Origin of the sequence: Rhizobium sp. CCGE531, assembly GCF_003627795.1 — a bacterium.
Taxonomy (GTDB): domain Bacteria; phylum Pseudomonadota; class Alphaproteobacteria; order Rhizobiales; family Rhizobiaceae; genus Rhizobium.
In genome coordinates, this window is the sequence record NZ_CP032686.1 from 458,999 (window position 1) to 515,779 (window position 56,781).

The window sequence follows — 56,781 nt, forward strand, 5'->3', positions numbered from 1 at the left end:
GGGCGATGTGATGCTTGACGCCGGCGGCCTTCTCGGCCGCCATGAGGTTGCGGCCCGAGGTCTCGAAGAATTCGAGCACGGCCTTGTCCTCGAAGGAGGGCGAGTTTGCGAGGTCGATGACGGTGGAGGCGCCGGTGAGCGCCTCGGCCAATCCTTCGCCGGTGATAGTGTTGACGCCGGTATTCGGGGCGGCGGCAATGACTTCATGGCCTTGCTTGCGAAGGCGGTCGGCTGTCTTCGAACCGATGAGGCCGGTTCCGCCAATGATGACGATTTTCATGAGCTTCTCCATTCGCGGCCGCTTCGCGCACCGCATTGTTCATTCGTTTCAGAATGGTTGGTCGTGGATCAGGGCCGTCCTATCGACGCCGTAGATCCATTCGGCCGAGCCGGGCGCGTCCATGAAGGCTGTGCGCCGGCTCGGCTCCAGTCCATTACGGCTTAGTAGTCCCAGAAGACCGGTACCCAGCGAAAGACGTCGCCGTCGGCAGCCACATGGCCGACGGAGGGGAACGGCATATGGGTCGCCACCAGAAGCTCGCCGGTCTCCGCCAGCTCCCGCAAAAGACGAACGCGGACGCGGGCCGCCTCTTCCGGGTCGTGTTCGAAGCCGTTGAACCAGTCGGGGTGTTCGAACCCGACCGCGAACACGGCATCGCCAGCGAACATCAGCTGGTCTTTGCCGGATGCCACGCGGACCACGCTATGTCCGGGGGTGTGGCCGCCGGTTCGGGAGACGACCACGCCCGGCGCCACCTCGTGCTCATCATCGAACAATCGCAGGTGGCTTTCGTATTCCTTTCTGAACTGCTTGGCGGCGGCTCGAAGCGCGTCCGGGAAGCCGGGCGGCATGGACACATGAGAGAAATCGGGCGCCTCCCAGAATTTGACCTCGGCGGCTGCCACATGGATCTTGAGGTCTGGACGCAGTCGCTCCTTCACCCCGTCGACGAGGAGCCCGCCAACGTGGTCCATATGCATGTGGGTCAGGACCACGTCGGTTACAGATCCAAGGTCGATGCCGGCGGCTTCCAGTCGCTTGATCAATTGCCCGGCCCGCGGCAGGTTCAATTCCGGGTCCAGACCCAGGCCGGCGTCGATGAGGATAGTCTGCTTGCCGCTGCGCACCACGACCACGTTCAGCGCCCAGTCGAAAGCATCCGGCGGCAGGAACATGTCGTTGAGCCAGGCCGCGCGCTCGGTCGGGTCGGCATTGTGTCCCAACATCTTGGTCGGGAGCGGCAGCACGCCGTCGCTGATCACCAAAACGTCGATTTCGCCGATCTTCACCGCGTAGCGTGATGGAACCAGTTCGTCGGGGCCTGATTTAACGGGCTGTGCGGGATTATTCATGTTCATGTCTGTCTCCTGTTGATTGTGGTCTTTGCGTCGTCCATGCTGACGCGCATCGTTTGGTGGGCACTCAGGGAGAAAGGCTTAGTTGAGGCCGGCCCTGTCGAGGCCGTAGAGTTTGTCGGCCGAACCCGGCACGGACTTGAAGGCGATGCCGGCGCGGTTCCAGGCATTGATGACCATGATTGCGAAAGTCAGATCGGAAATTTCCCGCTCCGAAAGCTGGCCGCGCACACGCTCATAGAGCTCGTCGGGAATGCCGCCTTCCGCTAGCTTCGTCACGGCTTCGGTCCAGGCGAGGGCAGCGCGCTCCCGCGGGACGAAAAGGTTGGATTCGCGCCAGATGGCGACGTGGTAGAGCCGGAGCTCGCTCTCGCCGTGGATCTTGGCTTCCTTCACATGCATGTCCAGGCAGAAGGCGCAGCCGTTGATTTGCGAGGCGCGGATCTGAACGAGATCGTGGATCTTCTGGTCGATGGCGCTGTCTTTCAGAGCCATGCTGAGATCCGACAATTTCTTGAAAAGTACCGGGGATTGCTGGGCATAGTTCACGCGTTGCGTCATGGGTCATCTCCGTTATTAAGGACATTTTATATCCTTATGGATAGAAAATATCCGTAATTGCTGGACAGTAAAGCCCTTCGGAATTAAGGTGGGCACATAAGGCTTATGCGGAAAAGTATGGGGGGTGGGATGGATATCGTGGGTGCGCTGCAAACATTCATGAGGGTGGTGGAAACCGGCTCGTTTTCGGCCGCCGCCGTTCATCTCAGCGTGACGCAGCCGGCGGTCTCTCGGCAGATTTCGGCGCTGGAGGCGCATCTCAACACGCGTCTTCTGCACCGCACGACGAATGCATTAGCCTTGACGGCGGAGGGGGAGCAGATCATCCCGATGGCGCTCAAGGTCATCGAGGCGGTCGAAGCGCTCAGTGAAACGACCTGTCGTGGCGGGACGGCCGCGACGGGCAAAGTGCGCCTTGCCTTGCCGACGCCGCTGGGGCTTTGCGTCAGCGATCGCCTCGGGATGCTGTTTGAACAGCACCACGGACTTTCCGTCGAGTTGCTCTTTCGCGAGGAACCGTCCGACCTGGTCGAAGAGGGGATCGATCTCGAGGTGCGGCTTGGGGTGGTTGCGGACTGCAGCCTGATGTGTCGTCGGATCGGCTGGACGACGGCCTTCCTCGTCGCCGCGCCCTCATACCTACAGGGACGAAAAGCTCTGAAAACCCCTAATGATATCAGCGCCCATGATTGCATTTGCTACAAGCGCGCCGGCGACGGCAGGTCCTGGTCTTTTTCCAATGGTGCCGAGGACGTGGCCGTGCGCATCGCGCCGCGCCTGATCGCCAGCAATTCCATCGCTGCCCACCGCGCGGCACTCGCCGGCAACGGCCTTGCCGTCCTTTCCCATATATTGGCCAGGCCCGATATCGAGGCAGGTCGGCTGGTGAGGCTCATGCCGGATTTTCCACCGAGCCGATTGCCGATCAACGTCGTCTACTCGTCCCGGCGGAACCTGCCATTTCGCATCAGGGCCGTGCTCGACTTTCTGATCGAGGTTGTCAGGGAAGATCCCTTGATGGCGCCGTCCCTTTCCCATTGAACCTTGGCCATCGGCGCCACGCAATGCTGTGCGGAGAGGAGGCGTTTTTTGTACCAATCCTGCCAGAATGCCGATTCTGCGGGGCGAGGAGAGATCGCTGCCGCATTTCGCTGTCGCGATCGCCTATGAATTTGCCTGAAAAGACGGGCTGGCGGTCTTGCGTCCTGGCGCAAGTGAGGCAACTGTCCTTTGATCTTTCGCACTGCCGTCGCGCGGCATGGAGAGCTTTGACAAGAGATATGAAGACATCGAAAAGGATCGGCATTCTTGAAGTTGCGCGACTGGCCGGCGTTTCCGCCACCACGGTATCCCGCGTTCTCAACGGTCGCGCCGATAGCCGTATCAGCCTGGAAACGCAGGAGCGTGTCAGGGCGACGGCACACAGGGCCGGCTATGTCGTCAATCGCTTGGCCACATCGCTGAGGACCCATCGGACCGGCGTGTTCGGGGCGATCGTCAACAGCCTTTCAGGTCACTACCAGCCGCATTTGACGAGCCGCCTGCAGGCGGCGGCGCAGCGCCGGGGCGTGGAATTGCTGGTCGCTCAGGCCATGGCCGAGGCGGGCGAGGTCGCGGGTCAGCTTCGCCTGTTCCAGGAAGATTTCTTCGATGGCGTGATCATGGTCAGCGATCTTCCCGGTCAGCAGGCCCTTTGCGATCATCTCGATCGCATGGGCAAGGCGCATGTGACGCTGGGCGCGGGATTGACGGGGCCGCTGCCCGCGGTACTTACGGATGATCGCCATGGCATTCACCTGCTGTTCGATCATCTGAAAGGGCTTGGACATCGCCATATCTCCTTCGTCTACCGCATCAGCCGCAGCGCACTTCGCGATCGGCTGTCGATTTTCGAGGAGCTGGTCGCCGCAAGCGCAGGTTCCATCGTTGGCGATGTCATTTCGTTCGAGAAGGACGAGCGCGACCGCAGGCTCCTTGCGGAGCTTTTGGCCTCGCCGAAACGCCCGACGGCGCTGATTTGCGGAAGCGACGGCCTTGCCATCGAAGTCGTTGCGTTCCTGCGCGATCTCGGTTTGCGGATTCCCGACGATATCTCCGTGGTGGGATACGACAATGTGCCAGATACCGCCTTTTGGACGCCGCCATTGACGACGGTCGCGCAGCCGACGGATTCGCTCTGCGAGGCGTCGCTTGACCTTCTGGTTGAGCTTGCCAATCTTCCAGTGGAAGCACGCGTTGCAAAGCGTCCCATGCGCTTCGTAACGCCCGAACTTGTCATACGTGCGTCATCGAGCTCGCCTAGTTTGCGGCCGTTCTCCCTTGCGTAGTTGAAACGACAGTTCCTAGCGCAAGTGGTCGTTTTCTATTTGCGCAAACGTTTGTGCAAGCCTCTTAACTGGAGAGTGTGTCGATGTCTGAATTCCTTCTCAACGGCTTCAACACGCCGCTTAGCCGGCGCACGACGCTTCTCATGGGAGCGGCAGCCGGCCTCTCTGCCTTCGCTCCCGCGCTGTCCGCCTTCGCCGATGATGGTGATGACAAAAGGCCCGAGCTTCGCATTGCCGTGCAGCAGAATCCGGTGTCGCAGGAGCCGATCGATGCCGCCAGCAACGTTGCTTTCCGCAACAACTATTCCATTCATGAGACGGTGCTCGCGCTCGACATGCGCGGCGATTTTTCCGTGAAGCCAAATCTCGCTACGTCTTGGACCTGGATTTCGCCGACCGTGCTCGAAATGAAGCTGCGCCCCGGCGTGATTTTCCATGATGGCCGCGAAATGACGGCCGAAGACGTCGCCTTCTCCTTCGGGCCCGAGCGGCTCCTGAACAAGGATGCGCCGGGCTATCCCACCTACCGCACCAATTTCACGAGCCTCGATCATGTCGAAGTGGTCGATCCGTTGACGGTTCGCTTTATCACCAAGTTCCAGGACCCGATCTTCCTGCAGCGCCTCGCCTCCTATGCCGCTGTCGTCATCAGCAAGGATGCCTGGCAGAAGAATGGCGGCAACTGGACCACCTGGCGGCAGAAGCCGGTCGGCGCCGGCCCTTACAAGGTCGAGAGCTACGCAACGAACGAAAACGTGATTCTGGCCGCGCACGACCAGGCCTATCGCGGCAAGCCGGCCGCCAAGCGGGTGATCCTGCGCATCGTGCCGGAAGTATCCTCGCGCATCGCCGGTCTGCTGGCCGGCGATTATGATATCGCCACGGACCTGCCGCCCGATCAGCTTTCGGTCGTCACCGCCAGCGCCGGCCACGAGATCGTCGGCGGTCCGGTTCCGAACCACCGCATTCTGTTTTTCGACAAGAACAATCCGGCGCTGAAGGATCCGCGCGTGCGTCAGGCGCTCATCCTCGCCATCGACCGCCAGGCGATCGTCGACACGATCTGGAACGGTCGCACCAGGGTGCCGAACGGCCTGCAATTCGAGCTCTATGGCCCCGTCTACCTCAAGGATTATCCGGCCTACAAATATGATCCTGATCAGGCAATGCAGCTCCTGAAGGATGCCGGCTATAACGGCGAAGAGATCGAGATCCGCTCGCAGAACAATTACTACACGGCGGAAAATCCCGTTACGCAAGCCCTGGTCGCCATGTGGCAGGCCGTCGGCGTCAATGCCAAGATGAAGTTCGTCGAAAGCGGCAAGTTGTTCGAAAATTCGTCGACGCGCGCCACCGGCAACTGGTCGAGCACGGGACAGATCCCCGACCCCTATATCTCCTTCTTCACGCAGTTCAGCTCGGCCGGCAATCTGAATTCGTTCAAGATCTGGCAGAATGCCGATTTCGATGCTCTCGGCGCGAAAATGGAGCAAGCCGTCGATCCGGCCGATCGCGCCAAGATCTTCCGTGACATGCTGCATCTGATCGAGTGGGAAGATCCGGGCGTCACCGTCCTGCACCAGAACGCCGTCTTCTTCGGTATCCGCAAGGGCATCAAGTGGCAGCCTCTGCCGGCTTTCCAGATGGACCTCGGTGCCGGCAGCCTCGCCTTCGAAGAGCAGAAGAGCTGAGTTGCCTCGACATGGGCGTTCCCGTTCTTTCCGTCGACAATCTGAGTATCTCGTTCAGAACGGGTGCCGGCCGGCTGTATTCGGTCAACAATGTCTCCTTTGACCTCGCCGAGGGCGAAATTCTCGGCATCGTCGGGGAGAGTGGATCGGGAAAGAGCGTCACCTGTCTTGCGCTCGCGGGTCTTCTGGGTCCGAGCGCCAGCGCGACGGGCTATATTTCCTTTCAAGATGCCATGTATGACGCGGCCGAGCTTGGTCCTCGGTCGCGCGTAAAGCTGCCGCCGATCGGGCTGATCTTTCAGGAACCCGTCTCCTGTCTCGATCCCGTGCGCACGATCGGCTCCCAGATCGCAGAAGCCGCCGTCAGTGCCGGCATGTCCGCCAAGGAAGCCAGGGCCGAAGCGCTCCGGCTTCTGGCGGAAGTCGCCATCCCGCAACCCGAGGTGCGCTACAATGCCTATCCCGCGCAATTTTCCGGCGGCATGTGCCAGCGCGTGATGATCGCCACTGCACTTGCCATGCAGCCGCGGCTGATCATCGCCGATGAACCCACAACGGCACTCGACGTCACCGTGCAGGCACAGGTAGTCGCCTTATTGGTCAGAGCGGTGCGCGAGCGTGGCATTCCGATGATTTTCATCAGTCATGATCTCGATCTTGTTTCCGAGGTCTGTGACCGGATCGCGGTGATGTATGCGGGGTCGCTGGTCGAGATCAACCGCACCGACGATCTCTACGACAATCCGCGCCATCCCTATACGAGGCTGTTGCTGGAGGCTATGCCGGGATGCGGCAAGCCGCTGGAGAAGCTTGCGGACATTCCCGGTGAACTGAAATTGCACAATGACCGACCGCAGGCCTGCGCCTTTGCACCTCGCTGTCCGCGCGCCGAACCGAATTGCGCGAAGACCGTCCCGCCATTGATTGCCGGTACGGCCGCGCTCGCCTGCTTCAATCCGTGGAGCCTCCATGACACCTGAGCAGCAAATATCATCGAATGCGCGCGAACCGGCTGCCGCACTTGCCGCCCGCGATCTGCAATTTTCCTATGCGCCGGGTTTTTCCCTGTGGCCGGGCCGCGCAAAGGGGTTTCACGCCATCAAGGATGTGAGCCTTGAATTGAAGTCCGGCGAGACGCTGGGTCTCGTCGGCGAGTCCGGTTGCGGCAAATCCACGCTTGCCTCGCTCCTGTGTGGCGACCGCGAACCGACATCAGGCGAGATCACGCTGTTCGGCCAGCCTTTCAAGAGCTTGATGAAGTCGAACCGGCGCGGCCTGGCAAAGCATCTGCAGGTCATTTCTCAGGACACGATGGGAGCGCTCGATCCGCGCCAAAGCGTCGGGCAGCAGATGGTGGAAACGCTGACGATCCACGGCATCGGCTATCCCGCAAGCCGGCTCGATCGCGCAGCGGAGACATTCAAGGCCGTCAGCCTGCCGGCTTCAGCCTTGCAGAAATTTCCGCATCAGCTGTCGGGCGGCCAGCGCCAGCGCGTGGCGATCGCCCGTGCCCTCATCGTCGAGCCACAAATTCTGCTTTGCGACGAGCCGGTCTCGGCGCTCGACGTCTCTGTGCAGGCGCAGGTGCTCAACCTCCTGCTCGAACTGCAACGGGCTCGCGGCCTGTCGCTGCTCTTCATCAGCCATGATGTGCGGGTGGTCCGCCATGTCTCCCATCGCGTCGCGATCATGGAGGCAGGGCAGATCGTGGAAACCGGCCCCGCGGAGGAGGTCTTCGCAAACCCGGTCCACCCCTATACCGCCAAACTCCTCTCTGCTGTTCCCCGCGGGCGGCGAGGCAGGGTGCGGCAGCCAGCGGCCATGCTCGAAACGCTCTGAAGGAACAGGCAATGCTTCAATCCATCCTGCGGGCGTTTTTGAGAGCGCTCGTGACGCTGTTCCTGGCGATGACCTTCACCTTCGTCATCCTGCGCGTCAGCGGCGATCCGCTGCATTCCCTGCTGCCGATCGAAACGCCGCCGGAAGTGGTGGCGCTGATGCGGCAGCAATGGGGTCTCGATCAGCCGCTCTACATCCAGTATTTCGCCTATCTCGGTCATCTTCTGCGCGGCGATTTCGGCACCTCGCTGCTGAATGGACAAGACGCTCTGACGCTGGTCCTGTCGAAGGTCCCGGCGACGCTGGAGTTGATGGGCGCTGCCCTGATATTGGCGTTCTGCGCCGGCGTGCCCTTCGGCATTCTGGCTGCGCGCAATCGCGGCGGGCTGATCGACCGCTTCGTGATGGCGCTTGCGGTGTTGATGCATTCGCTTCCGAATTTCCTGATCGCCATTCTGCTTATCCAGCTTTTCGCCGTCTCCCTGCGGATATTGCCGAGCGGTGGGGGATCGACGATGGCGCATCTCGTCATGCCCGTTCTGGTCATCGGTCTTTACAACGCCGGCATCATCGCCCGTTTCGTGCGCTCGAGCGTGCTGGAAGTGCTGGGCCAGCGCTTCATATTGGCGGCGCGCGCCAAGCGCATCGGCGAAAGCGCTCTTCTCTGGCGGCATATCATGCCGAATGCGGCCCTGCCGCTTCTGACCATGCTCGGCTTTCTGGTCGGCGGCATGATTGGCGGCGCTGCCGTGGTCGAGAGCGTCTACGCCTGGCCGGGTGTCGGCCGCTTTCTCGTTTCCTCGGTGGCGCAGCGCGATCTCAATATCGTGCAGACCATCGTGCTGCTCATCACGGCAGCGATGGTGAGCGCCAATCTCATCATCGATTGTCTCTACATTCTTGCCGATCCGCGTCTGCGGCATCGGGCATCGGCCTGATCGGCCGTTTCGGAAGGAAATAGCCATGGCGAATGCGGTCGGCACGGATGCTCTTGCCAAAATCAAGCCGAAGAGGGCCTTACGCCGCCTGCGGTTCGATCTGACGACCGCAATCTGTGCCATGGTGCTTCTGACTTTCGTCGTGGTCGCAGTCTTTGCCAATGTGCTGGCGCCCCATGGCTTCGCGCAGATCGACCTCCACGCCCGCAAGGCGCCGCCGATCCTGTTCGGCGGCTCGTTCAAGCATATTCTCGGTACAGACGAGCTCGGTCGCGATATTCTGAGCCGCATCTTCTATGGCTTGCGCACCAGCCTGCTGATCGCGCTCGGAGCCTCGGCGATCAGCCTGACGCTTGGCACGGTGCTTGGGCTGCTTGCAACATTTGGGCGCGGATTTGCCGATATGGTGATCCGCGTCGCCGTGGATTTTCAGGCATCGATGCCGTTCCTGATCATCGCGCTCGCCGTTCTCGCCTTCTTCGGCGACAATCTCTGGCTTTTCATGGCATTGCTCGGCCTCTACGGGTGGGAGCGCTACGCGCGGCTGGTGCGCGCCATGGCCGGGCTGGAGCTCGAACGGGGTTATGTCGCGGCCTTGAGGCGGAACGGTGCTGGAACGGGGCGCATCGCCTTCCTGCACGTGCTGCCCAACATTCTTTCCGTCGTCCTCGTCAACCTGACGATCGTCCTGCCGGAAGTCCTGCTGCAGGAATCGGCGTTGAGCTTCCTCGGCCTCGGCATCCAGCCGCCGCTCGTCAGCCTCGGCAGCATGGTGGGGGCAGGCCGCGACTATGTCATGACCGAATGGTGGATCGCGATCCTGCCGGGCATCGTGATCTTCCTGCTGTCGCTGTCGACCAGCCTGATCGGCGACTACCTGCGCGATGCCCTCGATCCCACTCTCCAATAGCCCCTCTGATCATTTTCATCATCAAGGAGAATTCCGTTGCCTTTGCCTCTACATGCGGCTCGTCATGGTCAATTGCGCATCGCGGCCCATCGCGGTTTCAGCTATCGCTTTCCGGAAAATACCATTCTGGCATTTCAGCAGGGCGTGGCGGCCGGCGCCAATGAATGCGAGATCGACCTGATGCTGACGCGCGACGCGCAGATCGTCGTCATGCACGACCGGACGCTGGACAGGACGACCGACGGCTTCGGCTTCGTCGGCGATCATGATCTCGAGCATATTCTGACGCTCGATGCCGGCGCGAAATTCGACCCACGCTTCGCCGGGACCCGCGTGCCGACCTTCGCCGATGCCGTCCTATGGGCCAAGCAGACCGATACGCGCCTGGCGATCGAAATGAAGGAACCCGAGCGGGCGAACCGCCTTGCCGATATCATGATCGCAACCCTGCGGGATCTGGATGCTTTCGAGCACGTCGCCATATCCTCCTTCGATCACCTCGACTTGCTGCGCGTGAAGGACATTGAGCCGCGCCTGCAGACGGAGGCGATCCTTCACCATCGCCCCGTCGATATTGTCGCTTCCATGCGGGCCGGCGGGATCGATGGCGTTTCACTCGAGTTGAACCGCTTTCATCGCGCCGACGCCGAAGCGCTGCGGGAGGCCGGCATTGCCGTGCGGCTCAGCCTGCCGTTGCCTGAGAAGCTCGCTCTCTTCTGGAAAGGGGGCAGGGATTCTCTGCCGATGATCCGGCAATGCCTTAAGGAAGGGCTCATCGACGCCCTTATCGGCGACGACGTCGATTTTCTCCGCATGGTGAGCACTGGCGCCTGAGCTCTGTTTCTGAGCGGGTGCCGGTTTGGGCGGGAGGCGATGGTTGGCCTCGGCTCACTGACGCCCGCCAGTCAATACGCGATCGGGCACACGGTTCTTTATGTCACAGCGGAAGGCGGCAAGACCCTACCAAAGACCCGGCGCGAGCCGAAACCGCACGCGTCGGGCATAATCGGCATAACCTTCGAGTTCGGCATGCAGCAGGGCATCTTCCCAGTTCGTGCGCAGGATCAGCAGGGCGCTTGCCCAGGCGGCTGGGATCAAGGCCCACCATGAGGCGAGCGCCAATGCCAGCCCGGCGAACACCATGATCGCGCTGACATAGCCGGGGTGGCGCACGAATGCATAGGGGCCGCCGCTGATGACGTGCTGGCCGCGTTCGCGCTGCAGGCGGACGCCGGGCTCGAAAAAGCGATTGACCGCTTGCGCCCAGGCGCCGAGTGCTATGCCGGCGCCAAGCAGGACATAACCGAGGATCACGACGGAGATGGGCATCACCGACCACGCCATCCTGCCGGCGTCGAACGTTGCAACCGGAATTTCGGCGACAATGCCGAGGCAGATCAGCGAGACGAGGATCAGGTCCCAGCGTTTGGTGCCGGCCTGGAAGCGGTTGCGAGCCCTGAAGATTGCCGGATTTACGCGTTTCAGAACCAGGATCGCTATGCCGTAGACAACGAAAAGAAAGGCGATGAAGATCCATCCCGGCGGCCAGTCGAGGCGGCCGACCGGCAGGAAAATGAGCGCGAGCAACATGAGTGGCAGGCCGATCGCATAGGATATGGCCGCTGTTCGGGACATGGGTCGGGGTTCGGTGACAGTCATTCCGTTACTCTCCGTACATGGCGAGCGTGGGCTTGCAACCGCTGTCTCTCTTAGGGCATGCAGCTGCATCGTCCGTCGTTGAAGACATAGTTCTCCTTTTACGTGCGCCAAGAGCCGCCCGCAGACAAGTTTCCGATCGCTCATCCGCAATCGCGCTCTGGAAAACGGAATAATCCGAGGGGTTCATCCCATCATGGACGGTGAAGGCGGACGGATTGGGCATTCGGGCTCAAGCAGCGCCCATCTGCACCTTCACTTGAGATTACGAGCAAGGGCGCAATAAATCGGCTGGTCCGTCGGCCCGGCAAGTCGGGTTACCGATACCGCAATGGATGGCAATCGCGATCCAGCTTCAAGACGAATGGTTGCGCCGTCGATGCGAATGAGATCCAGATGCTTTGCCAGGTCCGGTTCGTCCAGCCCATCGAAAACGCCGCGGCCGCTGATCTTCAATGCCGCTTCCTTGGCGACCCAAAGACGGTAGCAGACCTCGCGTGCAGCGTCGCTATCGAGCCCGGCAATGGCGGCTGCCTCGCCTTGCGAGAAATGGTCGGCGGCAAAGGCGGTCGGGTCGAAGCCATTGATATCCTCGATCTCGATATCGACGCCGACAGCACTGTCGGGCGAGAAGCCCGCCAGCAGCAGGTCGTCGCGATGCGAAAGCGAAACGCCGAGTTCGTGATGGGGAGGTTTCAGTGCCGGCCGATCACTCGGCCGGCGACAGATGACAAGGTCATCCCGTTGCGCCGCGCTTCTCAAAGCGGCTTCCGCCGCTCTGTCGCGCTCCTCCCGCCCGCCTGGAGCCGCGCGGACAAGGACGGCGACCGCATCCGCAACTCTCAGGACGACCTCGGAACGAGGAGCCGTCACCGCGGCGCTCACGCAGCCGCGGAGGGCAGCGCCTCTTTTTGAACCATGGGGGCGGGTTCCTGGTCGGCTTGCACGGCCTGGGCGGGCGTGCCGGCCCATGACGTGCTTGCCGGGATGGCCTCACCCTTCATGACCAGGGTCAGCAGTCCGATCTCGGCGAACTCTCCGACATCGGCCTCGTAGAGGACCGTGCTGCCAGAGCCGACGGATACGCCCTTGCCGATCTTGATGCGGCCCACCTTCATGATGCGGTCTTCATAGAGATGAGTTTGCGGGCAGGATCCCATGTTGAGCACGGCATGGTCGCCGATATGGGTGCAGTCAAACTCGCAAATATCGGTGCTGTTGATCCATGCGCCACGGCCGATCTTCGCGCCGAAGGGGCGAAGCAGCCAGGGCAGGAAGGGCGTGCCACGCAGGTAGTCGAGCAGCATCTTGCTGGCGAGCCCGCCGTAGAAGACCGCGACAGCTTCGGTGCGCATAGCCCACCAGGACCACATCGGCCGGTTCATGGGCTTGTAGGTGCCGATCAGGGTCCATTTAAAGGCGACTGCAACCAGATACAGGATGCCCGAAGTTGCCAGGCCGGAGGCCATCAGCGTCCAGAACAGCCTGAACCAGGCGCCGTCGTCGATCGCGCTTGCCATCAGGTCGGACATCGCAAGCGCCATGACGATAAGGATGGCAGTCGGCAGGGACGTGTGCATCGCCTCGAACATGATGCGGACAAGACGCATGCGCAGAGGCGGCGCATAGGTGCTGGCGGCGGCTGCATGCAGCCGCTCGCGCGTCGGAAACTGGAAGGCGGGGCTGCCGCACCAGGTTTCGCCGGCCTTGACATGCAGGGAGTCCGGCAGGCGGGTTTTGATGCCGACGAGTGAATCATCTTCGATCACAGCGCCCTGCGAGATGACGGAGGAATTGCCGAAGAAGCAGCGGTCGCCGGTCTTCAGGCGCTTGAGCACCATCCAGCCGTTCTGGATTTCCTCGTCGCCGAAGATGGTCTCGTCGCCGATGAAGTTGTCGCGGCCCATTTCGATGAGGTCGTAGCGACCGGCGAAGTTGGCCGAGATCTCCGTGCCCTTGCCGATCTTGGCGCCCATCAGGCGGTACCAGTTGCGCATGAAGACCGTGGCATAGAGCGAATTCAACGTTTCCAGCATCGCCTCTGTGGTCAGGCCGACGATCCATTTGCGGAAATAGAGGTTGCCGAAGATGGAGTAGCGGCCCGGCACGACGCGAGGCAGCAGCACCCATCTGAGTGCCACGACGACAGCCATGGACACGACGATCAGGAGCATGGCGGCCGGCCAGGAGAGCGCGGCGATCATCCCCCAGGACAAGGGCTCATCGGTGTCCGGCGAGAACATCTGCTGCACGGCGGAGAACAGGAAAAAGGCCGGGAAGATCGGCAGGAGGCCGACGACGAGGCTGACATTGTAGGCGACGAAATAAGCGGCGAACTGGAATAGACGACCGACGATTCCCAGCTCCGGATGCGCCGGCATCTCTTCGTGCTCAGCATGCCCGGTCTGGCTGGCAGGCGAACCGTCCCAGCGCGTATGGGCTTCGACATGCGTGCCCGCGGCGATCGCCGTCAGATCGCCGATGACGGCGCCGTCGCCGATCTTGACATTGTGGCCGATGACGCAGCCATTGCCGATCTGCACGCCTTCGCCGATGTCGATTGTGCCGACATGGATCACATTGCCGATGACTTCGACATTGGCGAGCTTGATCTTGACGCCGAGGCTGGATCTCGCGCCGACGCGCACGAGGTCGATTGCGCCTTCTTCGAACTCATCGATCATCGCATCCTGGCCGACCTTGGCTCCAAGTGCCCGCATATAAAGGCGGATGAGCGGCGAGCCCTTGAGGAATTTCGGAGCCGTGAGCTGAACGATGCGCTGCATCAGCCAGATGCGGAAATAATAGGTGCCCCACAACGGATAGACGCCGGGGCGCGTGCGGCCGATGACGAGCCATTTGAGGGCGACGACGATAAGCTTTTCGCCGAGATTGAGGGCGAGATAGACGCCGCCGAGGATGAGGATCTCGTTCCAGACCGATGCGCCGTCGTCGATCAACAGGATCGAAGCGAGCAGCAAGCCGATCCATTGCAGCGTTGCGATCGCGACGATAAAGGGTAGCACTACGGCTTGGGCCAGGCCGCAGAAGAAGCGCCGGCGCCAGGGAACCGGCTCGAAATTCTTAGGCTCCTGTCCGGAGGCGCGCTCGGTCCGTTGCTCGAGGATCGCCGCAATGCCCCGCAGGGTACGGCCGGCATAGACGTCGCGCAATGCGATCCCCGCCAGCAGCGGGATCTTGCGGACCTCGGACACGAACCGGGCCGCCAGCATGGAATGGCCGCCGAGCTCGGTGAAGAAATCCGCCTCGAAATTGATGGCGCGCAGGCGAAGCGCCTCGGTCGCCGCCTTCAGCAGCTGCGCTTCGGTCCATGTGCGCGGCGGCTCCTGCGCCTGGGTCGACTGATCGCTCACCAGCGGAATAGCGGAAAGCGTCTTGCGGTCGATCTTACCGGAGGGCAGCCGTGGCAGCGACACGTGGCTGTGCCAGGCGGCGGGCACCATGTAGGGCGGCAGCTTGGCCGCCAGCACGGCGCGTGCCTTGTCGCGATCGAAGCCGTTGCCGGTCGTCACGACATGGGCGACCAGCATTTCCTCGCCATCCGGCGGCCGGTGTACGACGACGGAAGCTGCCTTCACGTCGGGAAGTTCGCCGACGACGGTCTCGATCTCACCCAGCTCGATACGGTAGCCGCGAATCTTGACCTGGTCGTCGATGCGTCCGAGGAAATGGAGCTGACCGTCTTCATCCATCAAAACGGCGTCGCCGCTGCGATAGAGCACCGGATCGTCATGAGTCGCGAAGGGATTGGCGATGAACTTGGCGGCGGTCAGCTGCGGCAGGTTTCTGTATCCGGCGGCGACACCCGGCCCGCCGATCAGCAGCTCGCCGGTATCGCCGCGCGGAACAAGCTGCATGTTTTCGTCGACGACATAGGCCGTCGTATTGGCGATCGGGCCGCCGATCGTGATCGGCCGCGATGGGTCGAGCTCGGCATAGGTCGCCACGACGGTCGTCTCGGTGGGACCGTAGGTGTTGATCAGGCGCCGGCCGGGTTTGGAGAACCGGCTGACGATCGCCGGCGGGCAGGCTTCGCCGCCGACGATGATGACGCGTAGGCTTTCGACGTCGCGTTCCAGCATGGTGAGCAGGGTCGGTACGGTGTCGATGACCGTGATCTTCTCCGCTTCCAGGACGTCGGCCAGCCTGTCGAGTTCGGCCATGACGTCCGATGTCGCGACTTTCAGCGTCGCGCCGACCAGATACGGAACGAATATTTCTTCCAGCGAGAGATCGAAGGCGACCGAAGCCTGCTGAAGGACGACATCCGATTCGACGAGCCCCAACACATCGTTACCTGCCCGCAGATAATGGCAGATGTTCCGGTGCGTGATGACGATCCCTTTCGGCTTGCCCGTGGAGCCGGACGTATAGATAGCATAGGCGGGATCATCGTGGGCCGCGACGCGCGGAACGATGTCCGCATTGTCTTCGGAAAGCACGGCCTTGAGGAGAAGCGTCTGGCCATCGAAGGAGGGCGCAAGCGCGGCCTTCTCGCCATGCGTCAGCAGCCATTTCGCGCCACAATCGGCAAGGCTGACGGCGACGCGGTCCGCGGGGGCGGCGGCATCGAAGGGGACGTAGGCGGCGCCGGCCTTGAGGATCGCAAGAAGCGCGACATGGAGTTCGAGCGAGCGCTGGAACCACAGGCCGACAAAATCGCCCGGGCCGATGCCGCGGCGGCTCAGCGCGCGCGCGGCTTCATCGGACAACCGGTCGAGTTCGGCATAGGTCATCGCCTCATCGGTTCCGATCAGGGTCAGTGCCGTCTTGTCGGGGCTGGCCGCGACCGTTGCCTTGAATATGTCTACGAGCGTCTCGCTGCGGACGAACTCAGGCCGAACGCCGCCTGAGGAAACCGAGAGGCTGGCATTTGAAGTAATCGACGAAATCTGGATAGTCATGGTAACTTCTGCGGAACGAAACTCGACACAATCAGCGTGCCATCTGTCAACGCTTATACACCCTTAAATTTGCAGCTCTCTTACGGGGGTTGTCAGGGAATTGTAATGTTGAGAAAGCTATGTTTTACCCAGCGCGGACCCGGCCTGCGTGCATGTCAGAAGAAGGATTGATATCGTTGCGCATATTCGAGCGAAGAGCCGGCTGGCCCCGCCGACTGTCCGTTCTCCTGGTGGCAGCTTTGCTGAGTTCCATAGGCATGGAGGCATCGGCTCGTTTGCATAGCAGCGTGCTGGTGGAGGATGCCGGCGCGCTGCGGCCGCTGCGCGATATCTATGCCGTCGTGGCGCGCGAAATGCCGGGACGGGTGCTGCGAATCAAGCGGGTTCGTCGCGGCGGGCGTCAGGCCTATGCCGTGCGCGTTCTGAAACCCGATGGAAAGCGTGGTGATATCGTGCTCGATGGTGCAACGCTTGCCGTAATCGAGAGACGCTGACGATGCGCATTCTCATAGCCGAGGACGAGCCCAGCATCGTGGCGGATATGCGCCGCTGCCTGGAAGACCAGCATTATGTCGTCTCGACCGTGAGCAATGGCGAAGAGGCGTGGTATCGTGGTGATATCGAGCATTTCGATCTCGTGATCCTCGATCTTGGGCTGCCGAAGCTCGATGGCCTGACGGTATTGCGACGCTGGCGTGCCGAGCGCCGCGGCATGCCTGTGATCATATTGACGGCGCGCGACGGTTGGCGCGACAAGGTCGATGGCATGGATGCCGGCGCCGACGACTATCTGACCAAGCCCTTCCGCATGGAGGAGCTTCTGGCCCGTGTGCGCGCCCTGATGCGCCGCGCGGCCGGGCAATCCTCTCCCATTCTTTCCAATGGCGTGCTGGAACTCGACACGCGCCAGCGCACCGTTTCGTTTCGCGGGCAGCCGGTGCAGGTCACGGCTCTTGAATATCGGCTTCTGGCCTATTTGATGCACAATGCCGGCACCGTGCTCTCTCGATCGCAGATCGCCGACAGTATCTATGACGAGGAGACGGAGCTTCTGTCGAACGCGCTTGAAGTCGTCGTCGCGCGCCTGCGGCGCAAATTCGACGGGACTGTTATCGAGACCCGCCGCGGCCAGGGTTATATCATTCCGCGCGAGGCGCCGCCGTCATGACACCGTTCTCGCTGCGGGGGCGGTTGCTGCTGGGTTCTGTGGTGGCGATCATCGTTGCAACCTTTCTTGCCGGGGTCGGCATCAACGCCATTTCCGGGCTGGCGGTGAGGGCGCTCGCGCTCTCCGAGATAGACGAGGAACTACGCGTCCTGCTGGCGGCGGTCGATATAAATTCCTCCAATCAGCTTTTCCTCGACGATACGCCGACGGATCCCCGCTTCGGCATCCCGAATGGCGGTTTCTATTGGCAGGTCGGGCGCAACGGCACTGTCGAGCTGCGCTCGCAGTCGCTCTGGGAACAGAACCTGTCCTGGCTTCGTGCCCGCCCTCGCGATGCCGGCCGGGCAACGGATATGAAGGGGCCGAACGGCAGCCGTCTTCTCGCCGTCGAACGGTCCATTTCGATCCCCTCGGCCACGGGCGACCAGACGGTCGATATCGTCATGGCGCTCGACAATAGCGAACTTGCGCCGGCGCGGTGGCGCTTCTTCTATGCCATGGCGCCATCCCTTGGCGTGCTGTCGGTCGCCCTGATCGGGGCGGTCGTGGTATTTCTGCGCTATGGATTGCGGCCGCTGAACGATCTCCGCACGGCGTTGATGGCGGTCCAGGAGCGATCCGCACGAAAGATCACCGGTCAGTTTCCGCGGGAGGTCCAGCCTCTCGTGGACGATCTCAACGGCCTGCTGGTCTCCCGCGAGACGCAGTTGACCCAGGCGCGCGCTCGCGCCGGTGATCTCGCGCATGGCCTCAAGACGCCGCTGGCAGCTCTCGAGGCGACGGCGCGGATGCTTTCGGAAGAGGGCATGTCGGAGCGCGCCGCGGCAATCCAGGCGGAAGTCAGCCGCATGGAAGCGCAGATCAAGCGGACGCTGGCGCAGACCCGCGCGAGCCTGGCGGCCGCTCATACGGTCGGGGTCATGGATGCCAGCGCGGACCTGCAGAAGATCATCTCGGTCATGCGGCGCCTGTCGGCGGATCGGGAGATAGAATTCGAGCTTGCGGCACCCGCAGAGATGTGGCTGGCGGTGGACGAAGCGGATTTCGCCGATATTACCGGCAACCTGATCGACAATGCCAGGAAGTGGGCAGCGGGAAAGGTCAAGGTTTGCCTGGCGCTGCTGCCCGAACTCGAAGGCGTGAAGTTGCTCATCGAGGATGATGGTCCCGGCCTGCCGGAGGATGCCGAGATCGCCTTCATCCGCCGCGGCCGGCGGTTGGACGAAAGCATCGCCGGAACCGGCTTCGGTCTTGCGATCGCCAAGGATCTGGTCGAGGCCTATGACGGCAAGCTGACGCTCACCCGCTCCAATCTCGGCGGATTGTCGGTCACCGTCACTTTGCCGGCGCGTCTCATCAAGGAAAGGCAAATGGCGCCGGAAGTCTAGCCCGCGATCGCCTTGACATATCTCTCAGCCGAGCGCTCCACCACGCGGTTGCCGTCGCTCTCGACCGTGCGGCCGGGGAATGCGCCGTAGATCGTCTCGAACCGGTATGGCTGCACGGCTTGCGAAATTGTCGTGACCGCCTTGACGGCGAGGGGAACGAGGTTCGGATAGCTGCGCATGAAGCTGACGAATTTGCGGTCCATGGTGACCTGCATGGTGTCGCCGACGAAAAGGGCGCCCCGACCGCCCTCGAGCCAGGGGCAATGGAGCACGGAACTGCCGTCAAAATGACCGCCGCAGCGGATCATCGTCGCCTGGCCGATCCGCAGCGTTTCACCTGTCCCTGGGCGCAGGGCCGAACCGGACCGCTGCACCCATTTGGCATCATCGGCGTGGATATGGACCGGCACGTCGCCGCAGGCCGCACTCCATTCGATCATCGACGAATAGAAGTGGGGATGGGAGATCGCGATCGCGCCCAAGCCACCCATGGCGGCAATCCGGGCTTTGCTGGCCTCGTCGATGAGGCTGAGGCAATCCCAGAGGATATTGCCATCCGGCCCTTCGATCAGAAATGCGCGCTGGCCAATGCCGAAAGAAGGCGAGATCTGCAGGCTGTGGACGCCTTCCGCTTCTTCGTTCCAGGTCAGGCTATGGGTTTGGCCAAGCGTTGCCATATCCGTCCATTCCTGCCCTGATTGAGGCACGAATTGACGATCATCCTCGCATGTCGGGCAGGTTGGCGGTGGTGCGTCGCTCTCGCTGAACTGCGTACCGCATGTCATGCAGATAAAATGCGTCATCTCGAAGTCCTCACCTGCTTGTCTTCCCAGCCTGCGGGCGGGAGCCCGCCGCGCGGCAATGGAGGTTTCATGCTATATTGGCCGGACGTTGGGTGGATCAAAGCGAAAAGGCGAAGCAGCGCCCATCGGAGGCGCGTTGTAACAAAATGGGCACCTCTGTAGACTCCTGCCTTTTAACGCGTAGTATGAAGCTCATCGCCACCAATCCATAGGCGCCCGTGACCGCAGGATAAAGTCTGAGTCGCGCGCCTAGGAATACGAGGAATTCCATGCCCCTTCCGAAGCCGGCAGAAATGTCGCAAGATCCTGGTCTTCGCGCCACTCTTCTGAAATGGGCAGGGAAATTCGTCGACTCGGAGGCTGCTGCAGATCGCGTTGTGCGGCGAACCATCAACGTTATCTGTGATAATCCCGAGCTATTGGACGGCGCTCATATGAACGAAGCACTTTTCGCCCTCTTGCGTCGCTATGCCTTCGACGAGAACGATTTGAGAGCAAGCCGGCAATCCGACAGCACGACGCCGGCCTTCAACGATATGAGCAACAAAGAGAATCTTCAAACGGAATAGTAGTTTCCATAGCTGGCTTGTCTATCCGGACGGGCCGCCGGTTCTATCCCCATCAAAAGCGCCACCTCCAGACCGTCCGGCACTCTCAATGACTTTGTTTTTCGCCCGCCAAGGCCGGGGGAGGCGCGTTGCGCCGCCGCCGCCAAAGGTGCTGACAGGCGGACGGGCAATCACAATGCGATCGGCTGGGCCTGCGGAAGCTCAAACGACGACGGGACATCTGCGAAGCAATCAAGCGGAAACGCTGTTCATATTCAGGATGTGAAACGGGCCGGCATAACCGGCCCATCCGTTATCAATCCTGTTCGATCGGCGCCGATACCGCGGCCGTTGGGTTCTGCCGCTCAAACCGGTCGGCGACCAGCATCGAGAGCATCATTTCCACAAGACCATTGGTGGCACCTTTTTCGCCACCGCCGACCTGGATCTGTGGCACGAGCGGCAGCCTGCCGTTCTCGATCGCCTCGGCGAAGCGCATGAGGACCTGTGAGTTGAGCTGATAGTCCGGCCCACCGAAGGCTGCGACCTTCTTCTCGGTGGCCTCGGCTTCCGCCAAACCGACGGCGCGCACCTTTTCGGCGTCCGCAAAACCGGTCGCCTTGATGCGCTCCGCATCGGCAAGCGCTATGGCTTTGATCCGGTCGGCTTCGCCGAGGCCGGCGAGGCGCACTTTCTCGGCCTCTGCCTTGGCGGTGACCTGGATGGTTTCCGCCTGCTGGCGGGTGCGGGCGAGTTGCGCCTTACCCTCGTTCTCGCTGATCTCGATGGTGAGCGCGGACGTCGTGATCTTGGCCTGCTGTTCGGCGAGCGCTTCCTTCTCGCGCAATGTGCGCTCCTGGATCGAAGCTGCTTCCTGCAATTTATAGGTCTCGATCTTTTCAACCGCGATCTGGCGCTCGCGCAGCTGGATCAGGATCTGTTCTATACTGTTCTGGCCATTGCTGGCGCGCGGCGTGCCGATCAGCACTTCCTGCAGTTCGAGACTGTAGGAGGCAAATTTCTCGCGCATTTCCTCGCCGGATTTGCGCTGGATCTCGCTGCGTTCCTGCAAGAGTTCGATCAGCGTCTTGGTCTGGGCGATATTCTTGAAGTAGGCCGAAACCATCGGATCGAGCGTCTGTTCGACCAGCCGTTTGATATCCCCAAAGCGCTGTACGACGAGGGGCGCCTTCATATAATCGATATGCACGACGACCGAGAGCGGCAGTACGGGTTCGAAGGCATCCTTGGTGATCAAAGACACCTCGGAAAGATTCTCGTCCAGCCTATGCTCACCGAACTGTTCCTTCGTCCATTTGAGCACGAAGTTGGTGGTCGGCACGATGACGATATTGCCGGCATAGGTGTTGAAGGCATATTTGCCCGGCAGAAGCGGCGTCGACCAGACGCCGCGTGCGCCCGTCTCGACCAATTCGCCATGGCGATAGGACTGGCCGGAGATATCAGTGCCGCGTTGCCCGGTATAGGAGACGACGACACCCACCGTGCCGACGCCGATGATCGTCTTATCGACGAGTTCGACAGTTGCGAAAATGCGGTTCAGGAAATAGCTGCCATCGGCAAGCACCTGCAACTGACGTCCGCGATAACCGCCGGCATTGAGAAACTTCTCCGGATCCTGGAAATTGTTGTGAAAGTTCGGATCCTTCGGGTCATTTGCAACCGTCGGCGCGATGATCTCGCCCTCCGGCAGCGCCGGACCGTCATGGACCGTGACGATACCGATCAGGTCTTCGGCGTCATGGATGACGACGGGCTCAAAGCCCTCCCGTTCGGTAATCAGTGTGGACATGTCCGCAAACAGCTTTTGTTCCGATGAGCTGAGATTGACGGAATAGATCGATTGTGCGGTCAGCACGATGAACTGTGCAAGATTGATGGCATAGGTGCCTTCGCGCAGAATTTTGCGCTGCGGACCCTTCTGTCCACCTTTGACAAGAAAGCCGCGAACGTCCTGGAAGTCATCTGCTTCTATATTCGACGCAAGCGTCTGGGTCGGCGGCAGCGGCTTGCCGTCACGAGCGAATACGTAGCCGATCTGGCCTTGGGGAATGGTCACGAGATTGGCGCGATGCATCGAATACTGGAACGGCATGAAGAAATGCAGGCCACCGCGCACGACATCCGGCTGGAAACCGGCCTCGCCGTTGAGCGCAATAAAGCCATTTCTGACGGAACCACGAAAACTCCACAGCTTTTCGAGGATGCCGAGCCTGTTGTTGGGAATATAGCGGATCACGCCGCTCCATCGAAAGAGTATTGCCAGCACGATAATCGGGACAGCGATTTCGATCGCCATCCATTCCATCGGACTGAGATAGGGTAGGGCTTCCATCTTTTTTCTCCTATGGGCGCACGGGTTCGTCCACCCGGCAGCCGCCCGGTTGGTATTGGTTGATAAGACGGGGAGATTGCGCGCCTATGCGGTCGACGCACTAAGGGTGCATCGAAGGTTTGGGTTGCTCATTGTCTGGGAAGATGACCACGCGTCCTCAGTCCCCACTGAGGAGCGGCATGGTCGTGAGTAATCTCACATCGGTGTTGCCTTGATAGACATAACGATAGTCGACGTAGGCATTGCGCTCATAGGTTTAAAGATGGCCAAGGCAGAAATCGCATAAGTACTTCCAACGATTTCGCTATTTCGAGCATTCAATTCTACTGAACTATGTCTTTGCAGCCTAATTGTTTCAGGGGGTGCTGGATGTCCGTGCCCCTCAAGGGAAATACCGGCCGACGACTTCCGGCTCCTGAACGATCGAATGCCCCGTTAGCGCGCTTCCAGGAAAAGTGCGCAGCGGTTTTCCGGAAAACATGTCGAGTTGGAACGTCATTGGGCCGGATTCCGATCGCCAGCGAGCCAGCGGCAAGGCGGTAAGCGGAGATATCCAACAGAAAGCTTCTCTGCATACCGCTCTGTTTATAAAACACGAAATCAAATTTATGATAGTTTAATGGCAATGCGGTCTTGCAAAAGTCGGGAAGGTGAAGAAACATAGTCGGCTAATAAAAGTTTAGTTGATAAAGATGTCGGTGTTCGGCGTTTATCCGGCGTCGCAGACATACGGAGGACCGCCATGGCGCTTATCTTCGGCCTTGTTGCTTTGGCAGGCCATATCGCCTTGTTGCTCTGGGGCACGCGCATGGTCCAGACCGGCATACAGCGCGCCTTCGGCCCGGATCTTCGCTCTTTCCTCGGCCGCGCCTTGAGCAATCGCATGAAGGCATTTTTTGCCGGAATCGGTGTCACCGCGATCCTGCAAAGCAGCACGGCAACGGGCCTGATGGCATCGGGCTTCGCAGCCGGCGGGCTGGTGGATCTCGTGCCGGCGCTTGCCGTCATGCTGGGCGCCAATGTGGGGACGACCCTGATCGTCCAGGTGCTGTCCTTCGATGTCGCAGCCGCTTCGCCGGCGCTCATCCTCATTGGTGTCCTGATGTTCCGGCGGGTCGGGAATTCGCGCATTCACGATCTCGGGCGGGTCATGGTCGGCCTTGGCTTCATGCTTCTGGCGCTGCACCAGCTCCTCGATCTGATGACGCAATATGAAGGGTCGAAAGCGCTCGCCTATGTACTGGGCGCCATAGCCGCGACACCGGTGCTCAGCATGCTTCTCGCGGCCATCCTGACTTGGGCCGCCCATTCCAGCGTTGCCGTGGTATTGCTCATCATGTCACTGGCAAGCAAGGGTCTTGTCGATCTCGATCAGGCCTTTGCCCTCGTTCTCGGCGCCAATCTGGGAACCGCGATCAACCCGCTGATCGAAGGACAGTCGGGCGCCGATCTATCGGTAAAGCGGCTGCCGGTCGGCAACATGCTGACGCGCATTGTCGGCGTGATCGCGGTGATCGGCCTGCTGGAGCCCGCCACGCGCCTGTCGGCGATGGTCGACAGCGACAGCGGCCGCGCCGTCGCTAATTTTCACACCGCCTTCAATGTCGTTTTGGCGGTGGTATTCATGCCGCTGTTGCGGCCCTATGCCGATCTTTTAACGAAACTGCTGCCGCAGAAGATCGACGAGGCCGATCCGACACGTCCCAGATATCTCGATCCGGCTGCCAAGGAAACGCCTGTTGTCGCTCTCGGGGCTGCCGCGCGGGAGGCGCTGCGGCTGGTCGACGTCTTGTCGGAAATGCTCGCCGGCGCGAAATCGGCGCTCTCGGACACCGATCGACGGGCATTGGCGCGGTTGCGGTCGCTGGACAACATCCTCGACAGTCTCAACACCGCGGTTAAGACCTATCTGACCTCGATCGATCCCGATGAGCTCGGCGACGTCGACAGGCGGCGCCTGAACGAAATCCTGCTGTTTTCCATGAACATGGAACATGCCGGCGACGTTCTCGATCAGAACCTGCTGCCGCATCTGGCCAAACGCCTGCGTCGGGGTTTGAGCTTCTCCAAGGAGGGGCAGCTCGAGCTGGCAAGGCTGTTCGACCGATTGCAATCGAACCTGCAGACGGCGGCAGCCCTGTTCATGACGCAGAACGAAAGCGCCGCACGCATGCTGGCAGAGGAGAAGGTCATCTTCCGCAAGGCGGAGCGCGAGGGAACGGAAGCCCATTTCCAGCGCCTGCGGCAAGGGGGCATCGAAACCGCCGAGACCAGCTCTCTCCATCTCGATCTGCTGCGCGATCTCAAGCAGATCAATTCCCACCTGGTCGCTGCCGCTGCCTATCCAGTCCTGGAAGAGCGCGGTGAACTCCTGCAGAGCCGCACGCCAAGCCCGACGCCACAGGCAGCCGTGACCTCGAATGACTAAAAAGACCTATCTCAGCCGCCTGGCGGATGCAGCGGAAAAGCTATTCGCCGGCCGGTCAATCGAGCAATATGGCGCGATCTGTCACCGGCTATCGCAGGGGCAGAAAAATGTTGAAATCCTGCTGATCACCTCACGCGACAGCGGCCGGTGGGTCATTCCCAAGGGATGGCCGATGGACAGGAAACTTCCGCATCAGGTCGCCGAACGCGAGGCGTGGGAAGAGGCGGGCGTCAGGGGTAAGGCCAGGAAGAAGCGCTTCGGCTACTACACCTACCTCAAAGTCCTCGATACCGGCGAGACCGTCCCTTCTATCGTTCAAGTCCACCTTCTCGAAGTCGCAGGATTGGACGAGCGCTTTCCGGAGCGCGGCGAGCGCCAGCTTCAATGGTTTTCGCCCAACGAAGCGGCTGCGCATGTCCGCGAGCCGGAATTGAAGAGCCTTCTGCGCATGTTGGAGACAACTCTCACGCCGGACAAGTGAGGGAAGCGACCGCCGCCTGACTGATCTTCTTCTCGTGCATCGGCGCAATGACGCGACCAGCGTGTCGAGAGGCGAGACCACCTTTGATTTGAGATTGCCGTGCGCCGATCCCATCCTTTGGATCCGGGTTCCACGCCGTATGTCATTGTTTGGTTCGGCGAAGCGAGTTTCTCGCCATCTATGGACGGGTTTGCCCTGCAATGGCCGAAGGTTGTCCGGAACCGCTGCAAAGAGTTGCGGGAGATGAGCGGTTATGTCTCCAATGACACAATCGATCTGCCGAAAACCTCCGCCCTTGCTGAAGCTGCCATGGCTCGCACCCTGAGGTGCCTGCGCGGCTCCGGCTGAAAAGGGTGGGAGGCATCATGGCGTCCGGCCGTAGGTGATTGATGGCGCAACTTGACGCCACTCTATCCAACCTGTTCACCATGCGGCATGTTCAAAGCTATTAACGCAGTTCAGGTTCAAGTTTCGCTGAACGAGATCGAGCCGAAGGTTTGGCGCCGACTGGTTTTGCCGTCGCACTGGAACCTTGAACAACTGCATCTTGTCATTCAGGCGGCCTTCAACTGGTGGAACTATCATCTCCACGAGTTCTCTATCGGTGGTTTGCGCTACGGTGACGTCGAGTTGTTGACGGAAGATGCCTTCGACGATGACCCGCGTGTGTTCGACTTTCGCGAGGTTCGCCTTCGGGTGTTGGCTTCGTTGGCGAAACGGAACAGCCGGTCGGTCGTTGTGACGATGTTCTCGATTTCCGAACTCGCTTGTGCCTCGAAGTGGGATGGAATTGATCAGCACCAATTGATTTGGAATAAGCCGCCCCGAGGCCTTCAGTTCGGCCAGCGCCGCGCGTGCTTGTATACACGCTTTAAGAACAGCCTTTGTTTCGATATCCTGCCCAGGCGGATGCGCCAGCAGGTCATTGAATGCGCGATCGGGTCGGAATGCCATGCGGGAACAGCCTTCTCCGGCCGATTTAGATGCCGGATATGTCGCTGGCGACGACATATCGCCAAAATATCTCGATGAAATTAGAATTCATCGACACGTTGAGCAGTTGGCAAGAGGCTTGTTCAAATGCACAAGACGAAGATAACCGATGGTTTGTAAACGTCTCTAGCGCGATTTCTTCAGTACTGGGTAGGCCTTAAATGGTTGAAAACAAACATCATTTTCACCGGAAAGTCCGATCAGTTCACGGCGCCCGCGAGCCAACCTTGGCGGCGATACGATCGACAAGAATGACTGCGCCTCCTAGGACGAGGAATAACGCGCCCAAAAGAGCCATGTTAGCGAGAACAGCCCGCAGGCCGATGTCGCTCACGTCCAAAAAGGGATAGGGATAAAAGCCCGACAAGTGACCGTGAACCAGTGAATATACCGAGTAGACCGCCGGAAAGAACAGCCACCAAATCGCATCGCGCCAGGAAAGCCTGTCACGCTCAACCCGAAACAACCAGTCCAATAAAGCAAGTATGGGAATGCAGTAGTGAAGCAGCTGATCGCCCCGCAACTGCCAGCCGAGCGGGCGCCAAACATCCTCAAGCATCCACGCATAGATGCAACCCGCAACTCCCACATATATTAAGAGCGCTGTTTTTGTTGACGAGCGCTTGGCCCATCGTCCAATCATCGATGACGGCGCGATTTCGGCCGACAGCAGTGCAATAACAAGTAGAATATTGGCCTGGATCGTAAAATAGCTGAGAAAATTTGTGGTCAGTCTCAATCGCGAGATATGCGTTGCCGGTATGATGGCGGTATATGAGATGGCGATGCCCGACAGCGCCAACAACGCGATCACCCAGCGGCAGAATCGGACTGAACCTTTCTTGGACATTATGAACCCGCAAAACTCCAAGCAAAACGGCCAGCCTGCGGAAGCAAACATCTCACGCAGGCTATGCCAGCCAAATTGATAGGACCTGTCTCTAGCGCGTCAACTCGAAATTCGGAATCCATTTCCGACGGAATGATCGGACATCAACGCAAAATTAGGGTCGGAACAAGAATTGTTCCGCAAACGCGGGACCTCTATCGATCAAAAGCAACCACACACGGCAGATTTGAAGGAGATGCCTCCCTTATGGCTTCGGCGGATTTGGTGGCGGCCTGTAGCTGTACCGGCGCGCAATCATCGGAGCTCCGGCGCGAGCTTGTCGCCGATACTGGCCCGGATCACGTGAGACTCGAACTACTGGTTGGCCAGTCGGGACCCGCATCTGCCCCTCCCAAACTCACCTCCTAGATTACGAGCCTTGCTGCCCTCCCCATCTTCCGCTCTGCGTTGTTATAATAGCTTGCCGCCTGGGCCACCGACTTATGCAGCGACTGCAGCATGGCCTCCTGCAGGGGAATGCCGCGGTTGGCCGCCTCGGTCAGATAGCCGGACCGCAGCCCATGCGCCGAAAACGCCTCCGGATCCAGACCCGCCTGTCCGCAGCGTGTTTTGAGGATGAGATTGACCGATTGCGGCGTCAGCGCTCGCCGATCGACATTGCCCCATTGATCGATACGCCGAAAGAGCGGTCCGCTCTCGATTCTGGCGTCTGAAATCCACCGTTTCAGGGCAGTGACCGGCCGACCGATGAGAACGACATGGGTTCCGTCTTCGGCCGTCGTCGTCTTCGTGCGGCCGAGATGGATGGTTAGGCACGCGGCGAGAGGGGAGGCGGGATTTTTCGGATCGGCATACACCGGTTCCTCGTCGACCAGATCCTCGATCCGTAAGTCGGCCGTTTCCGAGCGCCGGCGGCCGCCGGAGGCAAACGCCGTCAGCAGCAGGGCGCGATCGCGAAGATCGACCAGGCGCTCACCGGTACAGGCGGCCAGCAGTTTTGCCAGGACATCGCCGGTGACTGACTTTTTGCTTTTACGCCGGCGTTGCCGCGGCACGGCGCGAACCGCCAATCGTAATGCGGCTTTAGGGCGGGAGCGGCAAACAATCCTGTCAGGCCGCGCCAGCGTCTCAGGCTCGACCAGGAGGTCAGGCGCTGGCGTACCGTATCCGGTGCATGCGGACCGTCGGCGCGTAGCAATCCCTGAAGACGCAGCCCGGCTTCAACGTCGGCCGGCATGCCGTGGTCGGAATTTTCCGCACATTCGACGGGATCCCAGAGATGATGGGCGACGAATTTCAGCAGCAACGATTTAGGCGCTGGCCAGGGGAGGGGCGTGCCGGTCGAAAGTTCGCACCAGGCCTCGAGATAGCCGAGATCGGAGGCAAGCGCGCGTAGCGTGTCGGCGCCCATGCCTTCCTTGGCCAAATGCTTCAGGGTCGCCACGTCCTCGTCCGTTAGCAGCGTGGCGAGTTGATCGCAGCGGCCAAAAGGCAGGATGGCGTCGAGAGCATCCAGCTCACCGGCGCGCTACACAGCCTCAGGTGTTTCGGATTTCGAGCTTTTGGCCACGCCGCTAGCCATTTTTCCACGGATTTACAAGGTGCAAGCCGATCGCCTCGAAGTCGGGGATATTGCGTGTCGCAACGGAGGCACCGCGAGACAGCGCAATCGCGGCAATTTGCGCATCGAACTGGCTGATTGGGCGGCCTGACCGGCGACGATGGGTGGCAATCGTCGCATAGAAGTCGGCAGCGTCGCGATCAAACGGCAGCACTCGTCCATAAAAATCGTCGGTGAATATGGGAAGAATGGCGGTCTCGAGCTCGCGACGACGACGGCCTTCCGGAAGAAGCCGCAGGCCACAGAGAATCTCGGCCTCGGTGATGGTTGTTGTAAACATCGAAAGCGGTGGCTGCTCAGCCACCCATGCCATGACGGCCGCGTCAGGCGACGGTGCCAACAGCTCCGAAAGAATGTTGGTGTCGAGGATAATCACCGGTTAAGGTCCGGAGCGTCGCGAATGGGGTCTCGATCGGGGACAGCGAGCTCGACACCGCCGACTGGCGCAAGCCGCGCTCTAATAGTTTCGGCAAGGTTGGGTGCTGGTCTTTCGTTGGAGGCGAGCACTGATCGAAGGATATCGCGGGCCTCATCTTCCATCGAACGGCCATGAACAGCCGCACGCACGCGCAGGCGCTGTTTCAAGGAATCGTCAATATTGCGGATCGTCATGCTCGCCATCAGGTCACTCCATAGATCAATGATAGCGTTGTAATCATTGATGGCAAAGTTGGCAATCATTCCAGCGAACCGAAAGGGTTTGAGCTTCGATATAAGGGCTCATAGGTCACGCTCCGGCCTGCGGTGTGGTTAGTCGCTTCGCAGTGTCGGCGTGTTGCCCGCGACATCGAAGAGATTTTCCGTAGAGTAGCAGGAGCCTACTCCGGCCCCAATTGCGTGGCCATGGCCGAAATTACAACCGGAATCTCACCGGTAGGCGGCGCGTAGCTGGTAATCTTAACGCTGCAAGCAGGCGTGGTGTTGCTAATGATCGTCCACAAGCTACCCGCAGGCGTGTTGATTACACCGATCGTCCCGCGCCCCGATTGACTCATGATTTTCATGCTTGGATCGACCATCGACATGATCCTCGTCGTGCGCTGATAATCGCCGACTTCGGGCAAGAAGAACACAACCGTAATTCGGCTGATATTGCCAGGCTGGGTCTGAGTTGCGCCTGCCGCCCCATCGGCAATTTTCATCCAATCCGGAACAGCGATGGCGCAGCCACCTTTAGCGGCATGGAACCGCTTCCAACCTGCTGGAGGGGGGGAGGCTACGTGCGGCGTCGTCACACAGCTGGAGAGAGCAGCCATGAGAGCAATGCCAGCAATCAAGGGCAGTAGAGGGCGCATTACAAATTCCTAAATGAGTACGAGCTTGATCCGGCAAAGGATTCTCGGTGCCGAACGGCACTAAAGGATTGTTTTTTCGAGCATTCCACCGATCTTATTCACAGATGCAAGCTTGCCCTGGCTTTACTGGGCTCATCCACAAAATACGCGTATCACCTTGGATTTCGGATCAGTCACGGACTGGACTGCGGTGCCACTATGGACGAAATTCAAACGCGAAGGCGTATCGGTAGCAACCCGTTCTTCACTTCCATAGTGTCGCGAATCTCCGGGTATTTTCAGCCCCGTCGTGGCGGAGGATGGGGCACCGCGGATCATGCCGGCGGCCAGCCACGCATTCAACGCCTCCACCGGCTGGCCGGTCAGATAGACGACCTCGTCCTGGCCGGTGCCGGAATTCTTGGTGCGGCCGAGATGATGGACAGCGAGGGGAGGGGGCTGCTGTCCTCGCCGGCAATTGGCGGCTCGATCGTCAGCTGCTCCTTGCGCAGGCCGGCGACTTCGCTCCGCCGGCGGCCGCCGGAGGTAAAGGCGACCATCAGGATGGCCCGGTCGCGCAGATCGCGCAGGCTGTCGCCGCTACAGGTCGCCAGCAGTTTGGCCAAAACATCTGATGTCACCGCCTTGGCGCTCTTGCGAAGACGTTGCATTGGCGCGGCTCGGATCGCCAGCCGAATGGCGGATTTCAAAGCCGGGGAGGCGAAGGCGCCGTCGAGACCGCGCCATTTGGTCAGCGTCGACAAGTTGGCCAGCCGTCGCCCGACGGTCGCCGGGGCATGCGGTCCCCCCGGTTCTCAGAAAACCGCCAGTCCGCAACGCCTGCTCGACTGCGGCCGGCATGCCGTGTTCCGGATCGTTTTCGCGCCGCGCCGGATCCCACAGATGATGGGCCACAAACTTCAACAACAGCGCCTCCGGCGCCGGCCAGGGGAGGGGAGCGCCGGTTGAAAGCTCGCACCAGGCCTCGAGGTAGCCGAGATCGGAGGCAAGCGCCCGCAACGTGTTGGCGCCCATGCCTTCCTTGGCCAGATGTTTGAGGGTGGCGACGTCGTCGTCGGTCAGCAGCGTGGCAAGCTGGTCGCGGCGGGCAAAGGGCAGGATAGCGTCAAGCGCGTCGAGTTGCTAGGCGCGCTTGAGAACGGCCTGTTCCCCCGGATCTTGGTCAGTGCTCACGTTCGAGCGGCCCGACGATTGTTATGCCTTCATTGCGGGCAGCGATGGCCATTTTTCGATCAGCCGTCGCCAGCGGTAAATCCCGCATTTTCGCGAGCGCGACATAGCTGGCGTCATACGCCGTCAACATGTGGCGGGCCGCCAGGTCGAGCACGAGGCTGTCACTGCCGGATCCGGCGTCGTCAAGCGACAGTCCTCGCAGTTGTGTCATCAGCAACAGCGCTTCGCCTGGGCGGAGCCGCCCGCGTCGTTCGGCCACCAGAAACAAATTGCGGGTCTCGAACCAGAACAATCCCGGCACCAAGCCGGCACTAGAGCGCAGATCGGTCATCAGCAGATCGGCGGCGTCGTGTTGTTCATCCGGAAGAAACCAGGCTGCGGCGATGGATGCGTCGAGAACGAACGGCATCAGTAGCGTCGACCCTCGTCACGCCATTCGCGGATTTCCTCCTGCGTTGTGGGCTGCCGACCGGCACGTTGCGCCCGGATTTCCGCAATCAGTGCATCGATGTCGTTTTCGCGGCGAATGCGGGAAAGCCGGGCAACCGGCGTGTTGCCGCGGGAGATGATCACCTCTTCGCCGGCTTCGACCTTGGCCAGCAGTTCGGATAGATGGGTTTTCGCTTCGGCGACCTTGACTGTGACGGTCATGATGTTCTCCGTGGACTGCGTCTCTCGTCGAGCAGAGGATGGATTGCGCGACGTTTCGAGATTTTGCTGGATGATAGGCGCACGGCAGGAAGTTGGTCAAGCGGTAACCATATCACTATCGATACATGATTCCTATCGATGGTCATCGACGCAGCCGAACGCTGTATGACGAACGGAAGTCATTAAGTAATTTGGTTCAGGAAGACAAAAGAACGGCGATAATTCATATGGTCAATGAGATGAAAATTCAGGAAAATCAGGGTAAAAGGGGCTGATTTGGGGGGAGTGCCGAAGCCGTGGGCAATTGTGCCGTCGATGCTCTTCTACCATAATCGGTGCCTGGGATGAAGAGGATGTCCTTCGTCAGAATAGGAGCTGCTGATGGCGAAGATCGATATCGACAGCCTCGATGAAGCCACGCTGATGGCGCTGAACGAACGCAGGTAGGATCAAGAGCAACCGACACCTCAGGTTGCGATCCCCCAGTGTTGACAAGCGAGTGCGCTAAAACAGCGAGAGGTAACGCAAGAAAGCAATCTTGGGAACGCAGGCTGACTGGAGTCCAACCAGCATCCGATCCGGGTCCGCGAGATAATCGAAACGCATGTGCCGCGGGGACCAGTTGTAGGCTCGCATATTTTTGTCGTTGCCAACAAGAAGGAGGCTATGGAAATACCAACGGTCGGCGTCTTTGTAGCCAGAACGATTTGTATAGAAAAATAGGCCCCGCAACGCCGCAAAAGAGGCTATCGGTTTTTCATCTCCGTGTATTGCGATACAAAATGGCCGACCGCCGCTGAGATACTGGGCCTGCGCGGCCACCACGAGACCGGCGGCTAAGGACCATATCGCGACAACAGTGGGGACGCTCAGCAGCACGATGCCGGTCGTGGGAGGCGCATTCGGTGGGTCGAGCTGCTTAAAGAGGAGTATGGAACCGGCGACTGCCAGGCTCAGGGAAGCGCCGTGGATAAACGTCATGAGATCGCCTCCGCCTGCGAAGACCGCTGCAAGCACGCTGGCCATAGTGCCGAGGCTTCCAACAAGGACAGCCAGAAAGATCAAGACGGCCTGAGGCAACTGCCACGATAACAGTCTTAAGAGCAGAACGGTGCAACTTGGGAAGAGTGGAGCGAGCGCTGGGACAAGGACCAACCACAGATCAAAAGGGTTGGCTGGAAGGACTCTATCGGCAGGAAATGAGAATAGAGGTTTCGGGCAGTAGCCCAACGCAATTACCGCCGCCATTGCGGCCGGCAGTTTCGAATCTTTCAATAGGGGTCTTCCTCAATATGTTTGGTTCACTCGCAGTTAGACATGATGCCGCTATGGGCGGGCATGCAAACGAAAATGAAATGGTCGCCCGGCCCAGGGGCAAAAGTTCTAGGTGTCGAGCTCACAGATGATGATGACGGCGATCCACACCGGGGCTCGTTCATGCCATGGGTGGATGCAGCCTTGTATCGAGAGCAAAGGCTTCCTGGAACTTCAGGGCATAGGCACCTGGCGCGCTGCCCGCGAGAAAAATCAGATTCCAGCTACACGGCGAGACCGCGCTCGGGATCGCGACAAATCGGTGGCGTCGAAGCAGATCGTCTCCGAAGGCTTGCTGTCCCGCGCCGGGAATGCCCGGGTGGAGCCAATTGGGATTGGGTACGCTTCCCGGGTCGACGATATGGACATCGCCGGCATCCGCAATGACAGCCGCCGTCAACGTGTGCGCCACCGTGTCGAGCGCCCGAAACCCCTTATGGACCGCGACCTCGAGGATTGCCGTCGCGGGATCGAGCGAGCAGTAGACCGCGCGAACGCCTTTGCTGTTCCAGCGGCCACCGACGCGATAGGCGCCTTCGCCACTATCCCATGTCGGCGCGTGGACGGCTTGATCGAGCCGCCACGCGACCAGTTCGGTCCCGCCGAGCCCAATTGGCAAAGCGGTCATGCATAGACGCCATATTCGAGACGGTCGAGATGATCCTCAACCAGCTCGACGCCGGCGGGTGTCCCGAGAAGATCGATCGGCCGGCGCTGGTCGAGCCCGATCGCCGGGCGCTCGAGCCATTGCTCGGCTTCAGCCTGCGAGCCGAAGATGTCCGTTGCTTTTGCGAGAATCTCCGCGAATTTCCATGCGCGACCGCTCTGTTCCTGACTGAGCGGCTTGGAGGGCGTATCCTTCCGCCGCTGCCAGGTGCGCAAACTCATGCCCACGGCCTTTTCGAGCGAATCCGTTTTACCGATGATGACCAGATGCCCGACAAGGTGATCCAGCGCCGAGGCCGGCAGGCCGCGCAAAAGCAGTTCGTGCGCGTCGAGAGGGCTGGTCAGGCTGCGCGCAAGCACGCGCGCGCCGCCGAGCAGCGCCGCTATTTTCTGCAATTCGCCTGTCGTCGTTTCCGGGATAATTTTCTCTGCCGCAATGGCCATGGGATCATCTCCGCGTCATTTGTCGCTTTACATATGACAGGTGACATGACTGATTTCAAGCGTAACGTTCTACTGCGCCGTGGTGTGCGGGGCACTTGGTTTGAGATCTTCGCCGCGCATCAACGGCGCGAGCAAGAAAATCACAATAAGCATTGCCGCCAGCATCATGAACGTAAGCGGTGCCCCAAGCACACCTTGTGGCAGCCTTAGCGATGCCGCGAGAACAGATTTCTTTGAGCTTGATTGATCGAACTGTCATCCCAATCGATTTCACGCTTCGAAGTTGGGATTATCCTCTGATTGCGGTGGTTGTCGAAGAAGAGAGCTGGTTCGGAAAAACTGGACAGCAAGGATAAGTGGAATTTCTGCCTGACTTTGGCTTAGATGCCGGAAACAGGAGAGAGCATGACGAGACGACCACGCCGGAACCACAGCCCGGCTTTCAAGGCGAAGGTGGCGCTTGCCGCCATCAGGGGTGAACAGACGCTGGTGGAATTGTCGCAGCAGTTCGACGTGCATGCCAATCAGATCAAGCAGTGGAAGGACCAGCTCCTTGAGGGGGCGACAGGCGTTTTCGGCGATGACGCCAAAGCGGAACCGGCGACTCCGACCGTCGATGTCAAAACCCTGCACGCCAAGATTGGGGAACTGACGCTTGAGAACGATTTTTTATCCGATGCGCTCGGCTTCACGTTGCGACGCTGATGAAGAAGATGGGCATTGAGGCGATTTATCGTCGTCCCAACACGTCGAAACCGGCACCTGGTCACAAGGTCTATCCGTATCTGCTCAGGAAGCTGACGGTCACCAGACCCAACCAGGTGTGGGCAATGGACCTGACCTACGTCCCCATGGCGCGGGGCTTTGTCTATCTCTGCGCCGTCGTCGATTGGTTCAGTCGCCGAGTGCTTTCATGGCGGCTGTCGATCACGATGGAGACGGCCTTTTGTATCGAGGCGGTTGAGGAAGCTCTTTGCCGATATGGAAAGCCAGACATCTTCAATACCGACCAGGGATCGCAGTTCACCTCCATCGACTTCACGGCGGTGCTGAAGAAGGCCGGGATTGAAATCTCGATGGATGGCAAGGGCGCATGGCGGGACAACGTCTTCGTCGAGCGGCTCTGGCGGTCGATCAAATACGAGGAGGTCTATCTCCATGCCTACAAGACCGTGTCCGAGGCCCGCGCTGGCATCGGCCGCTATTTGACCTTTTACAATACCCGACGTCCACATTCATCCCTTGACCGGCAGACGCCGGACCAGGCTTACTTCAACGCGCTGACACCGATGATGGTGGCGGCATAATCGAGGCGGAAATCCACTTAGCCAAACGTCGCAAGCTGTTCAGACAAACCGAGCCACCTCTGAAGAGAGTGCCGTGGATTCCCATAGCGTCTCGCTTGAGAATGGGGCGTTCCCAGATGGGCGCTAGTAATTGGCCTGCCTCTTCATCACCCAGACGTTCAATCAAATCTTCGATTGTTTCCATGTCTTGGCCATTTGGAAAGACGATCGTGTATTCGTCTTCCGTGGCTTGGAACAAGCTGAAGGTAGCGTTTCGAGCGCAGTCTATGATCAAGATGTTCTTCATGCAGCATACTCTGACAGGAAGCATCTGCGCCAGCAACGATTTGTGCGTTGGCTTACGCAGCCGGACTATTCCACGGTAGGAGACCTTCAATATGACTCTGCTTGTGGCCACGGACGATGGCGCTGAGCGTAGCTGTGAAATAGGTGAGCGGTTCAATCGAATTAAGTTTGCAGGTCTCTATAAGCGAGGCGATTACCGCCCAGTTCTCGGCTCCGGCATCGTGTCCGGCGAAGAGAGCATTCTTAGGTGTGCCGGAGGCCAATGTCCGGCTAGAGTTTTGCCGCCGTGTCCTTACCGCCTATGCGAGGGGCCGTATCCCCTATGATGATTACGTTCAGTTCACTCAAGGCGGCGGTATGCCTGCGAGTATTTCGAAGGCTTTGAGGAGCGCGGGCTCGGGTCCAAGGAAACCACAGAGCCAGGGAAAAGGTGATATTGTTCTTCCGGCTTCAGCAAGAATGGATTCTGGTGTGACATTCAAGGGCTCGACCATCGCATCAAACGGTAAGGGCCGCTTTTCGGTTCAATCGTCTCGGCGGGCCGCGAAATGTTCAGGCACCTACGATCTGAGTGATCGGCGTCCGACAATCACTCTTCCGGTCAAATGCTCGGACGGCCGTAGCGGAAAAGTCGAGGTGACGCGAGCACCGGATATGATGTCGGCCTGGAGAAAGGTAAAGCTTTCCGATGGGAGCACCGGCCGGCTGACCGTTGGAAGAGGTGTGAAACACCCGTAGTTGGCTGCGGGCCGCCAACCTTCTATCGGCAATTGCGGATTTTCAGACCGATAGCTCTTATAAATAGAAGGGCCACTGGTTCTGACCCGTTCAAGGCGGCCATTTGCGTCCGCCGGAAGCCTGCCGGTTCAACGGAATGACACTGTCGAAATTCGTCGAGCGCATCAAGGTGGCAAATTGATTTGGTGGTCGGGTTGGAGTCAATTATCCGGCCGGATTACACCATAGCTGCTTATAGAGATGATATATTGGCGTCCCGTGACGGCGGCTCTATCGTCGTTTGCAATTCCTCCGTGAAACGCCACCATAGCAAGACCGTGGTTGCACCGAAGCCGAGGCACAGGCCGAACCAGATGCCATTGCTTGCCCAGCCGAGCCAATATCCGCAAATGGCCATCGCCGGGATACCGATTAGCCAATAGCCGATAAACGTATTGAGCAGACCCGCCTTGGTGTTACCAAGGCCGCGCAGCAACCCGATGCAGATATTTTGAGAGCCCTTCAGGAACTGGTGGGCGATTGCGAACCATAGGAGCGTCGCGGCCATCGCCAGAATTGCGGGATCAGCCTGTGCGCCGAGGAATGGACGCAGCACCATGCCCGGCAACAGGGCGTATAGGAAGCCAACGACGGTCATGATGGAAAAGCTAATAGCCAGAGTCCGTCGGGCTATCGACCCGATCTCAGCATGCTCATCTTTGCCGACCGCGCGACTAACCAATACAGAGGAGCCGTGGGAAAGGCCGATGTTGAGCTGGTAGACGATGTAGGCGAGCTGGTTGACGACGTTGGAAGCGGCAAGTGCAATCGGGCCAAAGGTTCCCATAAAGATGGATGCAATAGACGTGATCGCCGCTTCGGACCCATAGGTGAGGGCTATCGGAGCGCCCATTCTTGCGATTCTCATCACAATGGCGGGTGAGGCGCGCCAGTGGCCCAGCGAGAGCAGGGAGCTCATCTCCGGATCACGCCGTACGGTTCTGAAATAAACGAGAAACGTCCAAACTTGAACGAGAGTAGTCGATAGACCGATGCCCGCGAGCCCCAGCCGCGGCATGCCAAGCCATCCATAGATGAAAATAGCATTCAGCAACACGTTGACGCCGATCGAGATAATGGTGACCCTGAGAAGGGAGCCAGCTCGCCGCATGCCTACCGCGAATTGCCGCAAGACATTCAGCCATAGCATCGGCACCAAACCGGGTGCCAGTGTGAGCATGATCGGCTGCGCAAGGCTTACGATCTTGCTGTCCTGGCCCAAAAAGCCAAGCAAGTGACTGAGTGCGACAAGAACAATGCCGGCGCCAGTGGCAACGATCGTCGCCAGCAGCATGGAGGCCGATACCAGCTCGCGGACTTCGTCGTGAGCGATCTCGTCGCCCTTTCCATCGCTGGTGCGTCTTTCGCCACGCGCGATCGCCGAGGCTATCATGTTGCCGACGCCGGTTACCATGCCAACGCACATTGTGCGGAGCTGGTTGTAAAGCAGCACGGCGAGCCCGCCTGCGGCCACTGCCTCCACGCTGATCAGACCCATCATGAGGAGGTCGGCGCTGGTCAAGGCGACCTGGGCGAACTGAATCCCGGCGATAGGCGCGGCAAGTTTGATAATTTCCAGATAGGGATGGAACCGGCTATTCATTTGCTGCTCACGCCTCCGTTTTGGCAGGAGCAATGGCCGCCAGCCGTATGGATTCCAGATAGGCGTCAAATAGCCCATGGGCTCGCTGATGAGCTACCTCGCTCAGCAGCTGTCGTTCCATTAGCCAATCATCGTTGAAGATTGTATCGAGATATTTCTCTCCAGCATCGCAAACCAGGACGACTACGATACTATCGGGCTCAACCATGGCCAGCCGCTTGAGCGCTACATGAATTGCTGCACCGGCGGTGCCGCCGACAAGAAGGCCGGTTCGACGCGCAACGACACGGGTCATCGCAAACGCATCGACGTCCGAGACCGTAAGGCCTTCATCAATCAACGAATGGTCGACGTTCGGTCCAACCGTGAAGCCGCCGGGAGCGCCGGCACCTGTCTGCCAATATCGGCCGGGAGGCTCGCCAAAAATAATGCTTCCCCTTGGTTCGACGCCGATGGCTGTTACCCTGGAGCCACGATTGCGCAATTCCGCAACCGTTCCACAAAGCGTGCCGCCTGTCCCAACTGCGCCCACCAGATAGTCGACGTCCGCACCAAGGTCGTCGATCAATTCGGCGGCTAGGCCCGCGTAGCCTTTGTTGTTATTGGGGTTGTAGTGCTGATCGGGCCAGAACGCGCCACTGGTTTCGACGATTTCTCCTGCTACCCGCCGCCGCTCAACGGTGCTCGGACCGTCACCCTTGCTTTCGACGAAGACGAGGTTCGCGCCCATGGCCTTCATCGCGCGCAGTTTGTCACGCGAGGCATGCCCATCCACGACGGCCGTATACTTATAGCCCCGCTCGATGGCGACTAGGGCCAGCCCCGTGCCGGTATTGCCCGAGGTGGGCTCGACAATATGGCCGCCGGGCTTGAGCGTGCCCGACCGCTCAGCAGCGAGGATCATTTCCCGTGCCATTCTAACCTTGCACGATCCGGTGGGATTGAACTGTTCGAGTTTCAGCAGCAACCGGCTTCCCGATCCGGTACGGGCAAGTTCGAACAAGGGGGTATGGCCGATCAATTCGGCGCTGGTGATCGCTACTTTTTCGGTATGTAAACGCTCAAGCATCATTGCTGATCCATCCTCCAGGTAAAACCATCGTCCTGCTGCGTCACCACGATCTTGGGCGGTAGGGGCAACTGGTGAAACGCACTCTCATTCTTGTCCATCTGATAGCCGGCGGTGTTCGGATAGACGATCAGATCGCCGTAACGGGGTGCTGCCGGAAACAGGATCTTGCGCCAGGTCAGAACGTCATATTCCATGCAGCTCGAACCGCCGATCGCCGCCCGAACCGGTTCCTGCGGGCGGTCGGCCCCGCGCAGAACCAGGATCGGTGTCGGAAGATATTCGCTGTTCTTCCACTGTTCCGACAGGCTCATGCTGAGGCCGGCAACCGTAACGATGCCGTGCTCCGCATTGCACTTGAAGCCTTGTACCGGAAAGACCGTCATCCCTGCGCCATTCAGCAGAGCCCGTCCGGGTTCGAGATAGAGGACCACCTTCGCGGCAATCAGTTTTTGCGCCAGCGTGGTTGGGCCGATTACGGTTTGCAGGATCGCATCCAGCATGGCGGCGCCGGTGAGCGACTGATGATAGGGATAGAAATGGTTGAAGCTCTTGCCGGCATGGAACTGCGAGGGGTGGAGCCGTTCCTTGAATCCTTGCCAGTCATCCTCGTCGACATAGGGGCAGGCAAAGCCGCCGCCTATCGAGATCGCGAAGCAAGGGAACCCATATTGCCGGCGGGTTTCCTCGCACAGGTCGATGAGCGCGGCTGCGAGTTCCGCGCGCGGCTGAACCGCGTATCCATCAAGATGGAAGGAAAAGCCCTCCACGACAATGTGCTGGTCGGCCTCTTTGCAGCGCCGGAGTGCTGCGGACAGATCGGCAGGATTCAAGCCGAAGCGGCTGTGAGGGCTGTTCGGGGGAAGCACCCGTAAGAGTACACGCAGGGGATCGGCTGGTGTGGCGATCGTGATCGCCCGCTCGATCTCATCCAGCGCATCGATGGCAACGGTGGCGCCATGACGGTTTGCCAGCCACAACAGATCGTTGCTTTTGGCCGCACCCGTGACGCCTATGTCTTCGCCACGGACGCCGTTGGCAAGGGTATGAACGAATTCCGGAACGCTGGCGACATCGACCGCACTCCCGAGGGCCGCGACTTCGCGAAGCCAGGCTCCGGCCTTGTTGGCCTTTTTGCCGAAATAAACCCGGCCCGAGACGTTTCGGTCGCGCAGCACCTGCTGGAAGGCTCCAAGATTGTCGGCAAAGCTTTCGGGATGGATGAGGTGGAAAGGCCCCTGGCTTGCGCGAGTGACTTGATCGAGCAAGGCCATGTCCCCGCGGGCGTTGATGGCCCATTCCTTTTCGCGGGCTTTCATGGAGACGGGGGCTAGTTCCACAGTTCCACCCTCTTGCCGCGACCTGCGGCGATCGCCCGGGTGGCAAAGGCATGAGCAACGGGGATATCCGTGATGATCATGCCGCTGCTGAAGGCAAACACCCGGTCGTCCTGCGAGCGGCGTCCGGGTTTGCGGCCGGCCACGATATCTGGCAATTCGGCGTCGATATGCGGTGTACCATCCGAGCCGGCCAGTCGTTTTCCGGTTACTCCCATCTGTCCTTCGTTGGTAGCGATCGCATAATCGGCATCGCGCAGGGCGCCTGCTTCCACTCCCTTACTGGCGACGGAGATGAGCAGCCCACCGGGCTTGAGCCAATTCGTTTGTACTTTGGGATGGGCCGCGCGGCCGGAAGCGGCGACAACGATGTCGGACGCCGCGACGGCCGCTGGTACATCATCCACCAACTCTATTTTTCTCTGAGGGAAATAGTGGGCAAAGCGTGCAAGGCTTGCCGCAATCCCATCGGGATGGGTGCCGAAGAGGTGCAGCGTCTCCAACTGAGGAAGAGCAGTCAGCAGGTACGGCAATGTATTGATGCCCTGCGCGCCTGTGCCAATCATCAACGCCGAGCGCGCATTTGCCGAAGCGCAATGTTTGGCAATGATCGCGGTCGTTGCCGGAGTTCGTGAGCCGCCAACACGATGGCAATCCATGAATGCGAATGGCAGACCGGTCGTATCGTCATAGAGGCTGATCGTGGTGTAGTATTTTTCGGCACTCTCACTGCCTTGGCGGTAGGATGTCTTGAAGCCGAGTTGCTGGAGAGCCCCGTCATAGCCAAGCATAGAGTAGGAGACTGCATCACGTTCCTCAAGCGGAAGCGGCATCATGAGTTTCGTTGGGCAACGGGAATCGCCGCTGGCGAAGGAATGATAGGCGTCCTCGACCAATCGTATGACGTCGGCCGGCGGCACCTCGACGTCCGCTAGGTCCGTCCGGGAGAGAATGTGAATGGCTGGTGTATGGAGATATGAAATACTCATTCGCTGGCACCTTTCGTTACTTTTGACATGGGTGGAGATGGATGGAAGCGGCTAGCGCCAGTTCCATTCTTGACCAATCTGAGCTGGCTCTGACCTTCGCCAGCCGATGTGTGGAAAAGCGCAAGCCGAATGAACGCGCCACAGTCCGTTGATGTCAGCGGAGAGGGCATTTACTGCGCTACCTGTCGCGCGTGGAACGCCGCCAAATCGTCAGGGCGGAGTGGCACGCCGGAGATCATTTAATGGGATTGCGCATTCCGGGAGCGGAGCGGCAAAGAAATGCCTGGTCGTCTTGGCAGGAAACTTCCGACCGCTGCGCGCCATCGCGAAGATGGCCTCAGGCGTAATCGTCTCTCCCAAGCGCCAGGCTTCCACCCGCACGCTTTCATAATCCAGTAGGACTACGGGCAATGCTTTCAGTTGAAGACGTTTGGCAACCGCAAGCCTGTGGTGGCCATCCATGATGAACAGGGCGTCCTTATGAGCGGTGATAGGCACTTTCCAATATTCAGCTCGGGCAATCTGGTCTTCGAGCTCAAGCACATGTCGTGCATCGACTTCTTCGGTCGGAATCAAATCTGTTGGGGGCAACAGGCAATAGGGCATGCATACACCTCTCGGAGGGCAAAGAGTACACGCATTAGACGAGGGAAGCTGGCCGCGACCTCGATGGAAGAGAGCATATCTGGGTTGTTCTGAAGGTCAATAAACTTGATAAAAAGAATCATATTTTATGAAGAAGACCTTTCACCTACCGCGTCGCTCGCGTCACAGTGGGACAATTATGCAAGGCGAAGCTGGAGCGAAGCGCAATTGTCTATATGCAAGCAAACGCCGATGTTCCGTGGGTTTTTGACTGCAAAATTCTCGAAAAACATGATTGTACTCCTCATGTTTTGTCGTTAGAACTCTCCGGGATTTAATCGTCTCGATCTGAAGGATTGATGTCGTGATGAAAGTTTTGAGCCTATTTTATATTGCAGGTGTTACGGCGTCGTTAGTAGCAGGACCAGTTGCTGCTCAGGATGCAAAATCCACGTCAATCGTTGATGATAGAGGGGTGACGGTTCAGCTTGCGGCTAATCCGAAACGGATTGCATCTGTTTCCTATCTTGCCGCCGATGTGGCCCTAGCCCTTGGCATAAAGCCGACCGCTGTGACCTACATGACAGGTGGACGAGACCCCGACTTCCTGCTTGGCCTGACGAGGGACGCGGCACAGATCGGACAACGCGCCAAGCCCAATCTTGAGCTGCTGTCGCAGGCCAAGCCCGACGTGATCATCGCCATGAAGCGCTATACCGTCGGCAATGCCGCGCAATTCGAGAAGATTGCGCCTTATATCGCCTACAATATGGAGTTGCTGAGCGAGAGCTATCAGGAAGTTGCCGATCTTTCGAAGCTGTTCGGCAAGCCGGAGCGCGGTGAAGAGCTCAATGCAGAATTCAAACAACATCTTGCGGATTTCAACCAGAAGGCTCCGAAGAACGTCCATCCACGTTTTGTAATCATGTGGGGCGGAGACACGCCCTTCGCTTTCCATACGGAAAATACCGCCGCATCCATTGTTACAGCACTTGGTGGCGACAACATCGTAGGCCCAATGGCTAAGAGTGGCCGATTTGGCGAGGAACTCAGCCTCGAAACGATGTTAGAGAAGGATCCGGAAGTCATTTTCGTCTACGACAGCGGCCCGGATCGCCCGCATGAGAACAATCCGATCTGGCAGCAGCTCTCCGCGGTCAAGAACCATCGCGTCTACTACGTCGGCGATCACTGGGTGGAAACCAATGGTCCGATTGGCCGCGAGATCGTCCTGCGTGAAGCCGCGCACTATCTGTATCCCGACACTGTTCCGGCTGTCGATGTGCGCAAGGAGGCCGCCAAGCTCATTCCGGCAAGCCTGCAGAATTGAAACGCGCCATGGCCGCCAGGCAACCGACGAACATCGTCCGGTCATCGACGCTAACCCTCATCGTCCTGATGGTTGCCGCAATGGTCATTGTAGGAGGATTGCTGGTTGGCGCAAAGCCGCTTCCACCGGAAGCGGCTTTCAAAGCGTTATTTTTCCCTGACGGAAAGATCGACTCCATCCTCGTTTGGACCCTGCGTCTGCCGCGAAGCCTTGCGGCCTTCATTGCAGGCGCAGGCCTTGGCGTCTCGGGCTACCTGTTGCAGGTACTGACGCGCAATCCGCTTGCCGGGCCTGACCTGACAGGCGTGACATCAGGTGCCGTTGCTCCGATTGTTTACTGTTTCGTGTTCTTCCCATCGCTATCCTCCGTGTTCTACCCGCTGGTAGGCTTGGCAGGTGGCCTCGCAGCCGCCTTCGTCACCTTCTGGATCTCGCGCGGCGGGCGAGGTCGCCCGTTGCACCTGGCGCTGGGGGGTATTAGCGTCTCATTGTTTCTAGGTGCGTTGACAACCTACATTCTGCTTCTGAGTGGATCACAAGCCCCATCGCTTTTGTTCTGGCTGACGGGTGGTTTCCAAGGCCGCTCCTGGACGCAACTTGCCTATATGACTCCATGGGTGCTTGTCGGCGCGGTTGGTGCTCTTGCCGTTCAACGCGTCGTCGGTCTGCTCATGCTCAGCGAAGAGGCGGCAGCCGGCATGGGGCTGCGGCTGGAAATTTGGAAGCCGCTGCTGCTCCTCCTGGCAGTACTTCCCGTGGCAGGCGTCGCGCCGATCGCGGGGCCAGTGGCTTTTGTCGGTCTGGCCGCACCACACATCACTCGCCTATTGAAGCCATCCGGGCCTGGTTGGACTATTGTGACGACGGCTGCCCTTGGTGGCCTGATCCTGGTCGCCGCCGACGTCGTGGCTCGTAGTGTCGCCGTTCCCAAGGAGCTGCCCGTCAGCGTCATCACGGCGTTGATCGGAGGGCCGGTGTTTATCTATCTCGTACAGCGACGCAGCATCTCGCTCTAAAGGGCATGGTCATGAACACCTCCCTGAACATAGGACGCAATCCAGGCTCAACTTGGCTCCTGGCAATTAGCGCTGTCTTCGCGCTCCTCTCACTGGTGCTGGCGTTATTCCTCGGGGTTGTCGACATTCCTGCTTCCGATATTGGCGCGGTGTTGACGGGCCATGGTTCTCCTGAAGCGCAATCCATCATCATGGATATACGCCTGCCGCGAATTTTGACGGGGGTTTTGGCGGGCATCCACCTTGCCGTCGCCGGTCTCCTGCTTCAGACCATTACGCGCAATCCATTGGCCGACCCCTCCATTATGGGGGTCTCTCAAGGAGCGACCCTTTCTGTGACGGTCTTTCTTGTCTTCACCGTCTACAGTGGAGATCCGGGGTCGAACACACTGGCAGCGCTTCCCGTGGAGTGGCTACCGGCAGTCGGCATGCTTGGCGGGCTCGTGGCCGGCGGCATTATCTATCTCCTCGCGTTTCGCCTCGATCTGGGGCCGCTTCGGATTACTCTTTGCGGCATCGCGATCGGCGCCGTGCTCCACGCCCTGGCAATCGGGCTGATGGCGGGATGGGGATCTTCCCGCATAGAAATCCTCCTGGAATGGCTGTCCGGCAGTCTCTACGCCCGCAGCTGGGAACATGCAGAGTTCCTTTTTCCGTTCACGGTTGTCGGTCTGGCCGTTTTGCCTCTCGTGCGCAGACCCCTGGATTTGTTGCGCTTCGAGGCTCCGGTCGCCCGCTCATTCGGGCTCGCCTACCGCCGGCAGTTCTCGATCGTCCTGCTACTATCCTGCAGCCTTGCCGCCAGCGCTGTCGGTGCCGTCGGGCCGGTTGTTTTCGTTGGTCTCGTCATTCCCCATCTTGCCTGCTTTATTGCTGGCAAGCGTTTCACCCTCGTTCTGCCACTGACGATTGCTCTTGGCGCGATTGTGGTCACGCTCGGAGATCTGATCGGCCGCCTGATCGGCCAAGCCGATGAAATCCCGCTCGGCGTGGTCGCTGCACTTTGCGGTGTTCCCGTCCTCATCGCTCTTCTGCGCAAAATGCCGTGAGATCCTTATGTTGCTCTCCTGTTCGAGATTGTCTGTCACCTATGGTCGCCGCAAGGCATTGAATGCTTTTAATCTTTCACTTCAAAAAGGAGAGATCCGTGCGCTCATCGGACCGAATGGCTCGGGCAAGAGCACGGCACTACAGACGCTCGCCGGTCTCATTACTCCTGCCGAAGGAAAGGTTGAGATCGAATCCCGGCCGATCGGTTCCATGTCTCGCCGGCAATTGGCAAAACATCTGGCATTTCTGCCGCAACAGCCTTCGGCTCCCGATGAAATGACGGTGGAACAGCTGGTCCGGCAAGGGCGATTCGCGCATGTCGGCCTGTTTCGCAGCTACGACCGTCATGACGAGGAAGCAATTCGGTGGGCGCTCGACAGCACTGGTCTTTCGGATTTTGCCGGCAGAAGCCTTCGCGAACTTTCCGGCGGCGAGCGTCAACGCGCCTGGATTTCCGCGGCTCTCGCCCAGGAAGCCGGAGTTCTACTTCTCGACGAACCCACATCATTCCTCGACATCGGCTATCAGATCGAAATCCTCGACCTTGTCTACCGCCTCAGCCGCGAGAAGGGGGTTGCCGTCATCATGTCGATCCACGACCTCAATCAGGCCATGTCGATTTGCGACCATATCTCGCTGCTCGAAAAGGGCGAACTCGTGTTCGATGGGGAACCGAAAAGACTGGCCGACAGCGGGCTGATCGAGAAGGTGTTCCGCGTCAAAGGCAACTTCGTGCAGATCGCCCCCAATGCGCCTCCCCATTTCGACGTGGAGCTTGCACGCCGAACGTCGATCACGCCTTGATTAGGCGATATACCACCTTGGTCTGCGTATAATAGGTCAGGGCATCGGCAAAATCCGGTGTTCAGGCGTCAGGGGCATAGGGTACATGGGTCAGAGCGTTGTGAAACTCGACACCATGGGCATTTGGATCAATGATCCGATCTACCAGATCCCGGCGTGCTGCGAGCAACTCCTCAAGCGTTACTTCCTCTATCATCAAGCCTTGGAAGTTCTGTCGAAACTCCTGTTCGATATCCTTTTGGCCCCGGCCTGGAACCGAGGCAATCGGGCTGTCATGACTGATGAGATATACGACATCGCACGATCAATCTGCTCGAATGTAAACTCGCGGCCGATTTGTGTTTTGAACAGCGGAAATTTGCATACCTATTTGGTGCTGAGCGACAGTGTCTTGTCTATTTTGCGCAGGTGAGGAAATCTGGATCTTGTTTATCGTGAAGCCGCTGCGCTCCCCGATGCGCCATCAGTCGTTGGGCTTTGCAACAACGGGGCCGTTGGTTCGATTCATATCAAGAGCACTAAGACAATCTTGAACGTTCTCGGGAAGTATTGTCGTGGTCTGCCGCCTAGCGAAATGTGAAGCCGCTCAGTTTCTGATGTTCGGTCGTTAACTGAATATCATCTCGCTCGCTGTATGTGTTCGAAGACCTGAATGTTAGGTTACGCGGCCGTAATCGCCATCGTGACCTTTGTTGTCGGCGCTACTTTTCCGAATGCGACGACGGTTCTCAACATCGATGTACACGACTTTCCTCAATACCCACTAATGTATGCCGCCGGAATTGCCGCATGGAGAGGTGACTGGTTGCGCCAGATACCATCACGTGTCGGAAGGCGGTGGTTGTGGAATGGCCTTTTGGCCGGTGGTGCGCTGTGGATCGTCCTGGTCGCTGCGGGCGGTGCCATGAGCGGCGACGTCTCCCCCTATGGCGGCGGTTGGCACTGGCAGGCTGCTGGCATGGACGCCTGGCGTTCATTCACGTGTCTTGCTGTGTCGTTAGGGGCAATCGCCCTATACCGAGACCACTTTGACAGCCAAGGACCCGTCGCGTGCTTCCTTACGCGCAATGCGTTTGGCGTCTACGTCTTGCACGCGCCGATCTTGGTCGCGATTACACGGTTGCTGCACTTTTTACCGGCTTCCATTGGCGTCAAATTCGCGCTCGCCAGTCTGGGCGGCATCTTGGCAAGCTTCCTCATTGTCGGCTTTGTGGCCCGGCGAACCCCTGGTTTGCGCGCAGTTCTTTGAAGGCTGGCTACGGGTCATTCACGACCGAGCCAAGCCAGCAGCGGGTCCAGCCATGTCCGTTATCCCGCCAAAACGAAATCGCAAAGACCCGCTCTGCTTCAGCCCGTATCGTCGGTGAAGCAAAGCTGGGGCAGCTGCGCACTCTGGTGGCAAAATGCGCCCTGTGCTCACCCACCCCGTTGATGAGTTGCGTTTGCTTCTCCGACGCGAGATTGTTGGTATCGGTCCAGCGAGATGGTTCAGCGGCATCGCGCCAGGCCGCATCGGGTATATTCTTTTCTCTGCGTGCGGATATCTTCAGGGTGAGGCCGACGTGAGCAGGTGACGGCAAGCGGCTTCTCGCAGATGACGGAGCACATGGCGCCGTATCAACCTCTCTATCTAAGAACCTCGGAAACCAGTTGCTGCCCCACAAGGGTGGAGCGAGGTTGCAGCGATTTTCTCGCAAGCCGTTCGTGAGGTTCCGGTGGAACCAGGTGCGTTGCGGCTCTATCGGGCGGAACGGCCGCGATCACTGTTGCCGGTGACGCTGGGATCATCGGCCCCGATTTTTACGCGCGATCGCGCGGAGGCGGCTGAGTTTGCGATAGCCCATGGCGGGTCGCTCGGCTACATCGATGTTTTACCAGCCGACATGCACCGGATTGCGCCGGCGCGCTCACAATCCAGTTCCATAGCCGTTTCCGCTTCCGGCAATTGCGCAGCCAACCGTTTCGTTGTGCCACGTGAGCTCGCCGACACGGTGCGTCCTTTGCTGCGGGCCGAGGCGGAAGCGGTGAAGGTGCTCGAATTCCGCCAGCGCAGCGAGGCGGCAGCACGCCTGGTGGAGCAGACAGACAGAGACGGCGATCGCGATCAGGCTTCACGCGGTGTACTGCGCGATGACAGGCCGCAAGGCAACCGACCGGAAATCTCGGCGTCGTTGGCCGAGCAGCACCTAGCGGAATTGGTCGATCAATTTACGAAGGGAGAAAATAGTTTGGCAAATCATCAACGTGATGAAGACCTCGTTCGCTGACATGAATGAGCAGATGGAGATCATCAAGAAACATCTGCCATCGGATCGTCAGCCACAGATCGAGGAGTTGCATGGCAAGCTTCGTCTATCGCAAGCGCGCATGCTGGCCATTCAGGAAGACATCGAGAAGAACCGCGGTGCGGTGGAGGGCGACGTTTTGTCGCTCCAGTCAAATACGAGTACCGCCAGTTCGTGGCGGAAGAACGCGGCGTGGTCATTCGTTATGTTACCCATAGGGAAAGCGGAAAGCAGGCTGTTGCCTTCACGGATCACGGCGACAAGGTCGAAATCAACACATGGAAAGATCGCGAGGCTGTCCTTGCTGCCATGCAGGTCGCTTCGCAAAAGTGGGGGAGCCTGACGATCAGTGGCACCGAAAGCTACAAGAGCCTCGCGATCGAGCTTGCTGCCGAGCATGGGTTCAAAATCACCAACCCCGAACTTCAGGAAAAGCTCGTGGCCGCAAATGAGCGAGCAGCGCAGCAACGCAATGCCAGTGCTGGTCTCGCGCCGGGGACGGCGCAGAAGGAGACCCCGGCCGAAGTGACCGGCACGCCTCAGCGAGAGGCGGCCGCTTCGGCGCCGATCACGGCCGAAAGAGCTGTAACGACGCAAGCAGAGCCGCCCTCCGCTCCGGTCATGGATGGCGACAAGATTAAGCCCGCCGATAGCGAACGCGCTTCGACCCTTGCGGCGATGCGCGCGGCAGCAGAAAAATGGGGTTCCATCAACGTCGATGGTACAGCACGGGACAAAGCCATCGCCGTGGAGCTTGCCGCCGAGCACGGGCTCAAGATTACCAATCCGGAGCTCCAGGAGCAGCTTGTAGTCGCGCAGAAGAAGGTGGAGGAGCGCCGGCGCAAGGAAGATGAGCGCGAACGGAAAGTCTCCGGCTTTAGCGATGGATCGCTGGCTCAGCCGATTGAGAACGGCCAGACAAGCCGCGTCACCGCGCAGACCCGTTCGGGGATTTCGGGCGTATATCTTGAACATGGTGCCTCCCACTACGACAACGATCCGAAGAACGAGATGACGCCGCATGTCGATCTTAAGCGTGAGGATGGCAGGCGGATGCGCGTTTGGGGCGTTGGCCTGCCGGATGCGCTCGGCAAGGCGAGCGTTCAGACAGGTGATAGCATCAACCTAGTGGTGACCGGCCGCGAAACCGTGGAAAAGGAAGTGCGGGTCATCGACAAGGCGACCGGAAAGGAGCGGGTCGAGCGCCGGCCGGTGCAGCGCAATGTATGGGAAGCGAGTATTACGGAGAAGGCGGCCGACACGCAGACGGAGAATCCGATTGCGCGCAGCGACGCCGAGATCGCGGTCAACCTTCAGGTGGTGCGTGAGCGGACCGAAGCCGAAGCGCAGCGCGAAATCCGCCAAGCCGACCAAAGCACCGTCACGCACGAGCGGCCGTTCGACGGCGGCGGTAGCGATCACGCCTACCGCACACAATCCGAAGCAGCGTCTGCGGTCCGGGCCGAGCGCTCCATCGAACAGAACCCGTCAAAGCCGATACCGGCCGACATCAGCCAATCGCCCGAGATTGAACGACAGCGCCAAGCTCAGCATGAGTTGCTGAACGAGAAGCAGGCTAACCGGGAGACGGAGGCCAAGAAGGATAGAGAGCGCAACAAGCCGAAGCACCGCCAATGAAAAGGCTTTTCCTCATCTAAGTCTATTTGAGCATGGCATGGTTCATGCAGCATAGCCTGTCGCGAAGGTAAATCGGATTTCCTGATCGAGGATATCCGGATCTGTAAGCGCGATCCCTAAGTTCCCTGCCGCCGTGTCTATCAAAGCAATACGGACGTAGGATTTGTGATGACCACGCGGTTCGCACTGACGACTGGAGAACTCAACTGGCCATCCTGTCAACTGACACCAAGCGGGCGGCCGTTGGGTGTGAATCGGCGCGTTGTGTCACCCGACGCCCACTGAAATTTCAACGGCGTGTCGTACATATCGGCGGAGCAACCCTATTCTGGTCCACAACCATAAGAAGATTTTGAAATAAAAAATATATCACAAGTACAGTAGGAAAGAAATTATATTAAAAATTGTATTAACGGATAAAGTATGTTAATGAAAAAATAGTTTTACAAAAATCTTATAGCAAAGAAAACATAATATCGACCGCTATGCCACGAACGCCGCTTCTGAAAATACAGATTTTTTACAGATTAAATCGCTTTAATACTGTTGGTTCAAAATATATGCATGGACTGGATTCAGGGTTGAATGTAACGGGTAGAGGCCATGATGGGACAGTCGATTCCGAGTGAGAAATTTACATTAGAGCCGGGCGCAGGTAGCATTTCCGCCGGGGCATCCGGTGGTCTGAGGCCGTTTATTGCGGCAGGTATGCCCAAGTTGGATGAATGGGACGAATATGTTCTCCTCATCGATTCCCGTACGCTAGGTCGTGAGTGCCTGTCGAAGAACTTGATGGAGTGCGACTGTACACCACACATCGTGACCGTAGGCTCATTGGATGAGTGGCACGGGCTCAATATGCAGGCGTTGCCGTCCGCAATCCTCCTCATGATCGGTGGACGCAAGGCTTCTGAGATCGATGTCAGTACCACCATCCGTGCCTTGGTCGAGCAGTTTCAGACAAGTCCTGTGATCGTGGGTGCAGACGGCGATGAGCTTGGGCAGCTCTTGCATGCGCTGGAATGCGGCGCACGCGGTTATATCCCGACGAACGTCGGGATAAAGGTTGCCGCAGAAGCTGTGGCTCTTGCGCGCGCGGGCGGCATTTTCGTGCCAGCAAGCAGCTTGCTGGCTGCGAAAGAAGCACTCGCTCCCGTGGCCGGCCGGAGCAACGCTCTCGACAATCTGTTTACACCGCGAGAAACCGTGGTTGCTGAAGCGTTACGGCGTGGCAAGGCAAACAAGATCATCGCCTACGAGATGGGTCTTTGTGAAAGCACTATAAAGGTGCACATTCGCAATATCATGTCGAAGCTGAACGCGACAAATCGAACCGAAGTTGCATACAAGATCCGAGAACTCGTGTGATAGCAGTTGCGGCTTTGTGATCTGCACCCTGCGGCCGCGGAGGCTGCGCCCATGCCAGAGGCAGTTTGAAGTAGCCGCTCCGTATTTCAGCGTAGATGCAAATGCTTATGTGCAACACAGCACACATATAGCTGCGCTGCACGATAAATGATTTTCAATCGTCCATGAATCGGGCATTGTGCTTGCAGTTGATGCATATGGCGGCCTTTTTCCTCCCAGTGCCGCCGCATTGACTGTTCCCCTCTGGCGGTTTTGAAACCTTCATACCTGAGGGCCTCGGATTTTTTCCGGCGGCCCATTTTTTCTTTGGGCTCCGTAAGCACTTTTGTTGAGGAAGGCATTTAATCGTCCCGGGTCGGCGGCCACTGGCGGGCGGTATGGACGAGCGCCATTACCCATACCGTGTTTGCTGTTTCGTCCACTTCGTAGACGAGCCGGTAGCTCTCATGCGGGATGAATTCACGTGTGCCGGGGATCTTGCCCATACGGCCGAGCATCGGGAAATCGCCGAGCTTGCCGGCCGCCTCGCTGAACAGCTCGTCCATCTTGAGCGCTGCCCGCGGATTCTCGACGGCGATGTAATCGACAATATCGGCTCGATCCTGTCGTGCCGCTGCAATCCAACGGACTTTCACAGATCCGCTTCATCGATCCGGCGGCGCAGCTCCGCGCGGCGTGCCGTCGCTTCGGCTTCCACTTCCTCATTGGAGACATGCATACCGGCGTCACGCTGTCCGCGTGCGATCTCCACCTTGCGACGCAAGTAATCATCGTACTGCCGCGCCTCCTGGCGGCGGTTGATATATTCGCGCATCAGCTCGCGCAGGACCTGGGCCGCCGGCCGGTCATCCGCGGCGGCTTCGGCCATGAACGTATCGCGCAGCTCCGGCTCCAGTTTCATTGTAAAAACGGCTTTCGTCGACATGGCAAACTCCTGCTTTGCTATCTCGAGTATATACCGAAGCATTACCTTTGTCGCCGACTTTCATCGCGGGCGAGCCGCCGGCCGATACCCTCTTGCCCGCTTCTGGCGGAGCAATTCCAGGAACAGGGCGACCGCCTCTTTCTCTTTCTCGGGCATCGTCAACTTAACGGCAAAGAAGCCAGACGATGCCGGCCTGTTTTGTCGGTCATGCCCGGGCGATTTTCGCCCATAGGTTCATCGCCGCTGCGCGCAGCTCTCGATGATGGCTGGAGGGGATGTCGTGGCGCGGGATGTGGAACAGGTTGGCAATCGGGTCATGGATGGAGACAAAGCGTTGTAGATGACGCTGTGACTTGAAGCGCTTCATGATCCGCTCACGCCGCCGGACGGGCTGGTGGGAATTCTCCGCCCGATTGTTCAGGCCTTTGTGGGAGCGATGCTCGACACCAGGCATGATCTCCCGCATTGCGGCGCCGTAGGATCGAAGCTTATCGGTGATCATCACCCGTGGCGCTCGGCCCTGGCTCTTCAAGAGCTTTCGCATCAGGCGTTTGGCCGCCTTGGCATTGCGGCGGCTTTGCACCAGCACCTCCAGAACGAAACCATCCTGATCAACGGCGCGCCACAACCAGTGCTTCTTGCCTCGGATCGAAATGACGGCCTCATCGAGGTGCCACTTGTCTCCGAGCTGGCCGGATGAGCGACGACGGATGTCATTGGCGAAGGTCCGCCCAAATTTCTCCGTCCACAGCCGGACCGTCTGATGGGAGACAATGATCCCACGGGCAGCCAACAAGTCCTCGACCATCCGCAGGCTGAGAGGGAAACGGAAATAAAGCCACACGGCGTGGGCAATGATTTCAGCGGGAAAGCGGTGGCGGCGGTATAGTCGATCACGGTCTGTCATGGCCCGTCATCGCACATCGAATTCCAGTTGTTCGTCAAGTTGACGATGCCGCCCGCGGAGCTGCGCGACATTACTTTCACCTTTAACGCGAAAGCACCTTCCAGCACGGCCGTTGATCTGAGGGATTCCTCCGGCGATCGCATTGCCGTCATCATCTTGGCTGTCGAAACGACAGAGCAATTTCGCTGTCCGAGCCATGACAAGGGCGGATTCGCCGACAATGTATTCGTCCATCGAACAAGGGAATTATCGTTCAGTTCGCGTCGGCATGATCCATGAGACGAATAGAAACTACTAAAATAAATTGCTTTTTCTTCCGATTAACTCGCTATTAATTAAGCATAAATAGAATTTCCCCTATAATTTAAGGGGTTTGAACACCATGTCGTTACTGAACCGAATAAGCATACTTTCGAAATTGCTTTCTGTCATCGCATTCATAGGGCTGATCATTGCCATTTGCATCTGGTATGCGACGTCGGAAATGACGGTGATCGACAATTCATATACTGCGTTTCTCGATCATGAAGCGCACGCGGTAGCGAACGCCCGGCGCACAAACACATTTACCTATGAGCTGGTTTACAACACCTTTCGCGCCATCGCCGAAACCGATCCTGACCAAGTAAAGAGGTCGAGCGATGCATTTGACGGCACTGTCCCTGAACTCCGGCAAATCTTGTCCGATCTCCGTCAGCAGGCACCGGCTTTTTCTGACCGCATCGACGATCTTGGAAAGAAGGTCGACCTGTTCATCACGAGCGTCACTGCTGTGATGGATCTTGCGAAGAAGGGGCAAAACAAGGAAGCTGTGGAGCTTTATCATCATCAGGTTGATCCGCACTTCCATGAGGTCAGCTTGGCTATCCGTGATCTCACGGCCGGTATCCAGTCATTTGCCGACAAGGGTTCGAACGATCTGACGGACAAAACAAACACCACCCGATTTCTGACGGCGACGTCGTCGGCAGCAGGATTGGTGGCTGGCCTCCTGATGGCGATTATCACAATTGTCTTTGGCATTACCAAGCCGATGGCGGCATTGCGCGCCGCCATGGCACGGCTGGCGTCGAGCGAGACGAACATTCAAATCCCTGGGATGCGCAGGGGCGACGAGCTTGGTCAGATGGCCGGTGCGGTCGAGGTGTTCCGTCAAGCAGCCATTGCGAACAAGCGGTTGGAGGCAGAGGCGGAGGAGAATCGCGCTCAAGCGGAGGCAGATCGGCTAAGAGTGACAGCCGAGGCTGAGGCCGCCGCGCAACAGCGGCTAAGGGAAGCAACCGTTGGATTGGCGGGTGGCTTGAAGCGGCTGGCCGCCGGTGATCTGTCGTTCCAGTTGACGGAACCGTTCGCGCCTGACTTCGAGACGCTCCGTTCCGATCTGAATGGTGCAATCACCCAGCTCAACGAAACCTTGCTTGCGGTCACTCATTCCACGGCGTCGATCGATAGCGGCTCGACCGAGATCAGTCACGGCGCCGATGACCTTTCGCAGCGCACGGAAAGGCAAGCCGCCTCGCTTGAGCAAACGGCGGCGGCCCTCGACCAGATTACCGTCAATGTTTCGAATTCCTCCAAGCGCGCCGAGGAGGCTCGTGCGGTAGCGATCCAGGCGAACACAAGCGCTGCCCGATCCGGAAAGGTCGTCGCCGATGCCGTCGAGGCCATGAGCCGCATCGAGCAGTCCTCGAACCAGATCGCCAATATCATTGGTGTTATCGACGAGATCGCCTTTCAGACCAATCTGCTAGCACTCAATGCCGGCATCGAAGCGGCACGCGCTGGAGATGCCGGAAAGGGCTTCGCCGTGGTGGCGCAGGAAGTGCGCGAATTGGCGCAACGCTCGGCAAATGCGGCCAAGGAAATCAAGGATCTCATCCGCAACTCCACGACCGAGGTCGAAAGCGGAGTCAAGCTTGTGCGCGATACAGGTGAGGTCCTTCAAGCCATTGAGCGGGACGTTGCAACGATTAACCAGCACATGGACGCAATCGCTACGTCGGCTCGCGAGCAGTCGACAGGCCTGGCTGAGGTCAACACCGCCGTCAACCAGATGGATCAGGTCACGCAACAAAACGCAGCCATGGTCGAGGAGACGAACGCCGCCAGCGCTACCTTGGCGGTGGAAGCCGGTCGCCTGAAGGACCTGATCGCACAATTCAATCTCGGCGGTTCCAGCCATGACGTATTCCCGGGCGATGCGCTTCGGCAAACGGCAGCGGTCATGCGTGGTTCACCGCTTGCGAGCCGAGATCAACGCCCCGTGTCATCTCCGGCCCGCAAACTGGTTGGCAATCTCGCAGAGCGCAGGGCATGACCGGCGCGATCGCACAAAGCGGGAGGGACGAGTTCTGAGTTGATGGAGATCGTGACGGCACCGCCGGCGTTTGGGGGAGGGGATCACACCTCTCCCTGCAAATGTGCCATGACACTTCGGTTGGCGTTGTCTAATCGCCACCTGTCCGTCAAGAGAATTCCTGCCATTGCGCATCCTTGCGGGTTGCGGAACAGCAGCCCGATTCAAATTGATTGGCACCAGCGATCGTGGCCGGCTGGCTGGTTCCGGTAGTGACGAAGCCGCTCGCGATCGCGCCCTCAATAGTGCTGTAGCGAGTGAGCGGCTTCGTGGTTCGCCATCCTCGGCAGTCATATCTCCAGAACGGTCCAGTGCCGGGAGCAGCGTTGTCTCCGCGGTCGACAACAGTCGCCGCACGATGGGTTTTCGCAGGCAGGACCTTCCTATGTTTTGTGCGCAGTCTTCAATTTGCTGCAGCGTCACGAACGGAATGACCCAACCCACGTCCACAGCAGGGACGCACAGTTCGTCAAATCGAGATTTGACACGCTGAGGGAGGAAGCTGGCGCTTCGTTTATGCGAGATCGGCGCCAGCCGATGTATTGAACTCTTCTCCTGTCGTGAGCATGCTGTGCATGATGACAGCGAGCTTGCGAGCGACCGCCACCGCAGCGCGTTTGAACCCTAACCGTTCACGCAGCTTCAGCCCCCAGGCCCTGAGATTGCATTCGGCCCTGGTGCCGGTTCTCGTCAGCAGAACCGTCGCCGCTTCGTAAAGCAGTCCTCGTAGATGGGTATCGCCTCTTCGCGAGATATGGCCGTCATAGT

Annotated in this window: 52 protein-coding genes and 6 pseudogenes (2 of these 58 only partly in view); 26 read left to right on the plus strand and 32 right to left on the minus strand. The window is 59.2% G+C overall.

Annotated elements, in window-relative coordinates:
* The 3 genes from CCGE531_RS28435 to CCGE531_RS28445 form a co-directional block, all read right to left on the minus strand.
* Positions 1-280, minus strand: the 5' end (the start) of a protein-coding gene (locus CCGE531_RS28435; protein ID WP_120670094.1) for an SDR family oxidoreductase. It extends 473 nt beyond the left edge of the window; only the first 280 of its 753 coding nucleotides appear in the window; it begins with the start codon at positions 278-280; its stop codon lies beyond the left edge, outside the window.
* A gap of 161 nt (positions 281-441) precedes the next feature.
* Positions 442-1,359, minus strand: coding sequence for an MBL fold metallo-hydrolase (locus CCGE531_RS28440; RefSeq protein WP_120670096.1), 918 nt, complete (start codon positions 1,357-1,359; stop codon positions 442-444).
* A gap of 78 nt (positions 1,360-1,437) precedes the next feature.
* Positions 1,438-1,917 carry a carboxymuconolactone decarboxylase family protein gene (locus tag CCGE531_RS28445; protein ID WP_120670098.1) on the minus strand — a complete coding sequence of 160 codons (480 nt, stop codon included), beginning with the start codon at positions 1,915-1,917 and terminating at the stop codon, positions 1,438-1,440.
* Between the two features lie 129 nt (positions 1,918-2,046).
* Between CCGE531_RS28445 and CCGE531_RS28450 the strand changes: the two genes are divergently transcribed.
* From CCGE531_RS28450 to CCGE531_RS28485, 8 genes are all read left to right on the plus strand, one after another.
* Positions 2,047-2,958 (plus strand): LysR family transcriptional regulator, encoded by a 912-nt coding sequence (locus CCGE531_RS28450; RefSeq protein WP_120670100.1) that lies wholly within the window; start codon positions 2,047-2,049, stop codon positions 2,956-2,958.
* Positions 2,959-3,197: 239 nt separating this feature from the next.
* Positions 3,198-4,244 carry a LacI family DNA-binding transcriptional regulator gene (locus CCGE531_RS28455; RefSeq protein WP_120670102.1) on the plus strand — a complete coding sequence of 349 codons (1,047 nt, stop codon included), beginning with the start codon at positions 3,198-3,200 and terminating at the stop codon, positions 4,242-4,244.
* 83 nt (positions 4,245-4,327) lie between these two features.
* Entirely contained in the window at positions 4,328-5,935 is a 1,608-nt protein-coding gene (locus tag CCGE531_RS28460) for an ABC transporter substrate-binding protein (RefSeq protein ID WP_120670104.1), read from the plus strand.
* 11 nt (positions 5,936-5,946) lie between these two features.
* On the plus strand, positions 5,947-6,915 hold the full coding sequence (locus CCGE531_RS28465) for an ABC transporter ATP-binding protein (RefSeq protein ID WP_120670106.1): 969 nt from the start codon (positions 5,947-5,949) through the stop codon (positions 6,913-6,915).
* Positions 6,905-7,774, plus strand: coding sequence for an ATP-binding cassette domain-containing protein (locus CCGE531_RS28470; RefSeq protein WP_120670108.1), 870 nt, complete (start codon positions 6,905-6,907; stop codon positions 7,772-7,774). The genes CCGE531_RS28465 and CCGE531_RS28470 overlap by 11 nt, the downstream gene beginning before the upstream one ends.
* Positions 7,775-7,785: 11 nt before the next feature.
* Positions 7,786-8,712, plus strand: coding sequence for an ABC transporter permease (locus CCGE531_RS28475; RefSeq protein ID WP_120670110.1), 927 nt, complete (start codon positions 7,786-7,788; stop codon positions 8,710-8,712).
* Positions 8,713-8,737: 25 nt separating this feature from the next.
* A complete protein-coding gene (locus CCGE531_RS28480; RefSeq protein ID WP_120670112.1) occupies positions 8,738-9,622 on the plus strand; it encodes an ABC transporter permease in 885 nt (294 codons plus the stop codon).
* Between the two features lie 36 nt (positions 9,623-9,658).
* Positions 9,659-10,456, plus strand: a complete 798-nt coding sequence (locus CCGE531_RS28485) for a glycerophosphodiester phosphodiesterase family protein (RefSeq protein WP_120670114.1) — start codon at positions 9,659-9,661, stop codon at positions 10,454-10,456.
* A 126-nt stretch (positions 10,457-10,582) separates the two neighbouring features.
* Here CCGE531_RS28485 and CCGE531_RS28490 read toward each other — a convergent pair whose 3' ends face one another.
* The 3 genes from CCGE531_RS28490 to CCGE531_RS28500 all read right to left on the minus strand — a co-directional run bounded on the left by CCGE531_RS28490 (position 10,583) and on the right by CCGE531_RS28500 (position 16,203).
* Complete coding sequence (locus tag CCGE531_RS28490) at positions 10,583-11,281, minus strand: isoprenylcysteine carboxylmethyltransferase family protein (protein WP_205586519.1); 699 nt, start codon at positions 11,279-11,281, stop codon at positions 10,583-10,585.
* A 252-nt stretch (positions 11,282-11,533) separates the two neighbouring features.
* Positions 11,534-12,151 (minus strand): 4'-phosphopantetheinyl transferase superfamily protein, encoded by a 618-nt coding sequence (locus CCGE531_RS28495; protein WP_120670616.1) that lies wholly within the window; start codon positions 12,149-12,151, stop codon positions 11,534-11,536.
* An 8-nt stretch (positions 12,152-12,159) separates the two neighbouring features.
* A complete protein-coding gene (locus CCGE531_RS28500) occupies positions 12,160-16,203 on the minus strand; it encodes a Pls/PosA family non-ribosomal peptide synthetase (RefSeq protein WP_120670118.1) in 4,044 nt (1,347 codons plus the stop codon).
* A gap of 239 nt (positions 16,204-16,442) precedes the next feature.
* Between CCGE531_RS28500 and CCGE531_RS28505 the strand changes: the two genes are divergently transcribed.
* Genes CCGE531_RS28505 through CCGE531_RS28515 form a run of 3 tightly spaced genes read left to right on the plus strand, consistent with a single transcriptional unit; the run spans position 16,443 to position 18,759 of the window.
* Entirely contained in the window at positions 16,443-16,697 is a 255-nt protein-coding gene (locus tag CCGE531_RS28505; RefSeq protein ID WP_245459429.1) for a hypothetical protein, read from the plus strand.
* Positions 16,698-16,699: 2 nt separating this feature from the next.
* Positions 16,700-17,371, plus strand: coding sequence for a response regulator transcription factor (locus CCGE531_RS28510; protein WP_112345773.1), 672 nt, complete (start codon positions 16,700-16,702; stop codon positions 17,369-17,371).
* Positions 17,368-18,759, plus strand: coding sequence for a HAMP domain-containing sensor histidine kinase (locus CCGE531_RS28515; protein ID WP_120670121.1), 1,392 nt, complete (start codon positions 17,368-17,370; stop codon positions 18,757-18,759). The genes CCGE531_RS28510 and CCGE531_RS28515 overlap by 4 nt, the downstream gene beginning before the upstream one ends.
* Here CCGE531_RS28515 and CCGE531_RS28520 read toward each other — a convergent pair.
* A complete protein-coding gene (locus CCGE531_RS28520; RefSeq protein WP_120670123.1) occupies positions 18,756-19,562 on the minus strand; it encodes an MBL fold metallo-hydrolase in 807 nt (268 codons plus the stop codon). The two genes, CCGE531_RS28515 and CCGE531_RS28520, sit on opposite strands and share 4 nt — an antisense overlap.
* Positions 19,563-19,831: 269 nt before the next feature.
* On the opposite strand from CCGE531_RS28520, the gene CCGE531_RS28525 reads away from it, so the two are divergent.
* On the plus strand, positions 19,832-20,131 hold the full coding sequence (locus CCGE531_RS28525; protein WP_120670125.1) for a hypothetical protein: 300 nt from the start codon (positions 19,832-19,834) through the stop codon (positions 20,129-20,131).
* Between the two features lie 295 nt (positions 20,132-20,426).
* Here CCGE531_RS28525 and CCGE531_RS28530 read toward each other — a convergent pair whose 3' ends face one another.
* The gene (locus tag CCGE531_RS28530; RefSeq protein ID WP_120670126.1) at positions 20,427-22,466 is read right to left on the minus strand and encodes a flotillin family protein; all 2,040 of its coding nucleotides are present in this window, start codon (positions 22,464-22,466) and stop codon (positions 20,427-20,429) included.
* 742 nt (positions 22,467-23,208) lie between these two features.
* On the opposite strand from CCGE531_RS28530, the gene CCGE531_RS28535 reads away from it, so the two are divergent.
* From CCGE531_RS28535 to CCGE531_RS28550, 3 genes and pseudogenes are all read left to right on the plus strand, one after another.
* Positions 23,209-24,894 (plus strand): Na/Pi cotransporter family protein, encoded by a 1,686-nt coding sequence (locus CCGE531_RS28535; RefSeq protein WP_120670128.1) that lies wholly within the window; start codon positions 23,209-23,211, stop codon positions 24,892-24,894.
* A complete protein-coding gene (locus tag CCGE531_RS28540; RefSeq protein ID WP_120670130.1) occupies positions 24,887-25,375 on the plus strand; it encodes an NUDIX hydrolase in 489 nt (162 codons plus the stop codon). The genes CCGE531_RS28535 and CCGE531_RS28540 overlap by 8 nt, the downstream gene beginning before the upstream one ends.
* Before the next feature lie 435 nt (positions 25,376-25,810).
* Positions 25,811-26,068, plus strand: a pseudogene (locus CCGE531_RS28550) (plasmid pRiA4b ORF-3 family protein); the annotation flags it as partial.
* Between the two features lie 17 nt (positions 26,069-26,085).
* Here CCGE531_RS28550 and CCGE531_RS28555 read toward each other — a convergent pair.
* The 12 genes and pseudogenes from CCGE531_RS28555 to CCGE531_RS28610 form a co-directional block, all read right to left on the minus strand.
* Positions 26,086-26,329, minus strand: a pseudogene (locus tag CCGE531_RS28555) (Fic/DOC family N-terminal domain-containing protein); the annotation flags it as partial.
* Between the two features lie 244 nt (positions 26,330-26,573).
* Positions 26,574-27,218, minus strand: a complete 645-nt coding sequence (locus CCGE531_RS28560; RefSeq protein ID WP_120670618.1) for a Pr6Pr family membrane protein — start codon at positions 27,216-27,218, stop codon at positions 26,574-26,576.
* A 404-nt stretch (positions 27,219-27,622) separates the two neighbouring features.
* Positions 27,623-28,734, minus strand: a pseudogene (locus CCGE531_RS28565) (tyrosine-type recombinase/integrase).
* 58 nt (positions 28,735-28,792) lie between these two features.
* Positions 28,793-29,215 carry a type II toxin-antitoxin system VapC family toxin gene (locus CCGE531_RS28570; RefSeq protein WP_120670134.1) on the minus strand — a complete coding sequence of 141 codons (423 nt, stop codon included), beginning with the start codon at positions 29,213-29,215 and terminating at the stop codon, positions 28,793-28,795.
* Entirely contained in the window at positions 29,212-29,460 is a 249-nt protein-coding gene (locus tag CCGE531_RS28575; RefSeq protein ID WP_120670620.1) for a plasmid stabilization protein, read from the minus strand. The genes CCGE531_RS28570 and CCGE531_RS28575 overlap by 4 nt, the downstream gene beginning before the upstream one ends.
* A 197-nt stretch (positions 29,461-29,657) precedes the next feature.
* The gene (locus tag CCGE531_RS28580) at positions 29,658-30,134 is read right to left on the minus strand and encodes a hypothetical protein (protein ID WP_120670136.1); all 477 of its coding nucleotides are present in this window, start codon (positions 30,132-30,134) and stop codon (positions 29,658-29,660) included.
* 321 nt (positions 30,135-30,455) lie between these two features.
* Positions 30,456-31,235, minus strand: a pseudogene (locus CCGE531_RS28585) (integrase); the annotation flags it as partial.
* Positions 31,236-31,296: 61 nt separating this feature from the next.
* Positions 31,297-31,716 (minus strand): type II toxin-antitoxin system VapC family toxin, encoded by a 420-nt coding sequence (locus CCGE531_RS28590; RefSeq protein WP_120670138.1) that lies wholly within the window; start codon positions 31,714-31,716, stop codon positions 31,297-31,299.
* Complete coding sequence (locus CCGE531_RS28595) at positions 31,716-31,958, minus strand: type II toxin-antitoxin system prevent-host-death family antitoxin (RefSeq protein ID WP_120670140.1); 243 nt, start codon at positions 31,956-31,958, stop codon at positions 31,716-31,718. Before CCGE531_RS28595 ends, CCGE531_RS28590 begins: the two co-directional genes overlap by 1 nt.
* A 504-nt stretch (positions 31,959-32,462) precedes the next feature.
* Positions 32,463-32,984, minus strand: coding sequence for a hypothetical protein (locus CCGE531_RS28600; RefSeq protein WP_162944059.1), 522 nt, complete (start codon positions 32,982-32,984; stop codon positions 32,463-32,465).
* Positions 32,985-33,393: 409 nt separating this feature from the next.
* A complete protein-coding gene (locus tag CCGE531_RS28605) occupies positions 33,394-33,900 on the minus strand; it encodes an RES family NAD+ phosphorylase (RefSeq protein WP_120670144.1) in 507 nt (168 codons plus the stop codon).
* A complete protein-coding gene (locus tag CCGE531_RS28610) occupies positions 33,897-34,382 on the minus strand; it encodes a DUF2384 domain-containing protein (protein WP_120670146.1) in 486 nt (161 codons plus the stop codon). The genes CCGE531_RS28605 and CCGE531_RS28610 overlap by 4 nt, the downstream gene beginning before the upstream one ends.
* A gap of 405 nt (positions 34,383-34,787) precedes the next feature.
* On the opposite strand from CCGE531_RS28610, the pseudogene CCGE531_RS28615 reads away from it, so the two are divergent.
* Positions 34,788-35,689: pseudogene (locus tag CCGE531_RS28615) on the plus strand (IS3 family transposase).
* Here CCGE531_RS28615 and CCGE531_RS34670 read toward each other — a convergent pair.
* The 7 genes and pseudogenes from CCGE531_RS34670 to CCGE531_RS28655 all read right to left on the minus strand — a co-directional run bounded on the left by CCGE531_RS34670 (position 35,655) and on the right by CCGE531_RS28655 (position 42,355).
* Complete coding sequence (locus CCGE531_RS34670) at positions 35,655-35,975, minus strand: hypothetical protein (RefSeq protein ID WP_205586520.1); 321 nt, start codon at positions 35,973-35,975, stop codon at positions 35,655-35,657. The pseudogene CCGE531_RS28615 and the gene CCGE531_RS34670 overlap by 35 nt on opposite strands.
* A gap of 52 nt (positions 35,976-36,027) precedes the next feature.
* Positions 36,028-36,219: pseudogene (locus CCGE531_RS28625) on the minus strand (transposase domain-containing protein); the annotation flags it as partial.
* Positions 36,220-36,944: 725 nt separating this feature from the next.
* Positions 36,945-38,354 carry an MATE family efflux transporter gene (locus tag CCGE531_RS28635; RefSeq protein WP_120670147.1) on the minus strand — a complete coding sequence of 470 codons (1,410 nt, stop codon included), beginning with the start codon at positions 38,352-38,354 and terminating at the stop codon, positions 36,945-36,947.
* A 7-nt stretch (positions 38,355-38,361) separates the two neighbouring features.
* On the minus strand, positions 38,362-39,426 hold the full coding sequence (locus CCGE531_RS28640; protein ID WP_120670149.1) for a cysteine synthase family protein: 1,065 nt from the start codon (positions 39,424-39,426) through the stop codon (positions 38,362-38,364).
* Entirely contained in the window at positions 39,423-40,763 is a 1,341-nt protein-coding gene (locus tag CCGE531_RS28645; RefSeq protein ID WP_245459431.1) for an alanine racemase, read from the minus strand. Before CCGE531_RS28645 ends, CCGE531_RS28640 begins: the two co-directional genes overlap by 4 nt.
* The gene (locus CCGE531_RS28650) at positions 40,754-41,749 is read right to left on the minus strand and encodes an ornithine cyclodeaminase (protein ID WP_120670152.1); all 996 of its coding nucleotides are present in this window, start codon (positions 41,747-41,749) and stop codon (positions 40,754-40,756) included. The genes CCGE531_RS28645 and CCGE531_RS28650 overlap by 10 nt, the downstream gene beginning before the upstream one ends.
* A 210-nt stretch (positions 41,750-41,959) precedes the next feature.
* Complete coding sequence (locus CCGE531_RS28655; RefSeq protein WP_120670154.1) at positions 41,960-42,355, minus strand: ParB N-terminal domain-containing protein; 396 nt, start codon at positions 42,353-42,355, stop codon at positions 41,960-41,962.
* A 346-nt stretch (positions 42,356-42,701) separates the two neighbouring features.
* Between CCGE531_RS28655 and CCGE531_RS28660 the strand changes: the two genes are divergently transcribed.
* The 9 genes from CCGE531_RS28660 to CCGE531_RS28705 all read left to right on the plus strand — a co-directional run bounded on the left by CCGE531_RS28660 (position 42,702) and on the right by CCGE531_RS28705 (position 51,825).
* Positions 42,702-43,664 carry an ABC transporter substrate-binding protein gene (locus tag CCGE531_RS28660; RefSeq protein ID WP_120670156.1) on the plus strand — a complete coding sequence of 321 codons (963 nt, stop codon included), beginning with the start codon at positions 42,702-42,704 and terminating at the stop codon, positions 43,662-43,664.
* 8 nt (positions 43,665-43,672) lie between these two features.
* On the plus strand, positions 43,673-44,680 hold the full coding sequence (locus CCGE531_RS28665; RefSeq protein WP_120670158.1) for an iron ABC transporter permease: 1,008 nt from the start codon (positions 43,673-43,675) through the stop codon (positions 44,678-44,680).
* Positions 44,681-44,685: 5 nt separating this feature from the next.
* Positions 44,686-45,729: an iron ABC transporter permease gene (locus CCGE531_RS28670; protein ID WP_120670160.1), complete on the plus strand. Its 1,044-nt coding sequence runs from the start codon at positions 44,686-44,688 to the stop codon at positions 45,727-45,729.
* Positions 45,730-45,736: 7 nt separating this feature from the next.
* Entirely contained in the window at positions 45,737-46,534 is a 798-nt protein-coding gene (locus tag CCGE531_RS28675) for an ABC transporter ATP-binding protein (protein ID WP_120670162.1), read from the plus strand.
* 85 nt (positions 46,535-46,619) lie between these two features.
* Positions 46,620-46,946, plus strand: a complete 327-nt coding sequence (locus CCGE531_RS28680) for a hypothetical protein (protein ID WP_120670164.1) — start codon at positions 46,620-46,622, stop codon at positions 46,944-46,946.
* 240 nt (positions 46,947-47,186) lie between these two features.
* On the plus strand, positions 47,187-47,783 hold the full coding sequence (locus CCGE531_RS28685) for a hypothetical protein (protein WP_120670166.1): 597 nt from the start codon (positions 47,187-47,189) through the stop codon (positions 47,781-47,783).
* A gap of 466 nt (positions 47,784-48,249) precedes the next feature.
* Entirely contained in the window at positions 48,250-48,801 is a 552-nt protein-coding gene (locus tag CCGE531_RS28690; RefSeq protein WP_162944060.1) for a hypothetical protein, read from the plus strand.
* Positions 48,802-48,993: 192 nt separating this feature from the next.
* Complete coding sequence (locus tag CCGE531_RS28700; RefSeq protein ID WP_162944061.1) at positions 48,994-50,457, plus strand: LPD7 domain-containing protein; 1,464 nt, start codon at positions 48,994-48,996, stop codon at positions 50,455-50,457.
* Positions 50,458-51,060: 603 nt separating this feature from the next.
* The gene (locus tag CCGE531_RS28705) at positions 51,061-51,825 is read left to right on the plus strand and encodes a response regulator transcription factor (RefSeq protein WP_120670173.1); all 765 of its coding nucleotides are present in this window, start codon (positions 51,061-51,063) and stop codon (positions 51,823-51,825) included.
* A 341-nt stretch (positions 51,826-52,166) separates the two neighbouring features.
* On the opposite strand, the gene CCGE531_RS28710 is transcribed toward CCGE531_RS28705, so the two are convergent.
* The 4 genes from CCGE531_RS28710 to CCGE531_RS34495 form a co-directional block, all read right to left on the minus strand.
* Entirely contained in the window at positions 52,167-52,460 is a 294-nt protein-coding gene (locus CCGE531_RS28710; protein ID WP_162944062.1) for a type II toxin-antitoxin system RelE/ParE family toxin, read from the minus strand.
* Positions 52,457-52,726, minus strand: coding sequence for an antitoxin of toxin-antitoxin stability system (locus CCGE531_RS28715; protein ID WP_120670624.1), 270 nt, complete (start codon positions 52,724-52,726; stop codon positions 52,457-52,459). The genes CCGE531_RS28710 and CCGE531_RS28715 overlap by 4 nt, the downstream gene beginning before the upstream one ends.
* 229 nt (positions 52,727-52,955) lie before the next feature.
* Positions 52,956-53,657 carry an IS6 family transposase gene (locus CCGE531_RS28720; protein WP_120670175.1) on the minus strand — a complete coding sequence of 234 codons (702 nt, stop codon included), beginning with the start codon at positions 53,655-53,657 and terminating at the stop codon, positions 52,956-52,958.
* Between the two features lie 6 nt (positions 53,658-53,663).
* Positions 53,664-53,891 (minus strand): hypothetical protein, encoded by a 228-nt coding sequence (locus CCGE531_RS34495; protein WP_162944064.1) that lies wholly within the window; start codon positions 53,889-53,891, stop codon positions 53,664-53,666.
* 148 nt (positions 53,892-54,039) lie between these two features.
* Here CCGE531_RS34495 and CCGE531_RS28730 point away from each other — a divergent pair, with 148 nt between their 5' ends.
* Positions 54,040-55,974: a methyl-accepting chemotaxis protein gene (locus CCGE531_RS28730; protein ID WP_120670179.1), complete on the plus strand. Its 1,935-nt coding sequence runs from the start codon at positions 54,040-54,042 to the stop codon at positions 55,972-55,974.
* 553 nt (positions 55,975-56,527) lie between these two features.
* On the opposite strand, the gene CCGE531_RS28735 is transcribed toward CCGE531_RS28730, so the two are convergent.
* Positions 56,528-56,781 carry the 3' portion of an IS110 family transposase gene (locus tag CCGE531_RS28735; protein WP_120670180.1) on the minus strand. 781 nt of this gene lie beyond the right edge of the window, so 254 of the gene's 1,035 nt are visible here — the last part of the coding sequence; the start codon falls outside the window, past its right edge — the gene reads right to left on this strand; its stop codon occupies positions 56,528-56,530.

Bases quoted from the DNA above. Each gene is read 5' to 3' on its own strand.
- CCGE531_RS28560 (WP_120670618.1), bottom strand. From the start codon at position 27,218: ATGTCCAAGAAAGGTTCAGTCCGATTCTGCCGCTGGGTGATCGCGTTG.
- CCGE531_RS28465 (WP_120670106.1), top strand. From the start codon at position 5,947: ATGGGCGTTCCCGTTCTTTCCGTCGACAATCTGAGTATCTCGTTCAGA.
- CCGE531_RS28590 (WP_120670138.1), bottom strand. From the start codon at position 31,716: ATGCCGTTCGTTCTCGACGCATCCATCGCCGCAGCCTGGTTTCTTCCG.
- CCGE531_RS28525 (WP_120670125.1), top strand. From the start codon at position 19,832: ATGCCCCTTCCGAAGCCGGCAGAAATGTCGCAAGATCCTGGTCTTCGC.
- CCGE531_RS28675 (WP_120670162.1), top strand. From the start codon at position 45,737: ATGTTGCTCTCCTGTTCGAGATTGTCTGTCACCTATGGTCGCCGCAAG.
- CCGE531_RS28470 (WP_120670108.1), top strand. From the start codon at position 6,905: ATGACACCTGAGCAGCAAATATCATCGAATGCGCGCGAACCGGCTGCC.
- CCGE531_RS28530 (WP_120670126.1), bottom strand. From the start codon at position 22,466: ATGGAAGCCCTACCCTATCTCAGTCCGATGGAATGGATGGCGATCGAA.
- CCGE531_RS28685 (WP_120670166.1), top strand. From the start codon at position 47,187: ATGTTAGGTTACGCGGCCGTAATCGCCATCGTGACCTTTGTTGTCGGC.
- CCGE531_RS28720 (WP_120670175.1), bottom strand. From the start codon at position 53,657: ATGACAGACCGTGATCGACTATACCGCCGCCACCGCTTTCCCGCTGAA.
- CCGE531_RS28660 (WP_120670156.1), top strand. From the start codon at position 42,702: ATGAAAGTTTTGAGCCTATTTTATATTGCAGGTGTTACGGCGTCGTTA.
- CCGE531_RS28730 (WP_120670179.1), top strand. From the start codon at position 54,040: ATGTCGTTACTGAACCGAATAAGCATACTTTCGAAATTGCTTTCTGTC.
- CCGE531_RS28460 (WP_120670104.1), top strand. From the start codon at position 4,328: ATGTCTGAATTCCTTCTCAACGGCTTCAACACGCCGCTTAGCCGGCGC.
- CCGE531_RS28605 (WP_120670144.1), bottom strand. From the start codon at position 33,900: ATGACCGCTTTGCCAATTGGGCTCGGCGGGACCGAACTGGTCGCGTGG.
- CCGE531_RS28480 (WP_120670112.1), top strand. From the start codon at position 8,738: ATGGCGAATGCGGTCGGCACGGATGCTCTTGCCAAAATCAAGCCGAAG.
- CCGE531_RS28455 (WP_120670102.1), top strand. From the start codon at position 3,198: ATGAAGACATCGAAAAGGATCGGCATTCTTGAAGTTGCGCGACTGGCC.
- CCGE531_RS28510 (WP_112345773.1), top strand. From the start codon at position 16,700: ATGCGCATTCTCATAGCCGAGGACGAGCCCAGCATCGTGGCGGATATG.
- CCGE531_RS28450 (WP_120670100.1), top strand. From the start codon at position 2,047: ATGGATATCGTGGGTGCGCTGCAAACATTCATGAGGGTGGTGGAAACC.
- CCGE531_RS28475 (WP_120670110.1), top strand. From the start codon at position 7,786: ATGCTTCAATCCATCCTGCGGGCGTTTTTGAGAGCGCTCGTGACGCTG.
- CCGE531_RS28650 (WP_120670152.1), bottom strand. From the start codon at position 41,749: ATGAGTATTTCATATCTCCATACACCAGCCATTCACATTCTCTCCCGG.
- CCGE531_RS28490 (WP_205586519.1), bottom strand. From the start codon at position 11,281: ATGACTGTCACCGAACCCCGACCCATGTCCCGAACAGCGGCCATATCC.
- CCGE531_RS34670 (WP_205586520.1), bottom strand. From the start codon at position 35,975: ATGAAGAACATCTTGATCATAGACTGCGCTCGAAACGCTACCTTCAGC.
- CCGE531_RS28575 (WP_120670620.1), bottom strand. From the start codon at position 29,460: ATGGCGAGCATGACGATCCGCAATATTGACGATTCCTTGAAACAGCGC.
- CCGE531_RS28640 (WP_120670149.1), bottom strand. From the start codon at position 39,426: ATGATGCTTGAGCGTTTACATACCGAAAAAGTAGCGATCACCAGCGCC.
- CCGE531_RS28655 (WP_120670154.1), bottom strand. From the start codon at position 42,355: ATGCCCTATTGCCTGTTGCCCCCAACAGATTTGATTCCGACCGAAGAA.
- CCGE531_RS28500 (WP_120670118.1), bottom strand. From the start codon at position 16,203: ATGACTATCCAGATTTCGTCGATTACTTCAAATGCCAGCCTCTCGGTT.
- CCGE531_RS28705 (WP_120670173.1), top strand. From the start codon at position 51,061: ATGATGGGACAGTCGATTCCGAGTGAGAAATTTACATTAGAGCCGGGC.
- CCGE531_RS28445 (WP_120670098.1), bottom strand. From the start codon at position 1,917: ATGACGCAACGCGTGAACTATGCCCAGCAATCCCCGGTACTTTTCAAG.
- CCGE531_RS28440 (WP_120670096.1), bottom strand. From the start codon at position 1,359: ATGAACATGAATAATCCCGCACAGCCCGTTAAATCAGGCCCCGACGAA.
- CCGE531_RS34495 (WP_162944064.1), bottom strand. From the start codon at position 53,891: ATGGACGAATACATTGTCGGCGAATCCGCCCTTGTCATGGCTCGGACA.
- CCGE531_RS28665 (WP_120670158.1), top strand. From the start codon at position 43,673: ATGGCCGCCAGGCAACCGACGAACATCGTCCGGTCATCGACGCTAACC.
- CCGE531_RS28595 (WP_120670140.1), bottom strand. From the start codon at position 31,958: ATGACCGTCACAGTCAAGGTCGCCGAAGCGAAAACCCATCTATCCGAA.
- CCGE531_RS28600 (WP_162944059.1), bottom strand. From the start codon at position 32,984: ATGGCCAGCGTGCTTGCAGCGGTCTTCGCAGGCGGAGGCGATCTCATG.
- CCGE531_RS28635 (WP_120670147.1), bottom strand. From the start codon at position 38,354: ATGAATAGCCGGTTCCATCCCTATCTGGAAATTATCAAACTTGCCGCG.
- CCGE531_RS28535 (WP_120670128.1), top strand. From the start codon at position 23,209: ATGGCGCTTATCTTCGGCCTTGTTGCTTTGGCAGGCCATATCGCCTTG.
- CCGE531_RS28540 (WP_120670130.1), top strand. From the start codon at position 24,887: ATGACTAAAAAGACCTATCTCAGCCGCCTGGCGGATGCAGCGGAAAAG.
- CCGE531_RS28715 (WP_120670624.1), bottom strand. From the start codon at position 52,726: ATGAAACTGGAGCCGGAGCTGCGCGATACGTTCATGGCCGAAGCCGCC.
- CCGE531_RS28520 (WP_120670123.1), bottom strand. From the start codon at position 19,562: ATGACGCATTTTATCTGCATGACATGCGGTACGCAGTTCAGCGAGAGC.
- CCGE531_RS28515 (WP_120670121.1), top strand. From the start codon at position 17,368: ATGACACCGTTCTCGCTGCGGGGGCGGTTGCTGCTGGGTTCTGTGGTG.
- CCGE531_RS28680 (WP_120670164.1), top strand. From the start codon at position 46,620: ATGGGTCAGAGCGTTGTGAAACTCGACACCATGGGCATTTGGATCAAT.
- CCGE531_RS28670 (WP_120670160.1), top strand. From the start codon at position 44,686: ATGGTCATGAACACCTCCCTGAACATAGGACGCAATCCAGGCTCAACT.
- CCGE531_RS28610 (WP_120670146.1), bottom strand. From the start codon at position 34,382: ATGGCCATTGCGGCAGAGAAAATTATCCCGGAAACGACGACAGGCGAA.
- CCGE531_RS28580 (WP_120670136.1), bottom strand. From the start codon at position 30,134: ATGCGCCCTCTACTGCCCTTGATTGCTGGCATTGCTCTCATGGCTGCT.